This window comes from Nonomuraea sp. K271, from assembly GCF_009908215.1.
Lineage (GTDB): Bacteria > Actinomycetota > Actinomycetes > Streptosporangiales > Streptosporangiaceae > Nonomuraea > Nonomuraea longispora.
Genome location: NZ_JAAAHR010000009.1, coordinates 1 through 56038 on the forward strand (window position 1 = coordinate 1; position 56038 = coordinate 56038).

Annotated in this window: 55 protein-coding genes (1 of these 55 cut by a window edge); 30 read left to right on the plus strand and 25 right to left on the minus strand. The window is 71.2% G+C overall.

Translation table 11 applies throughout. From position 1 onward, the window contains the following. Window positions 1-646: sulfite exporter TauE/SafE family protein (locus tag GUY59_RS04665; protein WP_161714401.1), on the plus strand; the 646-nt coding region annotated here is incomplete at its 5' end. On the opposite strand, the gene GUY59_RS04670 is transcribed toward GUY59_RS04665, so the two are convergent. After that, window positions 630-911: an ATP-binding protein gene (locus GUY59_RS04670; RefSeq protein WP_236666845.1), complete on the minus strand. Its 282-nt coding sequence runs from the start codon at window positions 909-911 to the stop codon at window positions 630-632. The two genes, GUY59_RS04665 and GUY59_RS04670, sit on opposite strands and share 17 nt — an antisense overlap. Before the next feature lie 182 nt (window positions 912-1093). Between GUY59_RS04670 and GUY59_RS04675 the strand changes: the two genes are divergently transcribed. The 4 genes from GUY59_RS04675 to GUY59_RS04690 are packed head-to-tail and all read left to right on the plus strand — an operon-like array spanning window position 1094 to window position 5524. Next, complete coding sequence (locus GUY59_RS04675; protein ID WP_138204558.1) at window positions 1094-2206, plus strand: sugar ABC transporter substrate-binding protein; 1113 nt, start codon at window positions 1094-1096, stop codon at window positions 2204-2206. A gap of 56 nt (window positions 2207-2262) precedes the next feature. Then, the gene (locus GUY59_RS04680; protein WP_132328730.1) at window positions 2263-3027 is read left to right on the plus strand and encodes an ATP-binding cassette domain-containing protein; all 765 of its coding nucleotides are present in this window, start codon (window positions 2263-2265) and stop codon (window positions 3025-3027) included. Then, on the plus strand, window positions 3024-4286 hold the full coding sequence (locus tag GUY59_RS04685) for a sugar ABC transporter permease (protein ID WP_138204556.1): 1263 nt from the start codon (window positions 3024-3026) through the stop codon (window positions 4284-4286). Before GUY59_RS04680 ends, GUY59_RS04685 begins: the two co-directional genes overlap by 4 nt. 35 nt (window positions 4287-4321) lie before the next feature. Further along, the gene (locus GUY59_RS04690; protein ID WP_138204554.1) at window positions 4322-5524 is read left to right on the plus strand and encodes an ROK family transcriptional regulator; all 1203 of its coding nucleotides are present in this window, start codon (window positions 4322-4324) and stop codon (window positions 5522-5524) included. A gap of 32 nt (window positions 5525-5556) precedes the next feature. On the opposite strand, the gene GUY59_RS04695 is transcribed toward GUY59_RS04690, so the two are convergent. Together GUY59_RS04695 and GUY59_RS04700 are read right to left on the minus strand one after the other, a co-directional pair. Beyond that, window positions 5557-6306, minus strand: coding sequence for a neutral zinc metallopeptidase (locus GUY59_RS04695; protein ID WP_138204552.1), 750 nt, complete (start codon window positions 6304-6306; stop codon window positions 5557-5559). A 16-nt stretch (window positions 6307-6322) separates the two neighbouring features. Next, window positions 6323-7174, minus strand: a complete 852-nt coding sequence (locus GUY59_RS04700) for a neutral zinc metallopeptidase (RefSeq protein ID WP_252375108.1) — start codon at window positions 7172-7174, stop codon at window positions 6323-6325. Window positions 7175-7333: 159 nt separating this feature from the next. Between GUY59_RS04700 and dxs the strand changes: the two genes are divergently transcribed. Together dxs and GUY59_RS04710 are read left to right on the plus strand one after the other, a co-directional pair. Then, window positions 7334-9247 (plus strand): 1-deoxy-D-xylulose-5-phosphate synthase, encoded by a 1914-nt coding sequence (dxs, locus tag GUY59_RS04705; protein WP_442938954.1) that lies wholly within the window; start codon window positions 7334-7336, stop codon window positions 9245-9247. A 62-nt stretch (window positions 9248-9309) separates the two neighbouring features. After that, the gene (locus GUY59_RS04710; RefSeq protein ID WP_138204548.1) at window positions 9310-10782 is read left to right on the plus strand and encodes an amino acid permease; all 1473 of its coding nucleotides are present in this window, start codon (window positions 9310-9312) and stop codon (window positions 10780-10782) included. A gap of 41 nt (window positions 10783-10823) precedes the next feature. On the opposite strand, the gene GUY59_RS04715 is transcribed toward GUY59_RS04710, so the two are convergent. The 4 genes from GUY59_RS04715 to GUY59_RS04730 form a co-directional block, all read right to left on the minus strand. Further along, window positions 10824-11207, minus strand: coding sequence for an SSI family serine proteinase inhibitor (locus tag GUY59_RS04715; RefSeq protein WP_132328718.1), 384 nt, complete (start codon window positions 11205-11207; stop codon window positions 10824-10826). An 88-nt stretch (window positions 11208-11295) separates the two neighbouring features. Next, a complete protein-coding gene (locus tag GUY59_RS04720; RefSeq protein WP_138204546.1) occupies window positions 11296-13383 on the minus strand; it encodes a 3-hydroxyacyl-CoA dehydrogenase NAD-binding domain-containing protein in 2088 nt (695 codons plus the stop codon). Next, entirely contained in the window at window positions 13380-14543 is a 1164-nt protein-coding gene (locus tag GUY59_RS04725) for a thiolase family protein (RefSeq protein WP_212746264.1), read from the minus strand. Before GUY59_RS04725 ends, GUY59_RS04720 begins: the two co-directional genes overlap by 4 nt. A gap of 61 nt (window positions 14544-14604) precedes the next feature. Further along, window positions 14605-15345, minus strand: coding sequence for a hypothetical protein (locus GUY59_RS04730; RefSeq protein WP_138204542.1), 741 nt, complete (start codon window positions 15343-15345; stop codon window positions 14605-14607). A 363-nt stretch (window positions 15346-15708) separates the two neighbouring features. On the opposite strand from GUY59_RS04730, the gene GUY59_RS04735 reads away from it, so the two are divergent. From GUY59_RS04735 to GUY59_RS04755, 5 genes are all read left to right on the plus strand, one after another. Continuing rightward, a complete protein-coding gene (locus GUY59_RS04735; protein ID WP_138204540.1) occupies window positions 15709-16950 on the plus strand; it encodes a hypothetical protein in 1242 nt (413 codons plus the stop codon). A 116-nt stretch (window positions 16951-17066) separates the two neighbouring features. Beyond that, window positions 17067-18059 carry a LacI family DNA-binding transcriptional regulator gene (locus GUY59_RS04740; protein ID WP_138204538.1) on the plus strand — a complete coding sequence of 331 codons (993 nt, stop codon included), beginning with the start codon at window positions 17067-17069 and terminating at the stop codon, window positions 18057-18059. Then, the gene (locus tag GUY59_RS04745) at window positions 18056-18829 is read left to right on the plus strand and encodes a sugar phosphate isomerase/epimerase family protein (protein WP_138204536.1); all 774 of its coding nucleotides are present in this window, start codon (window positions 18056-18058) and stop codon (window positions 18827-18829) included. Before GUY59_RS04740 ends, GUY59_RS04745 begins: the two co-directional genes overlap by 4 nt. Before the next feature lie 8 nt (window positions 18830-18837). Next, entirely contained in the window at window positions 18838-19758 is a 921-nt protein-coding gene (locus GUY59_RS04750; protein ID WP_138204534.1) for an alkaline phosphatase family protein, read from the plus strand. Between the two features lie 79 nt (window positions 19759-19837). Then, window positions 19838-22423, plus strand: a complete 2586-nt coding sequence (locus GUY59_RS04755; RefSeq protein ID WP_138204532.1) for a PEP/pyruvate-binding domain-containing protein — start codon at window positions 19838-19840, stop codon at window positions 22421-22423. Between the two features lie 18 nt (window positions 22424-22441). Here the strand turns inward: GUY59_RS04755 and GUY59_RS04760 are convergent, their stop codons facing one another. The 5 genes from GUY59_RS04760 to GUY59_RS04780 form a co-directional block, all read right to left on the minus strand. Beyond that, window positions 22442-23410 (minus strand): sugar phosphate isomerase/epimerase family protein, encoded by a 969-nt coding sequence (locus GUY59_RS04760; protein ID WP_138204530.1) that lies wholly within the window; start codon window positions 23408-23410, stop codon window positions 22442-22444. After that, window positions 23407-24573 (minus strand): dihydrodipicolinate synthase family protein, encoded by a 1167-nt coding sequence (locus GUY59_RS04765; protein WP_138204527.1) that lies wholly within the window; start codon window positions 24571-24573, stop codon window positions 23407-23409. Before GUY59_RS04765 ends, GUY59_RS04760 begins: the two co-directional genes overlap by 4 nt. After that, complete coding sequence (locus tag GUY59_RS04770) at window positions 24570-25715, minus strand: Gfo/Idh/MocA family protein (protein ID WP_138204525.1); 1146 nt, start codon at window positions 25713-25715, stop codon at window positions 24570-24572. The genes GUY59_RS04765 and GUY59_RS04770 overlap by 4 nt, the downstream gene beginning before the upstream one ends. A 134-nt stretch (window positions 25716-25849) precedes the next feature. Further along, window positions 25850-27076, minus strand: coding sequence for a ribonuclease D (locus GUY59_RS04775; RefSeq protein WP_138204523.1), 1227 nt, complete (start codon window positions 27074-27076; stop codon window positions 25850-25852). A gap of 111 nt (window positions 27077-27187) precedes the next feature. After that, window positions 27188-27769: a DUF3000 domain-containing protein gene (locus GUY59_RS04780; RefSeq protein WP_132328692.1), complete on the minus strand. Its 582-nt coding sequence runs from the start codon at window positions 27767-27769 to the stop codon at window positions 27188-27190. A gap of 693 nt (window positions 27770-28462) precedes the next feature. Here GUY59_RS04780 and hemE point away from each other — a divergent pair. Further along, on the plus strand, window positions 28463-29464 hold the full coding sequence (hemE, locus tag GUY59_RS04785) for a uroporphyrinogen decarboxylase (protein WP_201760521.1): 1002 nt from the start codon (window positions 28463-28465) through the stop codon (window positions 29462-29464). Between the two features lie 36 nt (window positions 29465-29500). On the opposite strand, the gene GUY59_RS04790 is transcribed toward hemE, so the two are convergent. After that, window positions 29501-30472 carry a DUF4349 domain-containing protein gene (locus GUY59_RS04790; RefSeq protein ID WP_161714402.1) on the minus strand — a complete coding sequence of 324 codons (972 nt, stop codon included), beginning with the start codon at window positions 30470-30472 and terminating at the stop codon, window positions 29501-29503. A gap of 131 nt (window positions 30473-30603) precedes the next feature. Between GUY59_RS04790 and hemG the strand changes: the two genes are divergently transcribed. From hemG to GUY59_RS04805, 3 genes are all read left to right on the plus strand, one after another. Further along, window positions 30604-32007 carry a protoporphyrinogen oxidase gene (gene hemG / locus GUY59_RS04795; protein WP_252374863.1) on the plus strand — a complete coding sequence of 468 codons (1404 nt, stop codon included), beginning with the start codon at window positions 30604-30606 and terminating at the stop codon, window positions 32005-32007. Then, on the plus strand, window positions 32004-32714 hold the full coding sequence (gene hemQ, locus GUY59_RS04800) for a hydrogen peroxide-dependent heme synthase (protein WP_138199956.1): 711 nt from the start codon (window positions 32004-32006) through the stop codon (window positions 32712-32714). Before hemG ends, hemQ begins: the two co-directional genes overlap by 4 nt. A gap of 156 nt (window positions 32715-32870) precedes the next feature. Beyond that, window positions 32871-33752 (plus strand): hypothetical protein, encoded by an 882-nt coding sequence (locus GUY59_RS04805; RefSeq protein WP_138199957.1) that lies wholly within the window; start codon window positions 32871-32873, stop codon window positions 33750-33752. A gap of 170 nt (window positions 33753-33922) precedes the next feature. Here GUY59_RS04805 and msrB read toward each other — a convergent pair whose 3' ends face one another. Then, window positions 33923-34324, minus strand: a complete 402-nt coding sequence (gene msrB, locus GUY59_RS04810; protein ID WP_138199958.1) for a peptide-methionine (R)-S-oxide reductase MsrB — start codon at window positions 34322-34324, stop codon at window positions 33923-33925. A 326-nt stretch (window positions 34325-34650) separates the two neighbouring features. Here msrB and ligD point away from each other — a divergent pair, with 326 nt between their 5' ends. After that, complete coding sequence (ligD, locus tag GUY59_RS04815) at window positions 34651-35658, plus strand: non-homologous end-joining DNA ligase (protein ID WP_138199959.1); 1008 nt, start codon at window positions 34651-34653, stop codon at window positions 35656-35658. 70 nt (window positions 35659-35728) lie between these two features. Here ligD and GUY59_RS04820 read toward each other — a convergent pair whose 3' ends face one another. Then, complete coding sequence (locus tag GUY59_RS04820) at window positions 35729-36538, minus strand: MBL fold metallo-hydrolase (RefSeq protein ID WP_138199960.1); 810 nt, start codon at window positions 36536-36538, stop codon at window positions 35729-35731. 178 nt (window positions 36539-36716) lie between these two features. Between GUY59_RS04820 and GUY59_RS04825 the strand changes: the two genes are divergently transcribed. The 5 genes from GUY59_RS04825 to GUY59_RS04845 all read left to right on the plus strand — a co-directional run bounded on the left by GUY59_RS04825 (window position 36717) and on the right by GUY59_RS04845 (window position 39461). Beyond that, complete coding sequence (locus GUY59_RS04825) at window positions 36717-37169, plus strand: hypothetical protein (RefSeq protein ID WP_138199961.1); 453 nt, start codon at window positions 36717-36719, stop codon at window positions 37167-37169. 1 nt (window position 37170) lies between these two features. Further along, window positions 37171-37869 carry a class F sortase gene (locus tag GUY59_RS04830; RefSeq protein ID WP_138199962.1) on the plus strand — a complete coding sequence of 233 codons (699 nt, stop codon included), beginning with the start codon at window positions 37171-37173 and terminating at the stop codon, window positions 37867-37869. A 368-nt stretch (window positions 37870-38237) separates the two neighbouring features. Continuing rightward, entirely contained in the window at window positions 38238-38597 is a 360-nt protein-coding gene (locus GUY59_RS04835; RefSeq protein ID WP_138199963.1) for an RNHCP domain-containing protein, read from the plus strand. Continuing rightward, window positions 38597-38995, plus strand: coding sequence for an RNHCP domain-containing protein (locus tag GUY59_RS04840; RefSeq protein WP_138199964.1), 399 nt, complete (start codon window positions 38597-38599; stop codon window positions 38993-38995). Before GUY59_RS04835 ends, GUY59_RS04840 begins: the two co-directional genes overlap by 1 nt. Window positions 38996-39074: 79 nt before the next feature. Beyond that, complete coding sequence (locus GUY59_RS04845) at window positions 39075-39461, plus strand: VOC family protein (protein ID WP_138199965.1); 387 nt, start codon at window positions 39075-39077, stop codon at window positions 39459-39461. A 32-nt stretch (window positions 39462-39493) separates the two neighbouring features. Here the strand turns inward: GUY59_RS04845 and GUY59_RS04850 are convergent, their stop codons facing one another. Continuing rightward, window positions 39494-40369, minus strand: a complete 876-nt coding sequence (locus GUY59_RS04850; protein ID WP_132328666.1) for a tetratricopeptide repeat protein — start codon at window positions 40367-40369, stop codon at window positions 39494-39496. Window positions 40370-40388: 19 nt separating this feature from the next. Further along, window positions 40389-41822 carry an aldehyde dehydrogenase family protein gene (locus GUY59_RS04855; protein ID WP_138199966.1) on the minus strand — a complete coding sequence of 478 codons (1434 nt, stop codon included), beginning with the start codon at window positions 41820-41822 and terminating at the stop codon, window positions 40389-40391. 140 nt (window positions 41823-41962) lie between these two features. Here GUY59_RS04855 and GUY59_RS04860 point away from each other — a divergent pair, with 140 nt between their 5' ends. Beyond that, on the plus strand, window positions 41963-43036 hold the full coding sequence (locus tag GUY59_RS04860) for a class I SAM-dependent methyltransferase (RefSeq protein WP_132328662.1): 1074 nt from the start codon (window positions 41963-41965) through the stop codon (window positions 43034-43036). Window positions 43037-43163: 127 nt separating this feature from the next. Here the strand turns inward: GUY59_RS04860 and GUY59_RS04865 are convergent, their stop codons facing one another. After that, complete coding sequence (locus tag GUY59_RS04865) at window positions 43164-44093, minus strand: U32 family peptidase (RefSeq protein WP_201760514.1); 930 nt, start codon at window positions 44091-44093, stop codon at window positions 43164-43166. A gap of 218 nt (window positions 44094-44311) precedes the next feature. On the opposite strand from GUY59_RS04865, the gene pgeF reads away from it, so the two are divergent. Together pgeF and GUY59_RS04875 are read left to right on the plus strand one after the other, a co-directional pair. Then, a complete protein-coding gene (gene pgeF, locus GUY59_RS04870; protein ID WP_171055337.1) occupies window positions 44312-45019 on the plus strand; it encodes a peptidoglycan editing factor PgeF in 708 nt (235 codons plus the stop codon). Between the two features lie 214 nt (window positions 45020-45233). Next, the gene (locus GUY59_RS04875) at window positions 45234-45392 is read left to right on the plus strand and encodes a hypothetical protein (RefSeq protein WP_161714403.1); all 159 of its coding nucleotides are present in this window, start codon (window positions 45234-45236) and stop codon (window positions 45390-45392) included. An 88-nt stretch (window positions 45393-45480) separates the two neighbouring features. On the opposite strand, the gene GUY59_RS04880 is transcribed toward GUY59_RS04875, so the two are convergent. The 5 genes from GUY59_RS04880 to GUY59_RS04900 form a co-directional block, all read right to left on the minus strand. Continuing rightward, window positions 45481-45822 (minus strand): hypothetical protein, encoded by a 342-nt coding sequence (locus GUY59_RS04880; RefSeq protein WP_132328660.1) that lies wholly within the window; start codon window positions 45820-45822, stop codon window positions 45481-45483. A 26-nt stretch (window positions 45823-45848) separates the two neighbouring features. Beyond that, window positions 45849-46994, minus strand: coding sequence for an ATP-dependent DNA ligase (locus GUY59_RS04885; protein ID WP_138199967.1), 1146 nt, complete (start codon window positions 46992-46994; stop codon window positions 45849-45851). Further along, a complete protein-coding gene (locus tag GUY59_RS04890; RefSeq protein WP_138199968.1) occupies window positions 46991-47713 on the minus strand; it encodes a pyrimidine reductase family protein in 723 nt (240 codons plus the stop codon). The genes GUY59_RS04885 and GUY59_RS04890 overlap by 4 nt, the downstream gene beginning before the upstream one ends. Before the next feature lie 55 nt (window positions 47714-47768). Next, window positions 47769-49889 (minus strand): glycogen debranching protein GlgX, encoded by a 2121-nt coding sequence (gene glgX, locus GUY59_RS04895; protein WP_138199969.1) that lies wholly within the window; start codon window positions 49887-49889, stop codon window positions 47769-47771. 101 nt (window positions 49890-49990) lie between these two features. Further along, window positions 49991-50416 (minus strand): OsmC family peroxiredoxin, encoded by a 426-nt coding sequence (locus GUY59_RS04900; protein WP_138199970.1) that lies wholly within the window; start codon window positions 50414-50416, stop codon window positions 49991-49993. Window positions 50417-50595: 179 nt separating this feature from the next. On the opposite strand from GUY59_RS04900, the gene GUY59_RS04905 reads away from it, so the two are divergent. The 4 genes from GUY59_RS04905 to GUY59_RS04920 all read left to right on the plus strand — a co-directional run bounded on the left by GUY59_RS04905 (window position 50596) and on the right by GUY59_RS04920 (window position 53557). Continuing rightward, window positions 50596-51153 carry a sigma-70 family RNA polymerase sigma factor gene (locus GUY59_RS04905; protein ID WP_201760515.1) on the plus strand — a complete coding sequence of 186 codons (558 nt, stop codon included), beginning with the start codon at window positions 50596-50598 and terminating at the stop codon, window positions 51151-51153. After that, window positions 51153-52046 carry a maleylpyruvate isomerase family mycothiol-dependent enzyme gene (locus GUY59_RS04910; RefSeq protein ID WP_138199971.1) on the plus strand — a complete coding sequence of 298 codons (894 nt, stop codon included), beginning with the start codon at window positions 51153-51155 and terminating at the stop codon, window positions 52044-52046. The genes GUY59_RS04905 and GUY59_RS04910 overlap by 1 nt, the downstream gene beginning before the upstream one ends. A gap of 290 nt (window positions 52047-52336) precedes the next feature. Further along, a complete protein-coding gene (locus GUY59_RS04915; protein ID WP_138199972.1) occupies window positions 52337-52732 on the plus strand; it encodes a hypothetical protein in 396 nt (131 codons plus the stop codon). 237 nt (window positions 52733-52969) lie between these two features. Further along, window positions 52970-53557 (plus strand): HD domain-containing protein, encoded by a 588-nt coding sequence (locus GUY59_RS04920; RefSeq protein WP_171055338.1) that lies wholly within the window; start codon window positions 52970-52972, stop codon window positions 53555-53557. A gap of 34 nt (window positions 53558-53591) precedes the next feature. Here GUY59_RS04920 and GUY59_RS04925 read toward each other — a convergent pair whose 3' ends face one another. Continuing rightward, window positions 53592-54941, minus strand: coding sequence for an ankyrin repeat domain-containing protein (locus tag GUY59_RS04925; RefSeq protein ID WP_236666846.1), 1350 nt, complete (start codon window positions 54939-54941; stop codon window positions 53592-53594). Between the two features lie 168 nt (window positions 54942-55109). Here GUY59_RS04925 and GUY59_RS04930 point away from each other — a divergent pair, with 168 nt between their 5' ends. Then, a complete protein-coding gene (locus GUY59_RS04930; RefSeq protein WP_138199973.1) occupies window positions 55110-55829 on the plus strand; it encodes a DUF1707 SHOCT-like domain-containing protein in 720 nt (239 codons plus the stop codon). Between the two features lie 39 nt (window positions 55830-55868). Here GUY59_RS04930 and GUY59_RS04935 read toward each other — a convergent pair whose 3' ends face one another. After that, window positions 55869-56038, minus strand: the 3' end of a protein-coding gene (locus GUY59_RS04935; protein WP_252374864.1) for a sirohydrochlorin chelatase. Its footprint extends 544 nt past the window's final position; only the last 170 of its 714 coding nucleotides appear in the window; its start codon lies beyond the right edge, outside the window; it ends in the stop codon at window positions 55869-55871.

Consider the following 56038-nt stretch of genomic DNA (forward strand, 5'->3'; position numbering starts at 1 on the left):
GCTGGTGGCCGTGCCCGTGCTGACGATGATCGAGCCCGACCTGATGCCGGGCGCCGTCCAGATGGTCAACCTGGCGATGCCGCTGTTCACGCTGGCCTCGGAGTGGCGGCGGGTGGAGTGGCGCGGAGTGGGGTTCGCGCTGCTGGGCAGGCTGCCGGGGAGTGTCATCGGTGCACTCATTGTTGTCTACACATCCATATACGCCAGGAGCATCTTCGTGGCGGTCATGGTGGTGATCGCCGTGCTCCTGACCGCCAGGGCGATGAGCGTGCCGCGCACCGGCGTGACGCTCACCTCCGCCGGTTTCGTCTCCGGCATCACCGGCACCGCGACGGGCATCGGCGGGCCGCCCGTCGCGCTGGTGTACCAGAGCGCGGAGGGCCCGCAGATCAGGGCGACGCTCGCGATGTTCTTCTGTCTGAGCGCGCTGCAGTCGCTGGGGATCCTGGCACTGGTGGGCGAACTGCCCGTGCAGGCGGTGGCGGCGGGGGTGACGCTGGTCGTGCCCATGGCCATCGGGTTCCTGGCGTCGGGGCCGCTGCGGCGCTACCTCGACGGCGGCAGGGCCCGGACGGCGGTGCTCGTGGTGGCGACCGCCTCGGCGCTGGGCCTGATCGCCCAGAACGTCGTCATCGGCCTGTTCTGACTGGTCCGCCGTGACGGCCGTGGGGGATCCCGTGCCTTTCTCGTCCGGACACCGTCGTGCCCGGACATCCGGTTTCGACGACGAGCGACCGCCACGACGGCCAGTGCTGGAAGTTGTCCGTCGAGGGAAGCCCCGGCCGGATGTCCGTGAGGGTCACGCCGACCTTCTCGGCGTCGAACACCCGTGCGTCCGGAAGCAGCGGCTGCACGAGTGCGCCGGTGGTCGTCTTGCCCGCGCCGTGGGTGCCGTTGATCCATACGATCATGGGCCCACGTTAGCGAGTCGCGGGCTCCCGTACGGGCGACCCCGGACCAGGCCTCATGTTTCCTGATTGTTACTAGAAACAACAAACTACCGCGCGAGTGGGTCTTCCAAAGCAGAGGATCCCGGAATACGTTGCCGCAAACAACATTCATCCGGCCCCTCCGGAAGAAAGGACCCTGCACCATGCGCAAGGGGATCCTCAGCATGACCGCCGCGGCAGCCGCGCTCGCTCTCGGTCTCACCGCCTGCGGGGGCGAAAGCGGTCAGACCACTTCGTCGACGGACTCCGCGACCGCCTCACAGGCCCCGGCGGGCAAGGTCGGTGTCATCCTGCCGGACAGCAAGTCCTCGGCCCGGTGGGAGACGGCGGACCGCAAGTACCTCGAAGAGGCGTTCAAGGCCGCCGGCGTCCAGTACGACATCCAGAACGCCCAGAACGACAAGACGGCGTTCCAGACCATCGCCGACCAGATGATCACGAACGGCGCCACCGTCCTGATGATCGTCAATCTGGACAGCGGCACCGGCAAGACCGTCATCGACAAGGCCAAAGCGCAGGGCGTGCCCACCATCGACTACGACCGGCTGACGCTCGGCGGCGGCGCCGCCTACTACGTCAGCTTCGACAACACCAAGGTCGGCCAGCTCCAGGGCGAGGGCCTGGCCAAGTGCCTGACCGACAAGGAGGCGGACAAGCCGATCGTCGCCTACCTCAACGGCTCGCCGACGGACAACAACGCCACCCTGTTCAAGGCCGGGTACGACGGCGTGCTCAAGCCGAAGTTCGACGCCGGAGAGTACGTCAAGGGCCCGGAGCAGTCGGTGCCCGACTGGGACAACACCCAGGCCGCGACGCTCTTCGAGCAGATGCTGACCCAGGAGCCGAAGATCGCCGGGGTGCTGGCCGCCAACGACGGCCTCGGCAACGCCGCCATCACCGTGCTGAAGAAGAACAACCTCAACGGCAAGGTGCCGGTCACCGGCCAGGACGCCACCGTGCAGGGCCTGCAGAACATCCTCGCCGGCGACCAGTGCATGACCGTCTACAAGGCCGTCAAGAAGGAGGCCGACGCCGCGGCCAAGCTCGCGGTGGCGCTGGCCAAGGGCGAGAAGCCCACGGCGGGCAGCAGCGTCAAGGACCCGGAGAGCGGCCAGGACGTGCCCGCGGAGCTGATGGAGCCGCAGGCCATCCACTTCGAGAACATCAAGGACGTGGTGGCCGACGGGTTCGTGACCAAGGAGGAACTGTGCACGGGTGACTTCGCCGAGAAGTGCACCGAGGCAGGAATCGAATAAGACCAAGGGGTACGGCCCGCGCCACGAGCGCGGCCGTGCCCTCCTTAGGGAGCCTTATGACCCCCCTCCTTGAAGCGCGCCGGATAGACAAGAGCTTCGGCCCGGTGAAGGTCCTGCACCAGGTCGAATTGTCGGCGTACGCCGGCGAGGTCACGGCGCTCGTCGGTGACAACGGCGCCGGCAAGTCGACGCTCGTCAAGTGCGTCGGCGGCATCTACCCGATCGACGACGGCGAGATCCTCTTCGACGGCCGCCCGGTCCAGGTCCACAGCCCGCGCGACGCGGGCGAGCTGGGCGTCGAGATCGTCTACCAGGACCTCGCCCTGTGCGACAACCTCGACATCGTGCAGAACATGTTCCTCGGCAGGGAACGCAGGCGAGGCCCGCTGCTCGACGAGGACAGCATGGAGGAACTCGCCGAGCGCACGCTCAGCAGCCTGTCCGTGCGTACGGTGAAGTCCATCAGGCAGCAGGTCTCCAGCCTGTCCGGCGGGCAGCGGCAGACCGTGGCCATCGCCAAGGCCGTGCTGTGGAACAGCAAGGTCGTCATTCTCGACGAGCCGACCGCGGCCCTGGGCGTGGCCCAGACCGCGCAGGTACTGGAACTGGTGCGCAGGCTGGCCGACACGGGGCTGGCCGTCGTGCTCATCTCGCACAACATGAACGACGTGTTCGCCGTCTCCGACCGGATCGCGGCGCTCTACCTCGGCAGGACGGCCGCGCAGGTCAAGACCGCCGACGTGACGCACGCGCAGGTCGTCGAACTGATCACCTCCGGCCGCAGCGGCGATCTCGGCCTCAAGAACGGGGTCACGCCATGAACAAGGTCAAGGAACTACCGGGCGAGGCGATCGTCGCGGCGACGCAGTCACCGTCGATCGGCAACAGTTTCCTCGCCTACGTCCAGCGGGTGCGCGGCGGCGACATGGGCGCGCTGCCTGCGGTGATCGGCCTGGTGGTGCTCTGCGCGGTCTTCGCGGCCGCGCGGCCCTCGTTCGTCACCGCGATCAACTTCGCGAACCTGTTCACCCAGGGGGCCGCGATCACGCTGATCGCGATGGGCCTGGTGTTCGTGCTGCTGCTCGGCGAGATCGACCTGTCGGCGGGTTTCGCCAGCGGCGTGTGCGCGGCGGTGCTCGCGGTCACGCTGACCAGCGCGGGCCTGCCCTGGTACGTGTGCGTGGTGGCCGCGATCCTCACCGGTGTGCTCATCGGCACGGTGCTCGGCGGGCTGGTCGCCAAGGTCGGCATACCGTCGTTCGTGGTGACGCTGGCGGGATTCCTCGCCTTCCAGGGCCTGGTCCTGGTGCTGGTCGACGAGGGCACGAACATCTCCATCAGGAACAGCGTGATCGTCGCCATCGCGAACAGGAACCTGCCCCCGTGGCTGGGCTGGGCGCTCTACGCGGTCTGCGTGGCGGTCTTCGCGGGCGTGCAGCTCAGGCGGGCCAGATCCCGCGCCAAGCGCGGCCTGATCGCCGACCCGATGTCGCTGATCGCGATCCGCGTGGGCATGCTGGCGCTGTTCGCCGGGCTCGCGGTCTTCACGCTCAACCTGGAGCGCAGCCGCAACCCCGAGCTGGTCTCGCTCACGGGCGTGCCGATCGTGGTGCCGCTCATCCTGGTGCTGCTGGTCGTGTGGACGCTGGTGCTGCGCCGCACCGGTTTCGGCCGGCACCTGTACGCGGTCGGAGGCAACGCCGAGGCCGCGAGGCGAGCGGGCATCCCGGTCGACCGCATCAAGATCTACGCGTTCGTGATCTGCTCCTCGATGGCCGCGATCGGCGGGATCGTGGCCGCGTCCAGGGCAAGTTCCGTCGACCCGAACACGGGCGGCAGTTCCGTCCTGCTGTACGCGGTGGGCGCGGCCGTCATCGGCGGCACGAGCCTGTTCGGCGGCAAGGGCAGGGTGCTGGACGCCGTGATGGGCGGCGCGGTGGTGGCCGTGATCGAGAACGGCATGGGCCTGATGGGGTACGGGGCCAGTGTGAAATACCTGGTCACCGGATCCGTCCTGCTGCTCGCCGCGGGTGTCGACGCCCTGGCGCGCAAGCGGGCGGCGGCCGCTGGATTAAGGTGATCAGCGACTCGCAGCCCCTGAAGGAACTCCAGACCATGCGTGCCGGACCGTCTCAAGAGGACATCAGGCGCCACAATCTCGGCGCGCTGCTCCGGCATGTGCACCTGGGCGGGCCGATCTCGCGCGCCGAGCTCACGTCCAGGATGGGGCTCAACCGGAGCACCATCATGGCCCTGACCTCCGACCTCACCGCCGCGGGGCTGGTACGCGAGGAGCTGCCGCGCGAAACGCGCCGTGCCGGGCGGCCCTCGCTCGTGGTGCGGCCCGAGTCGGCGCGGGTCTACGTGTTCGCGTTCGACGTGGGCCCCGACCGGCTCGCCGTCGCACGTGTGGGGCTGGGCGGGGTCATCCTCGACCGCAGGGAGGTCCCGCGCGACCGGAGCCGGTTCAAGCTGGACGAGCTGGCCGCGACGTTGTCCGGGTTCGCCCGGCAGATGCGGCGCAGGACCAGGGCCGACACGGTGTGCGTCGGCGCGGCGGCGGCCGTGTCCGGCGGCGTGCGCAAGGCCGACGGCGTGGTGACGTTCGGCCCCAACCTGCTGGACGGGGAGGTGCCGTTCGGCGAGGAACTGGGCCGCAGGCTGGGCCTGGGGCTGCCGGTCAGTGTGGGCAACGACGCCAACCTGGGCGCGCTCGCCGAGCACAGCCGCGGGGTCGGCGCGGCCGTCAAGGACCTCATATACCTGCACGGCGACGTCGGCATCGGCGGCGGGATCATCGCGGGCGGTCATCTGCTCGGCGGCCACGACGGCTACGGCGGGGAGGTCGGCCACATGGTCGTCAACCCGGGCGGCCGCGCCTGCGGCTGCGGCTCCAGCGGCTGCCTGGAGGCGGAGGTGGGAGAGCGGGCGCTGCTGGAGTCGGCCGGCCGGTTCGGCGCGCAGCAGGGCAGGGACGCGGTCAGGGCCGTGGTGGAGGCCGCCGACCGCGGCGACATCGGGGCGCAGGAGGGCCTGAAGAGGGTCGGCGAGTGGCTGGGGCTCGGCGTCGCGAACCTGGTGAACATCTTCAACCCGGAGATGCTGATCTTCGGCGGGATGTTGCGGGAGATCTATCTCGGCTCGGCCGCGCAGGTGCGCACGCAGCTCACGCTGCACGCCATGGCGCCGCAGCGCGACCGGCTGCGGCTGCGCACGTCGGCCCTGGGCGACGCCGCGACCCTGGTGGGGGCGGCCGAGCTCGCCTTCGCCCACGTGCTGTCCGACCCGCTGGAGGTCCTGGCCCGCGCCAACGTCTGAGGGCCGCCTCATCCGTGGTCAGGTGCCCGCGATCAGGCGACCGCGGAGTCGCCCGCCGTCCAGGTGTCGCAGTGGCCGGTCGCCCCGCCGCGGTAGCCGCGGTCCTGCCAGGCCGCCAGGTTGCCGGGCCTGCCGTGGGCCTGGCTCTCGTCCGCCTCGCTCACGGCCCTGAGCCACGCCTCCCACGCGATGCCGGGGCCGATCGAGTCCAGCGCGGCGCTGTAGAAGACGCCCGCGTAGCACTCGGCCTGCATCTCCAGCCGGTGGTTCAGCAGGTTCCGCGCCTGTCCGGAGGCCGGCTGGTACAGCGCGTTGTACGCGTCGAGCACGCCGGTGAGCCGCTGCACGTGGTGTCCCCACTCGTGGGCGACGGAGTGCGCGATGTTCATCCTGAACGGGTCGCGCAGCTCGTCCTGCATGATCCGGACGACGATCGTCTGCTGGTCCGGGCAGTACTGTGCGCCGTGGTCGGTGATCGCGCCGCACACCGAGCCGGTTCCCGTCGTGACGGACAGCTCGGGCGGCGTGTAGGCCAGTCCGGCCACGGCGAACGTGACGGCCCAGAACCGGTCGGCGCAGTCGGCCATCGCGCGGTGGAACGACCTGAGCGAGGCCACGCTGCCCAGCCGGATGTCGGGAATGTCGCACAGGAGCGGCAGGCCGGTGCCGCTCATCTCTCCGGACAGCCCGGCGGGCGCCTCTCGTTGCGCCGCGCGGGCGGGGCCCGGCAGGAGCAGACCGGCGACCACGCACACGGCTGCCGCTAAGTGGGATAAGCGCACGATGGCGGATCTTAGGTCATCTGACGTTACGGGACGCGGTGGCCCAGGTGTTGCACGCGCCCGGTGTGCCGCGCTTGAACCCGCGTAACATCCAGGCCGCCTGCGTGGGCCCCTTGCCGTGGTCGTTCTGGGGCCAGCCCTTGGCGCCGTTCTTCCTGAACCACTCCACGGTGTAGGCCCAGTCGGCGGTGGAGACCAGCTCGGAGCCCCGCATCGTGCGCATGAAGGCGGCGGAGAAACACTCGGCCTGGAGCTCGGACTTGCGTGAGAGCAGCAGCCGCCTGGTCTTGCCCGCGAGGGTCCTGGCCGTCCAGTAATAGTTCCAGATACCGGAGATCTGCTGCACGTGGTGGCCGTACTCGTGGGCGATCAGCCGGGTGATCCCGAGCGGGAACGGGTTGCGTAGCTGGTCTTTGCTGATCATGAGGTACATGGTGCGGTCGGTGGAGCAGTAGACGCCGTCGGCGCCGGCGTTCCACACCCCGCAGGGCGTCTTGACTCTCCGGGTGATGATGCGCAGCCGCGGTTTGGTGAAGGTCATCTCCGCCTTGCGGAACTGCAGGCCCCACACCCGGTTCAGGCACGCGGTCACGCGGGTCAGGAAACGCCGGTACGCGGTGATGCTCCTGGCGGGAAGGGGGCCGGGGCGGCAGTCGACGTCGGTGAGCCGCCCGGTCCTGTAGAGCGGATTACGGATCGCCACCCCCTTGCCGAGGTCGGGCACCCGCGCCTGCTGGCCCGCGGCACGTGAGGGAGGGGCGGCGAGCTGCTGGGCCTCGTTGCGTAACCCCTCCGGCGTCATGGTCACGTCCACCAAGACGAGCACCAGACCGGCCGCTGCCAGGGAAAGAGCCAGTGCGGCGGCCACAAATGCTGCGAGTTTAGTTTTGTGGACGGAGTTCATAGGTAACGAAAGAGTAGGTCAAGATCGGACATACCGGGGTGGGTTTGACTCGATGGAGTCAGTGAGGCGTCCGCGAACTACACTCGGGGAATCGGCGGACAAGAGCAGAGGGGAGTCGGATCCGTGAGCGGGTTGCTGGGCTCGGTAAAGGGACCGCAGGACGTCAAACGGCTCACTGTGGAGGAGTTGCCGCGGCTCGCGGGGGAGATCCGTGACCTGCTCGTCGACTCGTGCGCGAAGTACGGCGGCCACCTGGGCCCCAACCTCGGCGTGGTCGAGCTGACCATCGCCGTGCACCGGGTCTTCGACTCGCCGGCCGACCCGGTCGTCTGGGACACCGGCCACCAGGCGTACGTGCACAAGCTCCTCACCGGCCGCGCGTCCGGGTTCGACGCGCTGAAGCAGGAGGGCGGCCTGTCGGGCTACCCGAGCAGGGCCGAGTCGGAGCACGACTTCGTCGAGAACTCCCACGCCTCGACCGCGCTGTCCTACGCCGACGGCCTGGCCAAGGCGTTCAAGCTGCGCGGCGAGCGCGACCGCACGGTGGTCGCCGTGATCGGTGACGGCGCGCTGACCGGCGGCATGGCCTGGGAGGCGCTCAACAACATCGCCGCCATCAAGGACCTGCCGGTCGTCATCGTGGTCAACGACAACGGCCGCTCCTACTCGCCCACCATCGGCGGCCTGGCCTCCCACCTGTCCTCGCTGCGGGTCAACCGCCACTACGAGGACGTGCTCGAATACGTCAAAGACAAGATCGGCAACGTTCCGGTCCTCTACGACGCGCTCCACGGCTTCAAGAAGGGCGTCAAGGACGTCATCGCGCCGCAGGTGATGTTCGAGGACCTCGGCCTGAAATACGTCGGGCCCATCGACGGCCATGACGAGCAGGCCATGGAGGCGGCGCTGCGCAAGGCCCGCGGCTTCCGGGGGCCCGTCATCGTGCACGCGCTCACCCAGAAGGGCCGCGGCTACGCCCCCGCCGAGGACCACGACGAGGACCAGTTCCACTCGCCCGGCGCCTTCGACCGGGCCACCGGCGCGGAGAAGCCCAAGGGCCGCATCTGGACCAACGTGTTCAGCGAGGAGCTGGTCCGGCTCGGCAAGGAGCGCGACGACCTGGTCGCGATCACCGCGGCCATGCTTCACCCGACGGGCCTCAACAGCTTCGCCGAGGCCTACCCCGACCGCATCTACGACGTCGGCATCGCCGAGCAGCACGCGCTCACCAGCGCCGCAGGTCTCGCTCTCGGCGGCCTGCACCCGGTGGTGGCCCTCTACGCCACCTTCCTCAACCGCGCGTTCGACCAGCTCCTCCTGGACGTCGCCCTGCATCGGCTGCCGGTCACCGTCGTGCTCGACCGGGCGGGCGTCACGGGCGACGACGGCGCCAGCCACAACGGCATGTGGGATCTGTCCATCCTCCAGGTGGTGCCCGGCCTCAGGGTCGCGGTGCCGCGCGACGGCGACCGGCTGACCGAGTTGCTGCGCGAGGCCGTGGAGGTCTCCGACGGCCCGACCGTGCTGCGCTTCCCGAAGGGCCCGATCGCCGCGACGCTCGACGCGGTCGGCCGGCTGGGCGAGATGGACGTGCTGCGCGCCCCGAAGGGCGACGCGGAGGGCGGGCAGGAGCCCGAGCCCGACGTGCTGCTGGTCGGCGTGGGCCCGATGGCGCAGGTCTGCATGGAGGCGGCGGTCCTGCTCGACGCCCAGGGCATCGCGACCACCGTGGTCGACCCGCGCTGGGTCAAGCCGCTCGACGAGGCGCTCGCGCCGGCGGCCGAGCAGCACAAGCTGGTGGCCGTCGTCGAGGACAACGGCCGGGTGGGCGCGGTGGGCGACGCCGTGGCCCGCCTGCTGCGCGACGCCGACGTCGACGTGCCCGTCCGCACCTTCGGCATCCCGCAGGAGTTCCTCGACCACGCCAAGCGGGCCGTGATCCTCAGCCGCATCGGCCTGACCGGCCAGGACCTCGCTCGCCAGATCACCGAGGCGGTCGCCAGGCGCGCCCAGGCAGAGGAGCCCGCCCGCCACTGAACGCCCCGGACCATGCCCCCGGCGGCGCATGACGGCCGGGGGCGTGGGAAGGATCGCTGATCGTGGACATCTTTCGCACGAAGAGCGTCGAGCAGTCGATCAGCGACACCGAAGCCCCCGAACACCAGCTGCGCAAACGCCTGACGGCCACGGACCTGACGGTCTTCGGCATCGGCGTGATCGTCGGCACAGGAATCTTCGTGCTCACCGGCCAGGTTGCCAAGGAGCTGGCCGGCCCGGCGGTGGCCATCTCCTTCGTCGTCGCGGCCGTCGTCTGCGCCCTGGCGGCGCTGTGCTACGCCGAGTTCGCCTCCACGATCCCGGTGGCGGGGTCCGCCTACACCTTCTCCTTCGCCACGCTGGGAGAGTTCCCCGCGTGGGTGATCGGCTGGGACCTGGTCCTGGAGCTGGCGCTGGCCGCCGCCGTGGTGGCGGTGGGCTGGTCGGGCTATTTCGCCTCGATGCTGGCCTCCGCCGGCCTGGGGCTGCCCGCCACGATCGCCGGTGACGATCCCGTGGTCAATCTGCCCGCCGTCGTCATCGTCGCCGTCCTCACGACGGTCCTGGCGGTCGGCATCAAGCTGTCCTCACGCGTCAACCTCATCCTGGTGATCACGAAGGTCGCCGTGGTGCTGCTCGTCATCGTGGCCGGGCTGTTCTTCATCAAGGGCGCCAACTACACGCCGTTCATCCCCGAGGCGGTGGCCACGCCGCGTGTGGAAGGCACGAAGGCGCCGCTGATCCAGCTGCTGTTCGGCATCACGCCGGTCGCGTTCGGCGTGATCGGCATCTTCTCGGCCGCGGCCATCGTGTTCTTCGCGTTCATCGGCTTCGACATCGTGGCCACCGCCGCGGAGGAGACCGTGAGGCCGCAGCGGGACGTGCCGCGCGGCATCCTCGGCTCGCTGGGGATCTGCACGCTCCTGTACGTCGCCGTCTCCATCGTCGTCGTCGGCATGCAGCGCTACAGCGAGCTGAGCACGTCGGCGCCGCTGTCGGACGCCTTCATCGCGGTCGGTCAGCCGTGGCTGGCCGGCATCATCAGCGTGGGCGCGCTGGCCGGCCTGACGACGGTGGTGCTCGTCCTGCTGCTGGGCCAGACCCGGGTGCTCTTCGCGATGTGCCGCGACGGGCTGCTGCCGCGCTCGATGGCCAGGGTCAATCCGCGTTTCGGCACGCCGTTCCGGCTCACGGTCCTCATCGGGCTGGTCACGATGGCGCTGGCCGGGTTCGTGTCGTTCGGAGAGCTGGCCGAGCTGGTGAACATCGGCACGCTCTTCGCGTTCGTGGTGGTCTCGATCGGCGTGGTGGTGCTCAGGCGCACCAGGCCGGACCTGCCGCGGGCGTTCAGGGCGCCGCTGGTGCCGGTGCTGCCGATCCTGTCCGTGCTGGCCTGCCTCTACCTGATGCTCAACCTGCCGGCGCAGACATGGCTGCGGTTCGTCATCTGGATGATCATCGGCGTCGTGCTCTATTTCGCGTACGGCTACTGGCACAGCAGGACGGCGATGCCCTGGCAGAAGAGCGACCGCTGAGCAACGCCGGGGGTGGGGCGCGGACCACCCCCGTGCCGGGGTCAGAGCGCGGCGACGGCTCCGGTCGCGGCCTTGGCCTGGCAGCCGTTGGGGAAGACCTTCCCCCACTTCACCGTCGTGCCGTACCACCGGCCGACGACCGCGATGACGTGCGGCCTGAACTCCTTCGTGCAGGCCGTGCCGGGCGAGACGTTGAGCTTGGCCGGGTCGCCTCCGACCCGGCGCAGCTGGCGGCAGGCCGTGCGCGCGTCGGGGTGGGTGCCACCGGTGGGCGCGCAGCGGAGCCAGGCCGTCTTCGTGGCCCCGCCCTTGACCGAGTTGACGATCTTGAGTTGCACCTTGGGGTCGCGCGCCGCCGCTGCGGGCGACGACGCGCCCGCCAGGAGGGCTCCGCAGAGCGCGATGGTGCCGGCTGCTCTCATCATGGTTACTCTCCGTTCGTAGGACGGCACCAAACGCTACGGCGGAGGAGCGTGCGGCGTGGGGAGGCCCGCCGGGCGGGCCTCCGTAAAATCACGCGGGAACCGAGGCCACGCCCGGAGGAAGGAAGCGCGGCTGGGCGATACCGGACCTGTCCAGATACGGCGTGATGCCGCCCAGATGGAACGGCCAGCCGGCGCCGAGGATCATGCACAGGTCGATGTCCTGCGCCGCCGCGACGACGCCCTCGTCCAGCATGATCCGGATCTCCTCGGCCAGCGCCGCCAGCACCCGCTCGCGCACCTGCTCGGCGGTGGACGGCCGGTCGCCGCCTGCGAAGAGCGCCACCGCCTCCGCGTCGAGCGTCAGGTCCGGCAGGTAGACGCCCGGCTTGCCGGCTGCGACCAGCTCGGCCAGGTTCCGCGAGACGCCGAACCTCTCGGGGAACGCCTCGTGGAGCGTCCGCGCCACGTGCAGGCCGACGGCCGGACCGACGAGCTGCAGCAGCGCGAACGGCGTCATCGGCAGGCCCAGCCCGTCGAGCGCGTGCTCGGCCGTCTCCAGCGGCGTGCCCTCGTCCACGGCCGCCACGACCTCGCCCATGAAGCGCGTCAGCAGCCGGTTGACCACGAATGCAGGGGCGTCCTTGACCAGCACCGACGACTTCTTCAGTGTCCTGCCCACCGCGAACGCCGTGGCCAGCGTGGCGGCGTCCGTCGCGGCGCCCGCGACGATCTCCAGCAGCGGCATCACCGCGACCGGGTTGAAGAAGTGGAACCCGACCAGCCGCCCGGGGTGAGCGAGTTCGGCGCCCATCGCGGTCAGCGACAGCGAGGAGGTGTTCGTGGCCAGCACACAGGAAGGGCCGACGACGGCCTCCACCTCGGCGAGGACCTGCTTCTTGACCGCGAGGTCCTCGAAGACCGCCTCGATCACGAAGTCGGCGTCGGCGAAGGCGTCCTTGGATGGCGAGCCGGTCACCAGCGACGTGAGCCGGTTGGCCTGGTCCCGCGAGAGGCGGCCCTTGGCCAGCAGCTTGCCGATCTCGTCCCGCACGTACGCCACGCCCTTGTCGATCCTCGCCTGGTCGACGTCGGTCAGCACGACCGGCACCTCCAGCCGGCGGGCGAACAGCAGCGCCATCTGCGAGGCCATCAGCCCAGCCCCGACGATGCCGACCTTGCCCACCTTGCGGGCGAGCGCCGGGTCGGGCGCGCCCGCCGGCTGCTTCGCGCGCCGCTGCACCAGGTCGAACGCGTAGAGCCCGGCCCGCAGCTCGTCACCCGTCAGCAGGTCGGCCAGCGCCTCGTCCTCGGCGGCGAACCCCTCGTCGCGGGTCGCGGTGCGGGCCCGCGCGATCAGGTCGAGCGCCCGGTAGGGGGCGGGCGCCGCGCCGCGCAGCTTCATGTCGACCAGGAACCGCGCGTCGGCGACCGCCTTGTCCCAGCCGTCGTGCTCGGGCCGCTCCACGACCACCTCGCCGCCGATCACCTGGGCGGCCCAGCGCAGCGACTCCTCCAGGAAGTCGGCGGGTTCGAACAGGGCGTCGGCGACGCCCAGCTCGTACGCCTGCCTGCCCTTGGTCATGCGGTTCTGCGCCAGCGGGTTCTCGATGATCAGCTTGATCGCGTCCGCCGGGCCGATCAGGCGCGGCAGCAGTTGCGTGCCGCCCCAGCCGGGCACCAGCCCGAGGAAACACTCGGGCAGCGCCACCGCGGGCACGCCGGAAGAGATCGTCCGGTACGTGCAGTGCAGCGCGACCTCGAGCCCGCCGCCCATGGCCGCGCCGTTCACGAACGCGAACGACGGGATGGGCAGTTCGCCGAGCCGGCGGAACACGTGGTGGCCCAGCCGGGCGACGGCCAGCGCCTCCTCACGGGTGCGCAGGGCCGCCGCTCCCTTGAGGTCGGCGCCGACGGCGAAGATGAACGGTTTGCCCGTCACGCCCACCGCGGCCAGGTCGGTGCGCTCGGCGATCTCCGACAGGGCGCCGTTCAGCGCGAACAGGCCGTGCGGGCCGAACGTGTTCGGTCTGGTGTGGTCGAAGCCGTTGTCCAGGGTGATCAGCGCCATCGTGCCGGCGCCGCCGGGCAGGCGCACGTCGCGTACCAGCGCCTTGGTGACGACCTCGTCGGCGGCGCGCTCGCTCAGCAGCGCACGCCAGTTGTCCAGCTCGCTCATGCCAGGTTCTCCCAGATCACAGTGCCGCCCATGCCCAGTCCGACGCACATCGTGGTGATGCCGTAACGCACGCCGGGACGTTCGCCGAACTGCCGCGCGAGCTGCGTCATCAGCCGCACCCCCGAAGAGGCCAGAGGGTGGCCGTAGGCGATGGCACCGCCGTAGGGGTTCACGCGCGGGTCGTCGTCGGCGATGCCGAAGTGCTCGAGGAACGCCAGCACCTGCACGGCGAACGCCTCGTTGATCTCGAACAGCCCGATGTCGGAGATGTCCAGCCCGGCCAGGCGCAGCGCCCGCTCCGTGGACGGGATCGGCCCGACGCCCATGACCTCGGGGTCGACGCCCGCGAACGCGTAGGACACGAGCCGCATCTTCGGCGCCAGCCCCAGCTCGCCGGCGACCTCCCCGGCGGCCACGACGCAGCCGGTGGCGCCGTCGTTGATGCCGGAGGAGTTGCCCGCCGTGACGTTGCCGTGCGGACGGAACGGCGTCTTGAGCGCGCTCAGGCCCTCCATGGTGGTGCCCGGCCTCGGCGCCTCGTCCTCGACGGCCAGGCCCCAGCCCTTCTCGGCCGTCCTGATCGCGGCCGGCACCAGGTCGGGCTGGATTCTGCCGTCGGCGTACGCCTTGGCCGCCCGCTCCTGCGACAGCACCGCGTACGTGTCGGCGCGCTCCTTGGTGATCGACGGGTAGCGGTCGTGCAGGTTCTCCGCCGTCATGCCCATGACCAGGGCGCTCGGGTCGACCAGCTTCTCCGACAGGAAGCGCGGGTTCGGGTCGACGCCCTCGCCCATGGGGTGGCGGCCCATGTGCTCGACGCCGCCGGCGATGGCGACGTCGTACGCGCCGAACGCGATGCCGCCCGCGACCGTGGTGACAGCGGTCATCGCGCCCGCGCACATGCGGTCGACGGCGTAGCCGGGCACGCTCTTAGGCAGCCCGGCCAGCACCGCCGCCGACCGGCCGATGGTCAGGCCCTGGTCGCCGATCTGCGTGGTCGCGGCGATGGCGACCTCGTCGACGCGCTCGGGCGGCAGGCCGGGGTTGCGCCTGATGAGCTCGCGGATGACGCGGACGACCAGGTCGTCGGCGCGGGTCTCCGCGTACAGCCCGTTCGGCCCCGACCGGCCGAAGGGTGTGCGCACGCCGTCGACGAACACGACGTCACGAGAGGAAGGCACGGATTCGCTCCTCGTTGGCTGGATGGGTTCCGCGCCTATGCTACTCGTCGGTAACTACTCCGAGCACAAGAGCGGCGGTCAGCAGCGCGTAGACCGCCGCCGTCGCCGGCTCCCACAGATGGGCGCGGGCCGCGAGCAGGGCCGCCACCGCCACCGCCGCGCCCGCCCAGAGCGCGCCCGTCCGCAGCGTGCCCGTGCGCGGGCGGGGGCCGTGGCCCGGATCCCACGGGTCCCCCGGCGAGGCGCCCGAACGCCGGGCGCGGGCCAGCAGCCACAGCGCGTCGCGGGCCCACCAGAGCAGGAACAACACCCCGGCCCCGCAACTCGTCACCGCCAGCGCCTCGACCGCCCAGCTCAGGTCGTCGGCGACGGAGTACAGGGCGGCCTGGTCGAAGAAGCCCGGCGTGGTGCCGCCGAGCAGCAGCGTCACCGCCCAGCCCGCGGCGAGGGCGAGCCGGCTGAACGGCCGGATCCCGCCCGAGTGCGCGGCGCCGTACAGCTCGTGCTCGCGCCACCGGACCAGGCGGGCCCGCACGCCCCACGCGTACTGGGTGACGGCCATCGTGGGCAGCGCCGCCACCAGTGCCACCAGGGACAGCACCGCGAGCGGCACCGTCTGCTCCCTGGTCGGAGCCCGGTCGGCGAGCAACTGGGCGGTGGCCAGCACCGCGATCGAGGTGGACAGCGCGACGAAGGCGCGGTGGCGGGCGGCCCTGGCGCGGGCCCGCAGCCCGGCCACCTGCTCGGCGCCTGGAGGGGGCGCCATCTCGGTCAACAGCATGCCCGTCATGATGGCGTCACCCGGCGTAGCGACGCCCGTGATTCGCGCTCATTGGATGGAGTCCTCGATGCCGCCGTCCAGTGCCGTCCAGGCCTGCGCCGCCTCACCGGGGAGCGCCGTCGTCGACGCCGGCGTCGCCCACCACCACGGCTGCTGAGGGGCTTCGTCCGCTCGTACGTGGCATGACAGGGACGCACGTTACACAGCGTGTTTTTAGGGAAACATGTGAAATTTCCGGACAAGTGGTGGTCGTGTCTGCTAGGAAAGGGCGGGTCGTATTCGTATTAGAGAGGTTCCATCGTGGCGCGCGACGAGAACGACAGGCCATACGAGGATGGGCAGGGTAGGTCGTTGAACCCGGAGATGACGGGTGATGTGCTGTCTCCGCGGTGGAGCACTGAGGACACCGACGAACAACCCGCCATCCAGGTGGTCGGCAACGAGACCTACATCCTCCCGCTGGAGAAGGGCGCCGAGCCCCAGTTGATCGAGCGGCGTGACGTCCTTGACGACCCCGGTCACCATGACGTGCTCAGCGGGACGTCCCCGGCGTACGACGCCGGCGGGACAGGCGGCTCACATGACGTGCTCGACGGGGGAAGCGCTCCGCGTGACGTGCTGGGCGGCGGCAGTGATCCCCATGACGTGCTGGGCGGCGGGAGTGACTCCCAGCGTGACGTGCTGAGCGGTCCCAGTGGGCACGACTTCGGCGGCCCGAGCGGCCCGCACGAGTTCGGCGGGCCCAGTGGCGGGCACGACTTCGGCGGTCCGAGTGGTCCGCACGACTTCGGCGGTCCGAGCGGTCCGCACGACTTCGGGGGGCACAGCGGTCCGCACGAGGTGCTCGACGAGCGCGGCGGCTCCCGCCATCCCGACGACGACTCCCCCTACCTCCCGCTCGACCGGGGGTACGAGGCCGACGACCTGGACGACGACAAGCCCAAGCGCGGCTTCCTCGGCTCAGGCTGGACCGACGACTCCGGCGACGGGGGGCGCTCCTCCCGCGGCGGAGGCGGTGGCGCCGGTGGTGGCAGCGGCGAGGGCGAGGTGCGTCACCGCACCAGGGTCCTGCTGGTGGCGGCCGCCGCGGTGGTGCTGGTCGGCGTCGGCGTGGGCTGGATGCTCACCGGTACGTCCTCCGACGACCCGTGCGCCGGCGGCAGGTGCGCCAGCGCCGGTGAGGTGACCGCTCCGTCCGACTCGGCCGTCCCCTCCGAGGAGGAGACTCCGGTGGAGGAGACCGAGACCGAGCCCACCGAGACGGCCACGGACGAGCCCACCGAGACGGAGCCGACGCGGCAAAGCCGCCCGCAGGGGGAGACCCGCGCGACGCGTGAGCCTCAGAGCCGGCCGTCGCCCACCCGCGACATCGGCGACCCGACGACCAAGGCCAGCCCCAGGTCGACCCTGGCCCCGCGGGATGAGATGCGGGACACCGACACTCCGACCGAGAGGCGGCCGGACCGGGATTCGCGGAACACCAGCCAGGAGTCGCAGGACCAGCCTCCCGCGTCGCAGCCCACGACGCAGGCCCCGGTGCCCGACCCGGAGCCGACCGAGGAGGAGAGCAAGGGACTGCTCGACATCCTGTTCCCCTGGGCATAGGACCTGGGCGCAGGACAGACCACGCTCCGGGTGGGCCGCCGAGCGCGGCCCACCCGTAGGATGCGGATCCAGGTGCTGGTCCGGCAGACTTGGAAACCGCTTTCCTAGGAGGTCTCGTGGTCACGCTTGAAGACGTCGCCAAGCAGGCGGGCGTCTCACTGGCGACCGCCTCGCGGGTGCTCAACGGCAGCACCCGCCAGGTCGGCGCGGCTTTGCGGGCGCGCGTCGAGCAGGCCGCCGACGAGCTCGGCTACCGCGCCAACATCGCGGCCCAGACGCTGGCCCGCGGCGCGAGCAACGTCATCGGCATCGTTGTCCACGACCTGACCGACCCCTACTTCGCGGCCCTGGCCGACGGGGCGATGCGGGCCGCGGCCACCGAGGGTCTGCTCGTCATGGTGGGCACCACGCATCGCGACCCCGAGCAGGAGATCGCCTACGTCGCGACGCTCAGCGCCCAGCGCGTCAGAGCGGTGCTGCTCGTCGGCTCACGCGTCGCCGACCCTGCCGTCACCGGGCGCCTGCGCGACGAGCTGGCCCGATACCAGGCCGGCGGCGGCCGGGCGGCCTGCGTGGGCCAGGACCTGCTCGGCGTCGACACCGTCGCGCCGGCCAACCGGCAGGGCGCCGCCGAGCTGGCGCGGGCCCTGGCCGGCCTGGGGCACACCCGCTTCGCGGTGCTGGCGGGGCCGCCGCACCTGGTGACGGCGGCCGATCGTTGCGCCGGGTTCGTCGAGGCGCTGGAGGAACTGGGCCTGCCCGCGCCGCAGGTGATCCACGGGCCGTTCGACCGCGACGGCGGCTACGCCGCGGCCTCGCAGGCCGGCGACGCGACCTGCGTGTTCGCGGTCAACGACGTGATGGCGGTCGGGGCGCTCGCGGCCTACCGCGAACGCGGCGTACGCGTGCCCGATGACGTCTCGGTGGCCGGGTTCGACGACATCGTCACCTTGCGTGACCACGTGCCCGCGCTGACGACCGTGCGCCTGCCGTTGAAGGACATGGGGGCCCGGGCGCTGGAGCTGGCGCTGGGCGAAGGAGATCCGGCCGTGGTCGAGCAGGTCGCGGGCGAGGTCGTGCTGCGGGAGAGCGTGCGGAGGATGACGTGAGACTGGCGGTCAGCACGCTGGGCATGCCCGGCGAGGGGCTCGGCAGGGCGATCGAGATCGCGACCGGAGGCGGCTGCCAGGGGCTGGAGTTGCGCCTGCACCCCGACACCGGCGTGCACTCCGGCCTGGACGCCGCTGAGCGGCGCTCGGTGCGGGAACGGGTGGAGCGGGCGGGCCTGGAGATCTCCGCCCTCGCCGGATATGTCGGCATCTGTGAGCCAGGACCGGACGAACCCGTCGTCAAGGTGCTCCTCGCCGACCTGCGGCTCGCCGCCGACCTGGGCGCTCCCGGCGTGCGGGTCTTCCCCCGCGGCGACGATCCGGCCGTCGGCGCCCGCAGGCTCAAGGCGGTCTCCGGTACGGCGGGCGCCCTCGGTCTCCGCGTGCTCGTCGAGACGCACGACGCCATGGCCACCGGCGCCGCCGTGGCCGCCCTGCTCGCCGAGGCGGGCAGCCCCGAGACCACCGGCGCGCTGTGGGACCTGCTGCACCCCTGGCGCAACGGCGAGCCGCCGGCGGACTCGCTCGCCGCGCTCGGGCCCCACCTGGCCTACGTCCAGGTCAAGGACGCCGTGTCGGCGCACGACACCACGCCGGTGCCCCTGTGGACCGGGTCCGTGCCGCTCGACGAGGCGGGCGGGCTGCTGCGCGACGCCGGCTACGGCGGCTGGGTGTCGCTGGAGTGGGAGCGCACGTGGTATCCCCAGGTCGCTCCGGTCGAGGAGATCCTGCCGGGAGCGGCCGACTGGGTGCGACGTTTCACCGCTTAGATAGGGGGATGTCCGCATCCAAGAACAAAGTCCTCGTTGTCGGTATGGACGGCCTGCGCTTCGACCGGCTCCAGGCCGTGGGCGCGCCGGTGCTGGCGGAGCTGATGGCCTCCGGTGCGTACGGCACCAGCATGCTCCCCTATGGTGAGGCCGGCACGCCGCGTACGGAGTCGGCGGGCGAGGTCGTGCCCAAGGCTCCTGAGCCGGCGACCGGCGGCCGGACGATCAGGTCGCGTACGGACTCGGGGCCCGGCTGGTCGTCCATCGCCACCGGGGCCTGGCCCGACAAACACGGCGTCGTAGACAACAGCTTCGCCGCACCCCAGTTCCAGAAATATCCGGATTTTCTGACTCGTGCGCAGAATGTCCGCCCTGAGCTGTCCACCGCCGCCTTCTTCTCGTGGGCGGCGCTCGCCGAGCACGGCGCGTTCGGCCCGGCGGCCGGCCACCGGTTCGTGCGCGACGGCTACGCCATCGGCTGGGCCGAGGCCGACACGCAGGTCGCCGCCGCGGCCGGACGGCACCTGGCCACGAGCGACCCGGACGCGGTGTTCGTCTACCTGGGCGAGACCGACGACGTGGCGCACGACCTCGGCCCGCACTGCCCCGAGTACGCCGCCGCACTGCAGACCCAGGACGCCTACCTGGGACGCCTGCTCGACACCGTCCGTGCCCGGCCCTCGTACGCGGACGAGCGCTGGACCGTGCTCGTCACGACCGACCACGGGCACGTGGACGAGGGCGGTCACGGCGGAGACTCGGAGGAGGAGCGCAGGGTGTTCGTGATCGCCGGCCGGCTGGGTGAGCACCTGGGCGGACGTCGACTGAGCGGTCCCCGGCTGGTCGACGTGGCTCCGACGGTGCTCGCCCTGGTGGGGGCGAACGTCGATCCCGCCTGGGATCTGGACGGTGAGCCGCTGCCCCTGTGACTTCTTTCATCATGTGTTGAATTCTTGCCGGGAAAGCGTGACACTCGTGTCAGGACGCTGAAGGGCAGGGGTGCATCTGATGAACACGGCACTGGATTTCTCCGAGATCGACGCGGGGATGCTCGCCGAGGTGGGCGGCAAGGCCGCCAACCTCGGCGAGCTGACCAGGGCGGGGCTGCCCGTGCCCCCAGGCTGGGTGCTGACCACGGAGGCGTACCGTCAGGTCGCCGTTGGCCTGGAGACGAGCGGCGAAGGGCTCGCCGAGCGCGCCAGGCGGCACCTGCTGGAGGCCCCGGTGCCGGCGACCGTGCACGAGACGATCGTCAAGGCGTACACCGCGCTCGGGGACGACGTGCCGGTGGCCGTGCGCTCCTCCGCCACCGCCGAGGACCTGCCGTTCGCGAGCTTCGCCGGGCAGCAGGACACCTTTCTCAACGTGGTGGGAGCGGACGCGGTGGCCGACGCCGTACGCCGCTGCTGGGCCTCCCTCTGGACCGACCGAGCCGTCGCCTACCGCGAGTCGAACGGCATCGACCACGCCGCCGTACGGCTCGCGGTGGTCGTCCAGACGATGGTGGACGCGCGGGTGTCGGGCGTCATGTTCACCGCCAACCCGGTCACGGGCCGCCGGCGCGAGGCCGTCATCGACGCGGCCCCGGGGCTCGGCGAGGCCGTCGTCTCCGGCGCCGTGAACCCCGACCGCTTCACCGTCCACGGGGGTGAGATCCTCGAACGCCGGGCGGGCGACAAGCGGCTGGCGATCCGCGCGCTGCCCGGTGGCGGCACGGAACGTGTCGAGGCCACCGGCGACCTGCCCGGCGAGGAGCTCTGCCTGACCGACGCAGAGGTGCTCGCCCTGGCCGAGCTGGGCACCCGCGTCGAGGACCACTACGGCGCCCCCCAGGACACCGAATGGGCCATCGACCACGACGGCCGGCTCTGGCTCACCCAGGCGCGCCCGATCACCACCCTCTACCCGCTGCCGGACGACCCCAGGCCCGGCCTGCGAGCGTACTTCTCCTTCAACGTCGCCCAGGGCGTCATGGGGCCGCTCACCCCCATGGGGGCGTCGGCGCTCAAGGCGGTCGCCTCGGGAGGGGCCGGGATGTTCGGCCACGGTCCCGCCGACCCCCTCGACGGCCCGGCCTTCATGACCGAGTCGGGGCAGCGGTTGTGGGTGGACCTCACCACCGCCGTACGCAGCAAGGCCGGCCGCGTCATCATGCCGCGCATGCTGCAGCTCGGCGAGGCGCGTACGGGCCCGGTCGTCGATCAGCTGGTGACGGATCCCCGGCTGTCGCTGGCGTACACCTCCCGCCGTCCCGTGATCCGCGGCCTGCGCCGCTTCGCCGGCCGCATCCACGCCCCCTCACGGGTGCTGCTCGCGCTGACCAGGCCGCGCAAGGCCCTGGCGTACACCGCCCGCGTCGGCGAGGTCACCGACCGGCGGCTCCGGCTGCCGGCGGACGCCACCCCGGAGCAGCGCCTCGACCACGCCCAGCGCGTGCTCGTGAACGCCTTCCCCTTCATCGTCTCGATCATGCCGATCGTGATCACGGGCTACGGCCTGTTCGCGCTGTCGTCCAGGCTCTCCGGTGTGCCGCTCGGCGACATGCAGGACGTTTTGCGCAGCGTGCCGCACAACCCCACCACGGAGATGGACCTGGAGCTGTGGGACCTGTCCACCCGCGTCGAACCGGAGCCGTTCCGGAAGGAGCCGGTGGCCGAGCTGGTGCGCCGCTACCGCGCTGGGACGCTCCCGCCCATCGCCCAGCGGGAGATCACGAAATTTCTGGACACGTACGGACATCGCGGCGTCGCCGAGATCGACCTGGGCGTGCCCCGCTGGTCGGAGGAGCCCGGCCACATCCTCGGCGTGATCGCCAACTACCTGCGCATGGACGCCGACGCCGGCCTCGCGCCCGCCGCGCTGTTCGCCAACGGCGCACGTAAGGCGGAGACGGCGATCGCCCGCGTGGCGGCCGAGGCCGGGCGCAAGGGCCGGTGGCGGGCCGCCGTGGTGCGGTTCGCGCTCGGGCGCACACGGATGTACGCGGGGTTGCGGGAGCTGCCCAAGTTCTACGTGGTCAAGTCGCTCGCCGGGGTGCGGCGGAGCCTGCTCCAGGTGGGGGAGCACCTGGTCGGCCTCGGCGTGCTGGACGCGGCGCGTGACGTGTTCTTCCTCGACCTGAGAGAGGCCAGGGCCGCCTTGGGCGGCGGCGACCTGCGCGGGCTGGTGGCGGAGCGGCGCGAAGCGCACGAACGTGAGTCGCGCCGCAGGCACGTGCCCAGGATGCTCCTTTCCGACGGCACCGAGCCCGAGGCGCTGGCCACGCCCGCCGCGGACGGCGCGCTGACCGGCACGGCCGCGTCGGCGGGCACCGTGACCGGCCTGGCCAGGGTGGTGATGGACCCGATGGGCGCGCACCTGGAACCGGGCGAGATCCTCGTCTGCCCCTCGACGGATCCCGGCTGGACGCCGCTGTTCCTGACGGCGGGCGGGCTCGTGATGGAGATGGGCGGCTCGATGTCGCACGGCGCGGTGGTGGCCAGGGAGTACGGCATCCCGGCCGTCGTCGGCGTCGCCGACGCCACCCACCGCATCACCACGGGCCAGGAGATCACGGTCAACGGCGCCGCGGGCACGATCACGCTCCCGTCCTGACACGACGGCACACGCCGCTCACCGGGTGGCGAGCACCACGTCCTCGTAGCGGGCCTTCATCATGGTCACCACCTCGTCAGGGTCGGCGGCCCAGACGTCGGCGTTGAAGATCTCCACCTCGATGTCGCCGGCGTATCCGGCGGCCAGCACCGCCTGCGTGATCGGCGGGAAGGCGATCACGCCGTCACCCATCATGCCCCGCCCGAGCAGCACGTCGGCGGGCAGCGGGTGCAGGTAGTCGCACACCTGGTACGAGGCGATCCTGCGGCCCGCGCGGGCGATGTCGTCGGACAGCCTCGGGTCCCACCAGACGTGGAAGGTGTCCACCACCACGCCGACCTGCTCCTCCGGGTGGGCCAGGCTCAGGTCGAGCGCCTGCCCGAGGGTGGACAGCACGGCCCGGTCGGGACAGTAGACCGGGTGCAGCGGCTCGAGAGCGAGCTTGACGCCCCGCTCCCCGGCGTAGGGGGCGAGCTCCGCCAGCGCCTCGGCCACCCGTTCCCGCGCCCCGGCCAGGTCCCGCGAGAAACCGCCCGCCGCCACGCCGCCGTAACTCCCGCCGCCGGTGCCGCCCGCGCCACCGTCACCCGTGCCGCCCGCCCTCGGAGCGCCGCGCGTGTCCCGGAGGCCTGCCGGCAGCGGCTCGCCCGGGCTCACGCCCGGCAGGCCGCCCACCACCATCACCAGGCAGGCCGCCCCAAGCTCGGCCGCCTCGTCGACGGCCCGCCGGTTGTCGTCGAGCGCGCGGGCCAAGGCACGGCGGCCCTCGTCGCCCGGCAGCCCGCCGGCCGTCAGAAATCCGCCCCTGCACAGCGACGACACACGCAGCCCTGCCGCCCTGACCAGCTTCACGCTCTCCGCGAGGCCCTGCCCGGCGACGTCCTCCCGCCACAATCCGACCGCTTCCAGCCCGTGCCGTACGCATCCGTCCACGGCCTCGGCCACCGTCCAGCGCTGCGTCGTCCGCTGGTTGAGTGACAGGCTCACAGTCCGTTCACCTCCAGCAGCGCCTTCATGCGGCGTACGGCCAGCTCCTGGTCGGCCAGCAGCCCCGCCTGGTCGGCCAGGCGGAACACCTCCGACAGGTGGAGCAGCGAGCGCGCCGACTGGGCGCCGTTCACCATGGCGAACGCGTCCTGGTGACCGTTCAGCCAGGCCAGGAAGACGATGCCGGTCTTGTAGTGGTACGTGGGCGTCTCGAAGATCTTCCTGGACAGCGGGACGGTGGGGGCCAGGATCTCGTCGTACGAGGCCAGCAGCCGGTCGCGGCCCGCGTCGTCAGGGGCGGCCGCGGCCGCGTCGAGGGACTGCAGCGCGGCCGCCGCCGCCGGGGCGATGGCGTCGAAGATGCCCAGCAGCGCGTGGGAGCCGGACCTGATCAGCGACGGGTAGTTGAAGTCGTCGCCGGTGTACAGCCTGACGCCGCCGGGCAGCGCGGCGCGCAACCCCACCTCGTGCTCCTCGTCCAGCAGCGACACCTTCACACCGTCCACCATGGGCGCGTGCGCGTGGACGAGTTCGAGGAACGACGCGGTGGCCGCCGCCACGTCGCGCGAGCCCCAGTAGCCGGCCAGCTGCGGATCGAACATCTCGCCCAGCCAGTGCAGGATCACCGGCCGGTCCGCCAGGCCGAACAGCTTGCCGTACACCTGGTGGTAGTCGTGGGGGCCGCTCGCGGCGCGGGCGAGCTGCCGGGAGGCCATGATGATCACACCGGCGCCGGCGGACTGCACGGTCTCGATCTGCTCGGCGTACGCGGCCGTGATCGTGCCGAGGTCGGTGGCCTGGGGCGCGTGGTCGGTGCCCGCGCCGCAGGAGACCAGCGTCGCGGGGTCGCCGACGGTACGCGCCTCGGCGGCGCTGCGGCGGATGAGCTCCTTGGTGGCCGCCCAGTCCAGGCCCATGTTGCGCTGCGCGGTGTCCATGGCGTCCGCGACGCGCAGTCCGTACGACCACAGGTGGTGGCGGAAGCGGAGGGTGGCCTCCCAGTCGACGGCGGCGGGGGAGCCGGGCGTGTTGTCGCCCAGCGGGTCGGCCACCACGTGCGCGGCGGCGTACACGACGCGGCTGGTGGCCGGGGCGTCCGGCACCGGCCAGGACGTGCGCTCGTTCAGGGTGTACGCCCCGATGCCGGGCAGGTCGATCCTCACAGTTGCGGCACCTCGATCCTGCGCCCCTCGGCGTTGGAACGCAGGCCCAGCTCGGCGAGCTGCACGCCACGGGCGCCCGAGGCGAAGTCGTTGGGGAAGGGCGCGTCCTCCGCCACGTGCCGGACGAACGCCTCCCACTGGACCTTGAACCCGTTGTCGAACTCGGCGTTGTCCGGCACCTCCTGCCAGCCGTCGCGGAAGCGGGCCGTGGCCGGCAGGTCGGGGTTCCAGACGGGTTTGGGGGTGGCCGAGCGGTGCTGCGCGCGGCAGTTGCGCAGGCCCGCCACGGCGCTGCCGTGCGTGCCGTCCACCTGGAACTCGACCAGCTCGTCCCGGTTCACCCGGACCGCCCATGAGGAGTTGATCTGCGCGATGACACCGCCTGCAAGCTCGAAGATCCCGTACGCGGCGTCGTCGGCGGTGGCCTGGTACGTGGCGCCCTGCTCGTCCACGCGGGCGGGGATGTGCGTCACCGCCCTGGCATAGACCGACTCGACCCGGCCGAACAGGTTCTCCATCACGTAGTGCCAGTGCGGGAACATGTCGAGCACGATGCCGCCGCCTTCCTCGGCCCGGTAGTTCCAGGACGGCCGCTGCGCCTCCTGCCAGTCGCCTTCGAACACCCAGTAGCCGAATTCGCCGCGCACCGACAGGATCCGGCCGAAGAAGCCGCCGTCGATCAGCCGCTTCAGCTTGAGCAGGCCCGGCAGGAACAGTTTGTCCTGCACGACGCCGTTCTTGACGCCCTTGGCCGCGGCGGCCTCGGCCAGCGCGAGCGCCTCCTGGGTCGACTCGGCGGTCGGCTTCTCCGCGTAGATGTGCTTGCCCGCCTCGATGGCCTTGAGCACGGACTTGACGCGGGCGCTGGTGACCTGGGCGTCGAAGTAAATGAGGTTGTCGTCGTCGGCGAGGGCCGCATCCAGTTCCGTAGTGAAATCCGAAATGTTGTGTTTAGAAGCAATGTCTGCAAGTTTGTCGGCATTACGGCCGACCAGTACGGGCTTGAGCCTGACCTTTGCGCCGTCCGAGAGCGTGACACCGCCCTGCTCGTTGATGGCCAGAACGGACCGGACCAAATGCTGGCGATAGCCCATTCGTCCGGTGACGCCGTTCATCACGACGCCTATGGTGCGCACGCTCATGAGGATCCCTTCAGGGCAAACGGATGGAAAGCGCTTTCCCGAACCGTACGGCTGTGCGGCCCGAGGCGTCAAGGGGCGCGGGCCCTCAGGAGGCCCGGGCGCCCGTCGGCGGCCCCGCTCGGAGCCGCCCGTGCTCAGCGCTCGCCGCGCGGCTCCAGCCGGGCCAGCGCCTTGGCGATGGGGTGGGCGGTGAGCGAGAGCTGCCAATCGCGCGCCCCGAGCTCTCGCAGCCGCGCGGTCACGCTCTCGTCGGTGATCTCGGCCGGCGGTTCCCAGGTCAGCCTGCGGACGGCGTCGGGCTGCAGCAGGTTCTCCGTCGGCATGTGGAGCTCGTCGGCCAGCGTGGAAACCACCGCCCGCGCCGCCGCCAGCCGCTTGGCGGCGGCCGGATCGCGATCGGCCCACCGGTTGGGCGGCGGCGGCCCGTCGCCCGGCGTGCTGGGCTGGGGAAGCTGGCTGTCGGGCAACGTGCGGGCCCTGGCCACCGCGGCGAGCCAGTCGCTCATGTGCCGTCGCGCACTTCTCCCGGTGAATGCCGAAATTTCGGTCAATGCCTTCTTCGTACGGGGTCCTTCGAGCGCCGCCGTGACGATCGCAGCGTCGGGCAGCACCCTGCCGGGCGCAAGGTCGGCCTCGCGGGCGATGCGATCGCGCATGGTCCACAACTCGCGCACGATGGCCAGCGCGCGTACGTTGCGTACTTTGTGGATGCCCGAGGTGCGGCGCCACGGGTCGGACCGCGGCACCGGCGGCGGGGTGTTGAGCACGGCGGCGAACTCCTCGCGCGCCCACTCCAGCTTCCCGCTCTCCGCCAGCTGCTCGTGGAGCACGTCGCGGAGCTCGACCAGCACCTCCACGTCGAGCGCCGCGTAACGCAGCCAGTCTTCGGGCAACGGCCTGGTGGACCAGTCGGCCGCCGAATGGCCCTTCTCCAGCCGCAGCCCGAGCACGGTCTCGACCATCGTGCCGAGCCCCACGCGCTCGTAGCCGAGCAGCCGCCCGGCCAGCTCGGTGTCGAACATCTCCCGCGGCCTGAACCCCAGCTCCATGAGGCACGGCAGGTCCTGGGAGGCGGCGTGCAACACGACCTCCGCGTCGGCCACGGCCCGATCGAGCGCGGACAGGTCCGGGCAGCCGACCGGGTCGATCAGCGCGGTGCCGGCGCCGGCCCTGCGCAGTTGCACCAGGTAGGCGCGGTTGCCGTAGCGGTAGCCCGAGGCACGCTCGGCGTCGACGGCGACGGGGCCGTCTCCCGCGGCGAACCGCTCCACGACCGTGGCCAGTCCGGCCGCGTCCGCGACGACCGGCGGGATGCCTTCGCGGGGTTCGAGCAGCGGCTCGACTGTGCGTTCTTCTGTCATTCGACCTTTTCCGTGGCTACTCCGACCCACAGCCGGAGAGGAAGCGCATTCCAGCGTAGCGAGGCGGGGAAACGTGGTGCGTGCCCGGTCGGGCCGGCGTCGGAGCGCGCCTCATGTCTGGTCGTCATGTCGGCGGGGCAGCGCGGCCACGTCGGGCGGGAGCGGTGGCATTCCCGCAGCCAGGCACATCAGGTCGCACCAGGCGGCGACATGGCCGGAGAGGTCCTCCTGCGCCGGCGACCACGAGGCCCGCAGCTCCAGCTCGGTCGTGACCGGGTCGTCGGCCTTGTTGCCGAACCCCTCGGACACGGCTCGCGTCACCGTGCCGCCGGCGGCGGAGTAGCCGGCCTGGTAGGCGTCGAGCGCCTCGGTCAGCCAGCTCCAGACGACGGGGCCGAGCAGCGGGTCGGAGGTGATCTCCGGCTCCATGTCGGCCCTGACGTAGGCGACCAGGCGGAACGGGCCCTCCCAGCCGCGCTGGCCGTCGGGGTCGTAGAGCAGGATCAGCCGGCCCACGGCGAGCTCGTCGTCGTCGCGGTAGACCGAGGCACCGATGGCGGCGGAGTAGGGGGCCAGCCGCTGCGGCGCGGGCAGGTCCTCGAGCTCGATCTCCGGCCGGACCTCGCACAGCCGCAGACTCTCCGCCGCGCGCGTGAACTCGGCGGGGGGCGGTGGCTGGTCACCGAGTGTCATAGCCGAAGCGTAGGTCGAAGACGGGCGGAAGGGGACCACGGGGGTGCTCATCTTTAGTGATCAAGCCGCTGCCGTAACAGGCTGGCGAACGGGCCGGGTGGACTCGGCGGAGCCGAGCAGGATCGCGTGGCCGCACTCGGCGCAGGCCCACTCGGGGCACTCGCCCTGCTCGTGCCCGTCGGCGCACGGTGGCTGCTCGAACGGGCGCACACCGGCACAGGACGGGCAACACTCACTGCGGCGCTCTGGGAAACTCCACAACGCGGGCATCGCACGAGTCATCGAAGCGGGGCCTTTCTTCGGGTTGTGGCTCCGACGTTGGCACGAGCCGCTCACATTTCCCCGCAACGCGCTCGGCGTGTCCTGAAAGTGGTCGCTGAATCGATGCCGCGCGGTTGCTTGGCGAACATTTGGCTCAGTCGAGACCGGCTCTCTGGGTGGGCATGGGGTGTGTTCGACCCGAGTGGGATGCCGCGCCGAGCGGACCGGTAAACCTTCATCTGGCTATCTGATCATGATTTGCTAGGTCCAATGGATGTTTTTCCGACACGGTCGCTTCGTGTCGTGTCGTGGAATCCGTCACCCGGCACAGAACCACTCCGTACGCCGCCTCACGCCGTACGCCCTCCTGCCGGCCGGACCGGTGCCTCGTCGTGGCACGCTTGTGGGGTGAACCTCGCCGACTCAGCGTTCCTGCGTGCCTGCCGCCGTCAGCCCGTCCCGCACACACCGGTCTGGTACATGCGCCAGGCCGGGCGCTCGCTGCCGGAATATCTCAAGGTACGCGAGGGCGTGCCCATGCTCACCGCGTGCGCGACGCCCGAGCTGATCGTCGAGATCACCATGCAGCCGGTCCGCCGCTACGGCGTGGACGCGGCCATCTTCTTCAGCGACATCGTCGTGCCCCTCAAGGCCATCGGCATCGACCTCGACATCAAGCCGGGCGTCGGCCCCGTCGTGGCCGACCCCGTCCGCGACGCCAAGGACCTCGACGCGCTGCGCCCGCTGGAGCCCGGCGACGTGCCCTACGTCACCGAGGCCGTCCAGGCGCTCACCGGAGAACTGGGCGGCACGCCGCTGATCGGCTTCGCCGGCGCGCCCTTCACGCTCGGCTCCTACCTGATCGAGGGCGGCCCGTCGAAGAACCACGACAAGACCAAGGCCATGATGTACGGCGCGCCCGAGTTGTGGCACGCCCTCATGGAGCGCCTGTCCGTCATCGTCCTGGAACACCTGCGCATCCAGATCGCGGCCGGCGCCTCGGCCGTGCAGCTCTTCGACTCCTGGGTGGGGGCGGTGGCGCCGGACGACTACCGCGAGTTCGTCCTGCCGCACACCCGGCGCATTCTCGAAGGCGTCCAGGACGTGCCCCGCATCCACTTCGGCGTGGGCACCGGCGAGCTGCTGGGCGTGCTGGGCGAGGCGGGGGCCGACGTGGTGGGGGTCGACTGGCGGGTGCCGCTCGACGAGGCCGCCCGCCGGGTCGGGCCCGGCAGGGCGCTGCAGGGCAATCTCGACCCCGCGATCCTGCTCGCGCCGTGGGACGTCGTCGAACGCAAGGCCCGCGACGTGCTGCGGCGCGGGCGCGCGGCGGAGGGGCACGTGTTCAACCTCGGGCACGGCGTCCTGCCCTCGACCGACCCCGACCAGCTCAGACGCCTCACCGACCTCGTCCACGAATCCGGCGCGGCCTGACCCGCCCCACCCCACAGCTGACAAGCCGGCGGCTGTTCAGGCGGCCGTGGGGTCCGGGCCGCCGGGTTTGGGGCCCGGGGGAGGGGACACGACGTGGGCACGCGCGGCGCGGTCACGGCGTACCAGATAGACCACCAGGAGGACGAGCGGAAGCGAGGCGACCACCCACGGCAGCACCGCGCCGAACACCGTGAGCGCCACCTTCACGAACGACACCAGCGAGCTCCACCCGGCCTCCAGCCCGCCGAGGAAACCCGCGGGCTCCTCGTCAGGCCCGGCCACCGGGGTCGCCGGTCCCACCAGCTGCAGCGTCATCGTCGCCATCGCGACCTGCGCGGCCAGCTCCTTCTGCTGGGCCTGCAGGGACTCGAGGTCCGCCTGGCGGCCGGAGATCTCCCGCTCCACCTCCAGCACCTGGCCGATCGTGTCGGCCTTCTTCAGCAGCGTACGCAGCGACTCCAGCGACTGCTGTGCCGACCTCAGCCGGCTCTCCACGTCGGCCACCCGGAGCGTGACGTCCTGGGCGCCCTGGTTCATGGACAGCTGCCTGCCCAGGTCCTTGCCGAGCCGGCCCACCACCTCGGCGTACCTCGCCGGCGGGATCTTGAACTCCAGCGTTGCCGAGTCCTCGGTGTCGTCGGCCGACCTGCTCTCCTCCTTGGACAGGTGGCCGCCGGCCGCGGTGACGATCTGCTTGGCCTGTTGCACGGCGGCGGGCACCCGCTCAGCGCGCACGGTCATGCTGCCGGTGTAGATGACCTGCCGCTCCTGCCGGGTGGCCTTGACGCCGGAGACGACGCCGTCACCGTCCGCCTGCGAGCCGGACCGCTCGGTGGACTGCTCTGAGGGCCGGCGGGCGTCGTGCTGCTCGGGCCGGGCCTGGGCGGAGCCCATGGCCGGGGCGTCACTCCCCGATTCGCCGGCCGACAGGCTGCCGCCACCGCAGCCTCCCAGGAGCGTGACCGCGCAGGCGGCTGACAGCGCGAAACCGTACCGGATTCGTCTCATGCCCTTATGACGGATCCCGCATCACGCCGGTTTGACGGCGGAAATCACGGTCCCGCATCTATGGGCGGGCGGTGTGTTGTCCCCCTACCCGGGCGGGTGGGCGGTGCCGTCAGGCGGTAGCGTCGGGAGGCGTGGAAGGGAACAGGGCGCACGTGGTCGTGGTCGGTGGCGGGATCTCCGGTCTGGCCGCCGCCTGGCACCTCCGCCAGGGCGCCGGCGAGCGGGTGAAGGTGACGGTCCTCGAGGGTTCGCCGCGCATCGGCGGCAAGCTGTACGCCTCGGAGGTCGCCGGGGTCAGCGTCGACGCGGGAGCGGAGGCCATGCTGGCCCGCCGGCCCGAGGGCGCCGAGCTGGCCAGGGCGGTCGGGCTCGGTGAGGAGCTGGTGTTCCCCGGCACGACGCGCTCGGCCGTCTACACCAGGGGCACGCTGCGTCACCTGCCGAAGGGACAGGTCATGGGCGTGCCGTCGGACCTGGCCGAGCTGGCGAGGTCCGGCATCGTCTCGCCCGGCGGGCTGCTGCGCGTGCCGCTCGACCAACTCCTGCCGCCCACCCTGGTGCGCACCGACGTGTCGGTGGCCGCCTACATCCGGGCCAGGATGGGTTCGGAGGTGGTGGAGCGGCTGGTGGAACCGCTGCTCGGAGGCGTGTACGCGGGCCGTTCCGACATGTTGTCGCTGGAGGCCACGATGCCGCGCGTGGCGGCCGTGGCACGTTCTGAGCGCTCGCTGTTGTCCGCGGCCCGGCAGCTCGTCGAGGACGCGCCCAAGGACGCGGGGCCCGTCTTCACCTCGCTCAAGAACGGCGTCGGCGGCCTGCCCGAGGCGGTCGCGAAGGCGTCCGGCGCCGACGTCAGGACCGGTGTGACCGCCCGCGAACTGCACAGGACGGAGCACGGCTGGCGGCTCGTGACGGGCCCCGTGCCAAGGCCCGAGACCATCGAGGCTGACGCGGTGATCGTGGCCGTGCCGGGGCCCGCGGCGAGCCGGCTGCTCGAGCACGAGGCGCCCAAGGCGGCGAACGAGCTGGCCAGGATCGACTACGCCAGCATGGCCGTCGTCACGCTCGCCTACCCGGTCGACGCCTTCCCCGAGCCGCCCGCCGTCAGCGGCTACCTGGTGCCGCCCGTGGAGGGCCGGCCGGTCAAGGCGGTCACGTTCAGCTCGGTGAAGTGGCCCCACCTGGCGAGAGACCTGGTGATCCTGCGCTGCTCGATCGGCAGGATCGGCGAGGAGCACCTGCTCCAGCGCGAGGACACCGAGCTGGTGTCGCTGGCCATGGCCGAGATGGGCGACGTGATGGGCGTGCGCGGGCTGCCCGTGGACAGCCGGGTGACGCGCTGGGGAGGCGCGCTGCCGCAGTACAACGTGGGCCACCTCGACCGGGTGGCCAGGGTGCGCTCGGCGGTGGCCGTGCAGCCCGGGCTGGCCGTGTGCGGCGCGGCCTACGACGGCATCGGCATCCCGGCGTGCGTCGGCGCCGCGCGTACGGCGGCCGCCCAGATTCTGGACCACCTGTCACTGCGAGGAGAATGAGGACCATGACAGAGGGCGCCGCGCGGCTCAAGGCCCGCGATCTCAACCAGGTGATCCGTTACACGATGTGGTCGGTCTTCCAGGCGACCGGGCCGTGCCCGAGCGACCGCGACGGCCTCGCGCGCGAGGTCACCGAGCTGCTCGACCAGGCGGCCGGGAAGGACGTCGTGACCAGGGGGGTCTACGACGTGTCGGGTTTCCGGGCCGACGCCGACTACATGTTCTGGTGGCACGCGCCCACGCCCGAGGACCTCCAGGACGTCTACGCCCGGTTCCGCCGCACCGCGCTCGGCCGGCACAGCAGGCCGGTCTGGTCGGCGATGGCGCTGCACCGGCCGGCCGAGTTCAACAAGTCGCACATCCCGGCCTTCCTCGCCGAGGAGGAGCCGCGGGCCTACGTGAGCGTCTACCCGTTCGTCCGCTCGTACGAGTGGTATCTCCTGGAGGACTCCGAGCGGCGGGCGATGCTGGCCGAGCACGGCAGGATGGCGCGCGACTATCCGGACGTGCGGGCCAACACGGTGGCGTGCTTCTCGCTCAACGACTACGAGTGGATGCTGGCGTTCGAGGCCGACGAACTGCACAGGATCGTCGACCTGATGCGCACGTTGCGCGGCGCGAAGGCCCGCAGGCACACCCGGGTCGAGATCCCGTTCTACACCGGGGCCCGCAAGCCGGTGCAGGAGCTCGTCGCCGCCCTCCCCTGAACGCGCCCGCCGGAAAAGATCAAGACCCGAGTCGGCGATCCGCCTGTTTTGCACGGGCCGCCTTGTCACAATCAGGGAAAACCCCAGTTCGTCGGGCGTGCGCGGGGCCGGTACGTCCCATCGGCGGATCCGTGCGGGTCCGGGCAGGGAGGCGGGGTGGACGAGTCGGGCAGGTCCGGCCGGCGGCGCGCGGCCGGCCGTCACGCGGCGGCGCACGCCCGGAGTCGACACGCTTGGAGTGGACCCGGGCGGAGTCGACCCGGGCACCGGGCGGTCCGCAGGCGCGGACTGCGCCACCGGCGCCGCACCCACAGGCGCGGGCTGCTGGCGGGCGCGATCACGCTGGGGGCCGCCGCGCTGCTCGCTGTCAACCAGGCCTTCGGCGGCGCGCCGACCGCCACTTCCGCCGAGCCGTCCACCGCCGCGGACGGCCCGCGGATGACCGTGGAACGGGGAAGCGGCTCGTCGCCCGGCCGGTCCGGCGGGGGGGCGAGCGCGACCGCGGAGGCCGGCGCGCAGGTCACCTCACGTGAGGTACGCACGCCCGCGCGTCCCAGGGCCACCGGCGGCGCCGCCGGTCGAGAAGCGGGAGCCGCGAGCCCGGAGGCGGCCGAGCCGGGGCTGGTGGCGGGCACGGGCGACCCGGACGTGGCGGGCGCCGACGTGGCGGGCGACCCGGAGACGGGTGACACCGCGGGGCACCGCGCCGACGGGCCGTCGCGGCACACGGACCGCGAGGCGGCGGAGTTCTTCCGTTCGCGCTGGGGCGCGGACGACAAGGCGCTGAAGCGGCTCAAGGACATCCGCATGGTCGGCGGATATTTGCGGATCTACACGGATCTGCCGGAGTCGGCGGGGAACTCCGCCACCGCCCTTACGCTCTGCAAGCGTGGCCTCGCCTACCTGCGCGCCCGGGGGGTGGACCGTCCCGTGGTGTTCGTGCAGGCGGAGTTCGGGGAGAACGGCAACCCGGTGCTGGCCAACATCCTGGGACCCTCCGACACCAGCTGCCGGATCACCTATCCGGCGCCGGGCTGAGCGGGCGCCGGGCTAGCGGACCCGCACCCGGGTCTTGGCGCACCGTTCGCACCGCTGCGTCACCACGCGTCCGATGGTCTCGATCGTCACCCAGCGGTGGCGAAGATGGACAAGACGCACACGATTCTCCTACCCCGTGGAGGCGATCGGCACGCACTGTCGTGATCCGATCACCCCTTGGGTACAAGGGTAAGGGAGATCGAGTTGATGCAGTACCGATCATCTGTCGGCGTCGCATAACCCTCGCCGTGGAACACATGCCCCAGATGCGAGTCACATTGGGCGCAGCGTACCTCCGTACGCACCATCGCGAGGCTGCGGTCCTCGATGAGCTTCACCGCATCCGAGTCGGACGGCTCGAAGAAGCTCGGCCAGCCACAGTGCGACTCGAATTTGGTGTCGGACCGGAAGAGCTCCGCACCGCAGGCGCGGCACGAATAGACCCCTTCGGTCTTGGTGTCGACGTATTCCCCCGTGAACGGGCGCTCGGTCCCGGCCTCCCTGAGGACCTGGTACTCCTCGGGTGACAACTGTGCCCGCCACTCGGCCTCGCTCTTGACGACCTTGTCCATGTCTCCAGAGTACGACTTCCGGCAAAAAGAGATCTCCGCCGGGGAAGCATCCATTCTGGTGCGAATTCGCGTCTTTGTCGGCAAGGAGGTGTTCATCGCCTCCTGTCAAGGGGTGAGATCGTCCGCGGATCCCGCCGAGCGGCACAGCCCACGCCCGTGCTGGCGCCGCCGGGGGATCGACACGGCCGGCCGGGTGGCGCGCCAGCGCCCGGAACGGCGGCGGACGGTCTGGCGGTCCGTCCCGTCGAGCCCTCGGTCCCGCCACCGAGGAGGCTCCGGGACGGGCCCACCCCGCCTTGTCGGAGGAGGGGAGTAGGTTCTGTGGCATGGCATCGCCGTACATAGAACTCGAGGTGGGGGAGCGGACCGTCAAGGTCACCAACCCAGACAAGGTCTATTTTCCTGGGATCGGCGCCACCAAGCGGGAGCTGGTGGAATATTACGTGAGCGTCGGCGAGGGAGCGCTGAGGGCGCTCAGGGACCGGCCGACCAACCTGAAGCGCCACCCCGACGGCGTGCAGACCGACGCGATCTACCAGAAGCGCATGCCGTCCCGGCATCCCGACTGGCTCCAGTCGGTGACGGTGACGTTCCCGAGCGGGCGCACCGCCCAGTCGCTGCGGGTGACCGAGGTGGCCGCCATCGCCTACTGCGCCAATCTCGGCACCATCGACTTCCACCCGTGGCAGGTGCGCGCCGACGACGTGGAGCACCCCGACGAGCTGCGCATCGACCTCGACCCACAGCCTGGGCTCGAGTTCGACGCGGCGCGCAAGGCGGCCTTCCTCACCCGCGAGGTGCTGGCCGACCTGGGGATGGACGGGTTCGTCAAGACGTCGGGCAACCGCGGCGCGCACATCGCCGTGCGCATCGAGCCTCGCTGGGACTTCATCCAGGTGCGCCACGCCGGCATCGCCCTGGCCAGGGCCGTGGAGGAGCGCGACCCCGGCCTGGTGACCACGGCGTGGTGGAAGGAGGAGCGCGGCGAGCGGGTCTTCATCGACTACAACCAGAACGCCAGAGACCGCACGGTGGTCAGCGCCTACTCCGTCAGGGCCAAGCCGCACGCGCCCGTCTCGACGCCGCTCACCTGGGACGAGCTGGCCGACGCCGACCCGCGCGACTTCGACCTGCGCACGGTGCCGGCCCGCTTCGCCGAGCTGGGCGACGTGCACGCGGCCGTCGACGACCGCGCCCACTCCATCGAGCCGCTGCTCGACCTGTTCGCCGAGGACGACCGTGGTGACATGCCCTACCCGCCCAACTACCCGAAAATGCCGGGCGAGCCGATGCGGGTGCAGCCGAGCCGGGCCAGGTCCGGCAAGGAGGAGTAGACGCGGGCGCGTTGTCCGGGGGCGCGGACGACGCCCACCGCGTGCAGTCGTGCGGGCGCGTGATGACGGGTCAGCGCAGGAGCTGGTGCGGGGCCAGCTCGCGCACCTCGCCCCTGCCCAGGTAGACGACCTTGTCCGACAGCCCGGCCCGCTCGATGTGGTGGCGGAAGTCGTCGAGCGGGGATGAGAAGACGGTGTAGTCGTCGTAGTGCACGGGCACCACCGTGTGGGGGTGGATCAGGTCCACCCACGCGGCCCCCTGCTCGCCGTCCATGGTGACCAGGAGCGTGCCGAGCAGCTTTGTGCCGCCCAGGTGCACGACGGCCAAGTCGATGTCGGGGAAGCGGCGCGGGATCGCGTCGAGGCGGCGGTCGAGCAGGGTGTCGCCGCTGATGTGCATGGTCAGCTCCACGCGCTCGTCCTGGTTGCAGAACTCCAGCATCGTGCCGATCACGGGCGGCAGCAGCGCCTCGGTCGGGCCGGGCGCGTGCTTGGCGGGCAGCGCGGTGATCCGCACCGTGCCGCCGGGGCCGTGCAGCTCGTGCTGCTGCCATTCCTCCAGCCCCACGCTCGCCCGGAAGCCGCCACGCCGCAGCCGGCCGGCCGCCGCTCTCGTCGTGACGATCGGCGTCGCCCTGTCCAGTCCCCTGCGCGCCACCCGGTCCCAGTGGTCGCCGTGCATGTGGGAGAGCACCACCGCGTCGAGCGGCGGCAACTCCTCGATCGGGACGGCAGGGTCGGAGAGGCGGCGTGAGACCAGGCCGTAGCCCAGGTAGGCGAACTGTCCCCGGTGCAGGAAGTTGGGATCCGTCAGCAGTGTGAAGCCGTTGTAGCGGATCAGCACGGTCGCGTTGCCGATGAACTGCAGGCTGCCCTTCACGGCGGCTCACCCCTGACCTTCGTCCCTGTGCGGCCTTCTCTTCTGCCACCTGAAGACGAGCCCAAACCCTCTGTGTCCGGTCGGTTTCACTTCGATCACATAACTTGACTCAGGATCTAATAGTTCGCAAGGCTCTCTTGTGTATCGGGGGACGTCCAACCGATCTTGGAGCCTTTCCATGGCAAGAGCGCGACGTCTCGTGGCCGGCGCGATGACCGCCTTCGCGGTCGCGGGCGCGAGCCTGGCGATGGGCCTCGGCCCCGCCGCCGCCTCGTCCGACGACCTGGTGCCGGTCGAGCTGCCCACCTGCCTGCTCCCGCTGCCGATCCTGTGCGACGAGGCCCCCGAGGAACCCGCGCCCGAGCCTCGGCCGGGCGATCCCGAGCCTGACACCTCCTGGTCGCACGAGCCCGAACCGGGCGGCTCCTGGCCCGGGACGGTGGAATCAGGGGAACCCTGGCGCCCGGCCAGTGAACACGAGCACCGCGTGCCGAAGGGGCATCCGGAGACCGGCGGCGGGGCGCTCGCGTCCGGCGAGCCGGTGTGGCCGTTCGCCCTCGGCGGGACGGCGCTGCTCGCCGGAGCCGGGCTCGCCGGGCTCGCGGTCCGGCGCCGCAAGGGTGTCGCCTAGGGTGGCCGGACCCGCGGAGGGCCGGGCGCCGGGACAGCGCACCATCGTGCTGGTGGCGACCGTGGTGTCGCTGGCGGGAGTGCTGCTCATCGGCCTCGGGCTCAGCGGCATCATGACCCCGGAGCCCGCCGCCACCGTACGCCGGGAGTCGCCGGCCCCGTCCGGTGGCGCGCCGTTCAAGGACGTGCCGCTGTCCGACGTGCCGCTGTCCCAGGTGGCCAAGCCCATGCGAGCCGTCCGGCCCACGGCCGTCTACATCCCGTCCATCGGCGTGGCCGCCCCGCTCATCGAGCTGGGCCTCGACGCCGCCGGAGCCATCGAGAACCCGCCGTTCGACCCACCGAACCAGGCCGGCTGGTACCGCTACGGACCCGTCCCCGGCGGGCGCGGCGCGGCAGTGATCACCGGGCACCTCGACACCAGGACCGGCCCCGCCGTCTTCGCGCGCCTCAAGGACGTCAAGCGCGGCGACCAGGTGCAGGTGCTGCGCGCCGACCGTTCGGTGGCCGTCTTCGTCGTCGACAAGGTCGAGCACACCCCGAAACGCCGCTTCCCCGCGAAGAAGGTCTACGCCAAGCTCCCCTACCCGGGGTTGCGGCTGGTGACCTGCGGCGGCGCGTTCGACCGGCGGGCGCACAGCTATCAGGACAACACGATCGTGTACGCGCACCTGGCGGCGCCGTACCATCCCGGTAGCTGATCACGGGGCGGCGCGAGCCCCTCGGTGCACCTCCGTAGGGAGCCGCCGAGCGCCTGGTGTTCCTCGGTCGGCCCGATGCCCGCGCGTACGGATCCAGGCCGGCGAAAACCATTCGCCAACGCCCCTCACGCTCGTTACGCTCGCTCCGTCCGGACAGCGACGTCTGCAGGGCCGTTGTGGCCCAGGAAGTGGAGGGACGAATGCCTGCCATCGCGCCTTGCGCGCCTCGCCACGGCATGGGCGGCTTCCGCCTCTGAGGTCTTCTCCTGACCTGCCGTACCGCCTGCCGTACCAGCCGCGTGCCCGCGAGGCTCGCTCGGCGCACCCTTGCTGCTCTTTCATGATCCGTTCGGCAAGGAGTACCCAGGTTGTCCATCCATCGTTCCATCACCACCACTGAGACGTTCCCGTGCGTGCGCTGCGGTCTGACCGTGACCGCGAGCGCACCCGACGGCACCCGCCGCAACCACTGCCCGAGCTGCCTGCACTCGCAGCACGTGCTCGACCACGTGGACGGCGGCCCGTCGGAGTGCGGGTCGCGGATGATCCCGATCTCGATCGCCGTCCTGCGTACGGGGGAGTGGATGCTCATCCACCGCTGCACCCGCTGCGGTGAGCTGACGTCCAACCCCATCTGCGGGGACGACAACCAGCTTATTCTCATGCGCATGGCCGTACGTCCGCTGGCGCAGCCGCCGTTCCCGCTCGAAGCGTTCGGCGACCTGTGATGCCGCGCAGGAAAGCGGAGCGGGTACGGCCGCAACGGCGCAAGGCACACCATCAGGCCCCGGGCGACGCGTTCCGCTGCGTCGGGTGCCGCCTTGACGTGCCGATGATCGCACCGGGCACCGCGCACCGCAACCACTGCCCGCACTGCCTGACGAGCCTGCACGTCGACCACCGGATCCCCGGAGACAGACGGGCCGCCTGCCGGGGCCGGATGGCGGCGCTCAGCGTCAGCGTGCGCCAGGACGGTGAGTGGCTGATCATCCACCTCTGCCGGTCCTGCGGGGAGCTGAGCGCCAACCGCATCGCGGGCGACGACAACGCGCTGGCGCTGCTGCGCATCGCCATCCGCCCGCTGTACGACACCCGCCTGCCGGTCAGCGCCCTGCTGGCCCTCTGACGGGTCGCGATCAGGGCCTCCGTACACCACTCGTGCGGAGGCCCTGCGTGCGCTCGGCCGGGGTGGGTAGAGGCCGGGCGTGGAGGTGCTGAGCAGCCGGATCCTGCTGCGGCCGACCGAGTTCGACCGCAGCCGCCGTTTCTACGCCGAGACGCTCGGCCTGGCCGTCTACCGCGAGTTCGGCCCGCCCGACCATCCGGGGGTCGTGTTCTTCCTCGGCCAGGGGTTCCTGGAGCTCTCCGGCGGCGCGGGCGACGGCGCGGGCGCGGGGGCTTCGCTCTGGTTGCAGGTGCGTGACGTCGCCGTCGAGCAGGAGCGGCTGCGGCAGGCGGGGGTGGACGTCCTGCGCGAGGCGCGCACCGAGCCGTGGGGGCTCATCGAGGCGTGGATCGCCGACCCCGACGGCCACCGCATCGTGCTGGTGCAGGTGCCGCCCGGCCATCCGCTGCGCCGCGACCCGCGCTGACCGGGCCCGGTCGCCGAACCCGGTCGACGAACTCAGTCGCCGAACTCCAGGTGCAGGGCCTGGGAGAAGTCGGCGACCGCCTCCTCGTGGCGGTCCAGTTCCTGGAGGATCTCCCCGCGCACGCGGTACGCCCAGATGTAGCCGGCGTCCAGCTCGATCGCCCGGTCCAGGTCCTCGAGCGCCGCCTCGTCGTTGCCCATCTCGCTCAGCACCGCGCCCCGGCTGCCGTAGGCGCGGTCGTTGCCCGGGTCCAGTTCGAGCGCGCGGTTCAGGTCGGCCAGCGCCTCGTCGTACTGGTCGGTCATGCGGTACGCCTCGCCCCTCCTGCTCAGCGCCCGTACGTAGGCGGGGTCGGCCTCCAGCGCCTTCGTGTAGTCGTCGATGGCCTCGGTGTACAGCTGCATGCGCTGGTAGAGGTCGCCGCGGGCCACCCACGAGTACGCCAGGTCCTCGTCCAGGGAGATGATCTTGGCGTGCTCGGCCAGCGCCTCGTCGAGCCGGTCCAGGTCCACCAGGACGTCCGCCTTGGCCTCCAGGATCCACAACGAGTCGGGGGTGAGGGTCAGTGCGTGCTCGAAGTCGGCCATGGCCTCGTCGAGGCGGGCGAGCGCCGCGTAGGTCTGGCCGCGCGAGCCCAGGGCGTACGCGCTGTCCGGTTCAAGCTTCAGCGCCTCGTCGAAGTCCTCCAGCGCGGCCTCGTACCGTTCGGTGACGCGGTGACTCTCGCCGCGCAGCCGCCACGCGCGCGCGTTGTCCGGCACCAGCGCGATCGACTCCGTCAGGTCCGCGATCGCGGCGTCGTGCCGCGACAGTGCGATGTACGACTCCGCGCGGCTGCGCAGCACCGCCGCGCGCGACTGCGCCGCCGCCTCCGACAGCCTGGACTGTTCCTTGATCCCCTCGCTCATGGGAGGTAAATCTATCCAATTAGATCTGGATAATGGCCGCCTTCTCGCGGGTGAACTCGAGCACTGCGTCGTGGCCGTACCCGCTGTCCTTCACGCCGCCGAACGGGAGCCCCGGAGGCATCTGGCGGAAGGTGTTCACCCAGACGGTGCCGCTGCGCAGATCGCGGACGAAGCGGTGGGCGCGGCCCAGGTCGCGGGTCCACACGCCGGCCGCCAGCCCGTACGGTGAGTCGTTCGCGATGGCCAGCGCCTCCTCGTCGGACCCGAATGGGATGGCCACCGCCACCGGGCCGAAGATCTCCTCCTGGCAGACACGCAGCGAGTTGTCCGTGGTGGTGTAGAGGGTGGGCTCGACCCAGTAGCCGCCGGGCAGCCCGGGCACCACGTCGGCGCCCGTCCGGCCGCCGAAGACGAGCTCGGCGCCTTCCTTCGCGGCCAGTTCCAGGTACGACGTCACGCGCTCGTACTGGCCGGCGGAGACGATCGGCCCCATCGTGGTCCGCAGGTCGAGCGGGTCGTCCAGGACGAGGTCCGCGCAGATGTGCTGGATGCGGCCGAGCATCTCGTCCCAGATCGAGTGGTGGACGAGGATGCGCGAGCCGGCCACGCACACCTGGCCGGCGTTGCCGGTGTACACCGAGTCGACCGTCACGCCCTTCGCCGCCGCGTCCAGGTCGGCGTCGGGGAAGACGATGTTGGGCGACTTGCCGCCCAGCTCGAACGTCAGCGGCTTGAGCGAGTCGGCCGATGCCCGCGTGATCGCCTGGCCGGTGGCCGTCGAGCCGGTGAGGCTGACCTTGCCGACGCCGCGGTGGCGTACCAGGGCGTCGCCGGCGTCCTCGCCGAGGCCGCTGACGATGTTCAGCACGCCGGGCGGGAACACGTCCGCCAGCAGTTCGCCGAGCCGCAGCACGGACGCGGCGGCCTGCTCGGCGGGTTTGACGATCACCGTGTTGCCGGCCGCCAGCGCGTACGCGGCCTTGGCCGAGAAGGTCGAGATGGGGGAGTTCCACGGGATGATGCAGACCACCACGCCGTACGGCTCCCGCCGGGTCAGTCCCAGCGCGTCGGGGCCGAGGATGACGGTGTCGCCCTTGACCGCGTCGAGGCACTGCCCGGCGGCGAGCTGCCACAGGTACGCCATGCCCGGCAGGTCCCGTCTGAGCGTGTCCCGCAGGATCCTGCCGTTGTCGCGGGTCTCCAGCCGGGCCAGTTCCTCGGCGTGGCGGCCGAACAGCTCGGAGACCTTGCGCAGGACGTGGGCCCTGGCCGCCGCGGGCCGTCCGGACCAGTCGGGGAACGCCTGCGTGGCCGCGGTCACGGCGGCCTGCGCCTCGGCGGCGCCGCCGGCCGGGACGCGGGCCCAGACCTCGCCGGTGGCCGGGTTCACCGAGTCGATCGTCCGGGTGGCGGCCACCAGCTCGCCGCCGATGAGGTTACGGAAGTCAGCCACGCGCCCAAGCATATGCTTGCTTGGATACGGAGGCCAGCGCCCCAGATGGAAGGCCCGTACGCCAAAGATCATGTAAAGCGCTCGAATCTGGACGCATTAGGCCGTCTCTGTCAGGGCAGAACGCCCGCAGGGTGGTGGAGATGACAAAAAGATTGCTAGGCCGGCTGATGTACGGCAAACGGTACAACCGCGTTCCCTGGGGCCAGCGGGTCTACGTCCGGCCCGGGGAACGGCTGATCAGAGAGGCGCAGTGGAAGCGGCTGATCAGAAGCGCGCCCGTCATGGCGCTGGCCGACTACGAGCGCAGCAGGCCCCTGGGCGAGATCGAGGAGTTCCTGAGCTGCATGATGTGCGGGGAGTCCCGCCAGCAGCCGCTTTTCGAGCCCACCGGCGGCAACGGCTGGCGCTACCACGTCGTACGCTGCCCCTCCTGCGGCTTCCTCTACCGCAACCCGAACGTGCGCCCCGAACGCCTCGGCGACCTGTACGCCACCGGCTACAACTCCTTCCTGACCGGCAAGTACGCCGCCAACCGGCAACGCCGCTACGACCTGACCATGAAGGCGTTCTCGCCGGTCTTCGACGAGGGCAAGGAACGCCGGCTGCTCGACTTCGGCTCGGGTGTCGGCCTTTTCCTGGAACTGGCCGAGCAGCGCGGGTTCGAGTCCTTCGGGGTGGACCTGTCACCCGAGTCCGTCGCCCAGGCGAACGAACGGCTGAGCAAGGCCAGGACCTTCCACGGCGCGCCCGAGGACGTACCGGAGATCGCCGCCGGCGGGTTCGACGTGATCACGCTATGGTCGGTGCTCGCCCACCTGCCCAGGCCGCTGGACGATTTCGCGAAGTTCCGCAGCCTGCTCGCGCCCGGCGGGGTGCTGCTCATCCTGACGGTGAACGCGCGGTCACTGCTGCTCAAGGCGTATGGGAGCGAGTGGAGCGGCTTCACCAAGAACCACCTGATGTTCTACTCGTCCGAGACCGTGCCCACGCTGCTGCGCCGTACCGGCTTCGCGGGAGTGGCCTTCGCCCCGCACTACGGTGACACGATCGAGGCGGGCACCACCGCCCTGCCGGAGGACCTGCGCCGGAGACTGCGCCGCAACGTGGAGCTCAGCGACGGGGGCAACATGATGCGCGTGCTGGCCTTCGCCGACGAGGAGGCGATCGGCCGCTGGGGCGGCGGCCCGCTCACGGTCCACCGGTTCGACACCTGACCGGCCCGCCCCGCCGAGCAGCCACCGCTGAACCCCGGCCGGGACGATCCGCTCGCGATCCGCTCCCGCCCGTCCCCGCCGCACAGCCACGGCTGAACCGGCCCGGACGCGCCCGCTCGCGATCCGCTCAGATCACCGGTACGCCCAGGTCGGCCGCGGGCCCGCCGGCCGGTCGCTTCAGCTCGGGGTCGAGCTGCTCGATCAGCCGCTGCACCAGAGCCGCCCGGCGCACCCGCTCGCGGCCCAGGTCCTTCGGGATCACGCCGAGGTGCCCGCCCGACGGGTAGATGTTCGGGGCGTTGCGCAGCCCCATCTTGAGGTAGACGGGGGCCGCGGCGCGGATGATCTCGACCGCCTCGTAGAAGCGTACGAACCCGCCCTGGTCGTCGGGCACCTCCAGGTAGAGGTCGATCGGCAGCCTGGTGGCGGCCCTGATCTCGGCCAGGTGGGGCACGGTCAGATCGGTGCCGACGTTGACCGTGGTCGCGCCCAGCCGCTCGTAGACCGTCGCGGTGGGCGCGTTCGTGAGCGGCATCAGCACGGACGTCTTCAGCACCAGACCGGCCGGCAACGTGCCGTCCTCCTTGAGCCGCCGCAGCACGTCCAGGACGCCGAGGTCGCCGACGAGCAGGCTGCGGATGCCCAGCGAGCAGGCCCGCAGAGCGTCGGCCACGCACGCCGCCACCATCGTGTTCCCGCGCGCCGCCGCGGCCACGGCCTGCGTCAGCTTGGCCTGCCCGCCCGTGTCCCAGGCAGCCCTCGGGCCGAGGAACAGGTTCACCTCGATGCCGCGTTCGGCGCCGATGCGCGCCATCTGCGTGATCTCGGCATCGGTCAGCATCATCACGCCGCTGCCCTGCGATGTCCTGGCGACCGGCACGTTCAGCCTGTCGGCCTCGGCGACCACCGCCTCCAGCACCTCGGGCCCCTCGACGCTGGGAATCTCGAACCGGTAGGGTGCGCCGTTCGCGAACCGGGACACCGAAGGAACGGCGGCCTGCGCCACCGGATGCCCGAGCCGGGCCATCAGCGCGTGCAGGTCGGCAAGGCTGGTCATCGGGGTCTCCTCCCGCGTGGCTGCGCGCCGGCCGGCGCCGCCCTGGTCGTCACACGCCCAGCGGCGCGGAGGCGGGTCGTGCCGCAGATCACTGCCACCGTAGCTCACCCACCGGCCGAGCAGCGGGAGCCTCCCACAACCCGGCCCTGCCTCCAGGACGGATCGTCCGGCCCGGCCTCCGCGATGGATCGTCCGGCCCTGCCTCTAGGATCGGAGGCATGCTGCTGGCCCCTGGAGTGCATGTCGCCATCACCGATCGGCACGGAGGGGTCAGCGCCCCGCCCTACGGTTCGCGCAATCTCGGCGGGATGGTCGGTGACGACCCGGCGGCCGTGCGGGCCAACCGCGCGGCCCTGGCGGCCGAGCTGAAGGTGCGCGCCGTGGTCTACATGCGCCAGGTTCACAGCGCCGACGTCGCCTTCGTGAGCGAGCCGTTCGGCGACGAGCCGCCGGCGCTCGACGGCGTGTTCACCACCGAGCCTGGGCTGGCGCTGGCCTCGCTCGGGGCCGACTGCCCGGCGGTGCTGCTGGCCGACCCCGCGGCGCGTATGGTCGGCGCTGCGCATTCGGGCCGTCCGGGCACCGAAGCGGGCATCGCGACCGCCCTGGTGGAGGCGATGACCGGCAAGGGCGCCGACCCGGGGCGGATGGTCGCCCTGATCGGGCCCGGGGCCTGCGGCCGCTGCTACGAAGTGCCGGCCGACCTGCGTGAGCGGGTGGCGGCCAGGATGCCGCAGACCTGGTCGACGACGTCGTGGCAGACGCCCGCGCTCGACCTGCGCGCGGGGATCGAGGCCCAGCTGCGGGCGGCGGGGCTGTCGGACGTGCGCCATGACGCGCGCTGCACGATCGAGTCCGAGGAGCTCTACTCCCACCGCCGGGAACAGCCGGGAGGCAGGTTCGCCGGGATCATCTGGCTGGCCTAGCGCCGGCGCCGGCACCCGCCCGCGGCGGCTGCTCGCACACGGCTCCTGACGGGTGGCCGCCCAGCTCACCGATGGCGGGTCATGCGTGCCGGCTCTAGCCGGCGACGACGGCCGGGAACTCGGTCCGGCTGCGCTGGGCGGCACGGGTGAGTACCGCGGAGTGGCCGGGTTTCGGGGAAGTGCCGGTAGGGCGCCCCGCGGGTCACTCCGGCGCGTGCTCCCACCGCGCAACGTCACGGTCGAGGCCGCCGGAATCGAGCAGCGCCACCGGCCAGACCGGGGCCGGGCCCGCGGCGCCGTGCGCGACCCGCGCTTCGGTGGCGTCTGGTTCGACGACTGGGGCACGATGTCCGAGCCGAGCAGGACGGCATGAAGCAGAGCGGCTACGGCATGTTGTGCGGGCCGTCCGCCATGAGCGATCAGTGCCTCAAGACCTGCGGCGGCATGGCCTCACAGCCGCGCTAGCCCTTGCCCCGGGAGCCGTTGAAGATGGCGTTCACGATGATGATGCCGAGCCAGATCGGGATCAGGTAGGACCCGCCGGCTCCGGCCAGCACGAGCACCAGAGTGATCACCGTGCCCAGGCTGAGGGAGACGATGGCCAGGGCCAGTCGTTGTGCGTCATTGGGGCCGGAACGGGCCGCCTGCCGGCCCTGCGGCGACGCGGCCAGGCGCTCGTCCACCCGCCGGTCGATCTCCTGGCCCATCTTGTCGAGGAAGGACTCCACGACGGCGTCTTCGAAGTCGGGCCCGAGATCGCGGCGGGCGGACATGGCTGCCTTCAGCTCATCGCCAGTACTCATGTATCGAGATATAACGGGATATTCGGTTAGCGGGCAAGGATGTCGTCGAGGTTGTAACTAACTGGACGCTCAAGCTGCTCGTACGTGCACGATTCGGGCGTGCGATCGGGTCGCCACCGCCGCCACTGCGCGGTGTGCCGGAACCGGTCACCCTCCATCTGGTCGTAGGCCACCTCGATCACCAGCTCCGGCCGCAACGGGATGAAGGACAGGTCCTTCTTGGCGTTCCACCGCGACACCGCGCCGGGCACCCGCTGCCCGCCCCTCGCGGGCCCGGCGGCCGGCTGGCCGATGTTGGCAGCCGCCTGCTCGGCCCAGTGGCCCCACGGGTGCTCGCTCAGCTCCGCGTGGTAGGGCCTGAGCTCCTCGACCAGCTCGGCCCTTCGGGCCATGGGGAAGGACGCCGCGACGCCCACGTGGTGCAGCCGGCCGTCGTCGGCGTAGAGGCCGAGCAGCAGCGACCCCACGATCGGCCCCGACTTGTGCTCGCGGTAGCCGCAGATGACGACGTCGGCCGTGCGCTCGTGCTTGACCTTGAACATGGTGCGCTTGTCGGGAATGTAGGGCTGGTCGCCCGGTTTGACGATGACGCCGTCGAGCCCCGCTCCCTCGAACGTCTCGAACCACTCGTGCGCCTGCTCGTCGCTCGTCGTGACCGGCGTCAGCCGGATGGACCCGCCCCTGGCGGGGAAGAGAGTCTCCAGCCGGGCACGGCGTTCGGAGAACGGCGCCTCCATCAGCGACTCGTCACCCAGTGCCAGCAGGTCGAAGGCGATGAACTGGGCCGGCGTGCGCTCCGACAACATCGTCACCCGCGACTTGGCGGGATGGATGCGCTGCTGCAACGCGTCGAAGTCGAGCTGGGAGCCCATCGGCAACACGATCTCGCCGTCGACCACGCACCCGTCGGGCAGCTCGGCCCTGGCCGCCTCGACCAGCTCGGGGAAGTAGCGGGTGAACGGCCGCTCCTTGCGGCTGCCCAGATAGACCTCGTCGCCGTCGCGGAAGATGATGCAGCGGAAGCCATCCCACTTCGGCTCGTAGAACAGCGTGCCGTTCTGCTTCGGCATGGTCTTGACCGGTTTGGCCAGCATCGGCGGCACCGGCGGGCGCACCGGCAGGTTGGGCACCGGCTCCGGCTCCTCCTCGGCCGCGATGACGGGTTCGCTCATCTGCTCTGCTCCCTCGTGTATGTGCAGAAGAGGACGCCCTCCTCCTCCAGCACCTGGCTGAGATCGAGCGAAACCCGGGCGGGCTCGCCGTTGAGAATGCGCGCGGCGCCGCCTCCGACGAGCATCGGGCTGATCGACAGGCACAGCTCGTCGATCAGCCGGCAGGCCGACAACTGCGCGTTGACGCGGGGGCCGCCCTCGCACAACACCTTGGTCAGCCCGCGCTGGTGCAGCTCCGCCATGGCCAGCGGAAGGTCGACCTCGTCGTCGCCGGCGACGATCAGGTCGCAGTGCCTGGCCGCCGCCTTGCGACGCTCGTGGGGCGCGGACTCACAGGTGATCACGATGGTGCGGCTGGGAGCGTCGGTGAACAGCTCGGCGTCGAGGTCGAAGCCGAGGCTGCGGGTGACGACGGCGATCGGCGGCACCTCGGGCCGGCCCTCGCGCAGCTCGGCCCACCAGTCGCGGGGCGGCACGGGGCCGTAGCCCTCGGTGCGGACGGTCGCCGCGCCGGCGACGATCACGTCGGACAGCCCCCGCAGGGTCTGGAAGATCCGCCTGTCGCCCTTGCTCGACAGCCCCCGCGAGCGGCCTTTCAACCAGGCCGCGCCGTCGGTGCTGGCGACCATGTTGACGCGCAGCCACGGCCGGTCGCCGGGGTAGGCGTACGCCTGCGCGATGTCCGGGTTGTCCTGTATGTCGGGAAAGATGCGCCGCACTCCTCTACCTTGGCACACCCCACCGACAACCGGCTCACGGAGCCTTCCGCCCTCGTCAGGCGTGCCGGCGCGGCTGACGGAGCACCTGCAGCGAACGCGCGGTGACCGCCACCAGGTCGCCTGCCCGCCACTCGTCGGCGAAGGTGTCCTCCACCGTGTCGTGGTTGGTGTCGAGCACCGGCGCCCAGCTGCCGCCGAACTCCTCGCCGGGCAGCGTGAACGGCATGTTCTCGTGGTGAGCGTTGATCAGTAGCAGGAACGAGTCGTCCACGATCCGCTCGCCGCGCGGCCCCGGCTCGGTGATCGCCTCGCCGTTGAGGTAGACCATGAGGGACTTGGCGTAACCGGTGTGCCAGTCGCCCGCCGTCATCTCGCGGCCGCCGGGGGTGAGCCAGACCAGGTCGCGCTTGCCGTTGTCGGGATGGCGGCCGTGGAAGAACCGGCGGCGCTGGAAGACCGGGTGCTCACGCCGCAGCTTGGACAGCGCCCTGACGAAGTCGAGCAGCTCGTGCTCCGTCTGCAGCATCGACCAGTCGACCCAGGCCAGCTCGTTGTCCTGGCAGTAGGCGTTGTTGTTGCCGCGCTGGGTGCGGCCGATCTCGTCGCCGTGGGACAACATCGGCACGCCCTGCGACAGGAACAGGGTCGCCAGGAAGTTGCGCCGCTGGCGGCGGCGGAGCGTGACGATCCGCGGGTCCTCGACCGGGCCCTCCGCCCCGCAGTTCCACGAGCGGTTGTCGTTGGTGCCGTCGCGGTTGTCCTCGCCGTTGTCGGCGTTGTGCTTGTGATCGTACGAGACCAGGTCGGCGAGGGTGAAGCCGTCGTGGCAGGTGACGAAGTTGATCGAGGCGACCGGGCGGCGGCCCGAGGACTCGTAGAGATCGGCCGAGCCGGTCAGCCGGGAGGCGAATTCCGGCAGGGCGGAATGGGTGCCCCTCCAGAAATCACGCACGATGTCGCGGTATTTGCCGTTCCACTCCGTCCACAGGGGCGGGAAGTTGCCGACCTGGTAGCCGCCCGGCCCCACGTCCCACGGCTCGGCGATCAGCTTGACCTGCGAGATCACCGGATCCTGCTGGATCAGGTCGAAGAACGCGCTCAGCCGGTCGACGTCGTGCAACTCCCTGGCCAGCGCGGAGGCCAGGTCGAAGCGGAACCCGTCGACGTGCATCTCCAGCACCCAGTAGCGGAGGGAGTCCATGATCAGCTGCAGCGCGTGCGGCGAGCGCACGTTCAGGGAGTTGCCGCAGCCGGTGTAGTCGAGGTAGTAGCGCCGGTCGCCGTCGTGCAGCCGGTAGTAGGCGGCGTTGTCGATGCCCCTGAACCCCAGGGTGGGGCCCATGTGGTCGCCTTCGGCGGTGTGGTTGTAGACCACGTCGAGGATGACCTCGATGCCCGCCTCGTGCAGCGCCCGCACCATCGCCTTGAACTCCAGCACCTGCTCACCCCGCGTGCCGCCGCCGGAGTAGCCCCCGTGCGGCGCGAGGTAGGCCATGGTGTTGTAGCCCCAGTAGTTCGTCAGCCCGCGCGCCACCAGGAAGTGCTCGGGGATGTAGTGGTGCACCGGCATCAGCTCGACCGCCGTCACCCCGATCGACAGCAGGTGCTCGATGATCGCGGGATGCCCCACGCCCGCGTAGGTGCCCCGCAGGTCGGGCGGCACACCGGGGTGCCGCATGGTGAGCCCGCGCACGTGGGCCTCGTAGATCACGGTCTGGTGGTACGGCGTGCGCGGCGACCGGTCGTTGCCCCACTCGAAGAACGGATTGATCACGACGTTCTTCGGCAGGTAGGGGCCGCTGTCCTCGGTGTTGCGCAGGGAGGGATCGGTGAAGTAGTAGGGGAACAGCGCCTGGTTCCACGTCAGCTCGCCGTCGATGGCCTTGGCGTAGGGGTCGAGCAGCAGCTTGGCGGGGTTGCAGCGGTGGCCCTGGGACGGGTCGTAGGGCCCGTGCACGCGGTAGCCGTAGCGCTGCCCCGGCTGGATGCCCGGCAGGTAGCCGTGCCAGACGAACCCGTCGACCTCGGGCAGGTCGACCCGCTCCTCGGTGCCGTCGTCATGAAAAAGGCATAGCTCGACCCGGTCGGCGACCTCTGAGAACACCGAGAAGCTGGTGCCCACGCCGTCCCAGGTGGCGCCGAGTGGATAGGGCTCGCCCGGCCAGACCTCACGCATGTGAACTGATTGTCGCACGTTGACGCGCTCTTGGCCCCGCACTGAGACGATCGCCCTTCGTACCCGGCCGGCCACGCGCGTGTGCGCCGGCCGGCACGCTCCTAGAGCAGCTCGGCGTCGAGCGAGATCGTGGTGCCCGCCAGCGCCTTGCTGACCGGGCAGGTGGCCTTGGCCGTCTCGGCGGCCCGCTGGAACTGCTCGGCCGTGATGCCGGGGACCTGGCCCTTCACCGTGAGCACGATGCCCGTGATGCCCTCGCCCGGCTGGAACGTCACGTCGGCGCTGGTCTGCAGCGACGCGGGAGGCGTGCCGGCGCCGGCCAGCCCGTGGGAGAGCGCCATCGAGAAGCACGACGAGTGGGCGGCCGCGATGAGCTCCTCCGGCGACGTCTTGCCGCCCGCAGTCTCGGCCCTGGACGCCCAGGAGATCTCGAAAGTGCCGGCGCCCGAGGAGTCGAGCGAGACGCTGCCCGAGCCGTTGAGCAGAGCGCCCTTCCACTGGGTGGTGGCGGTGCGAGTGGTGGCCATGGTGGTGCTCCCTCCGTCGTGGATCTCCGAACCTATCGCGCACCAGGCCACGCGCAGGAAAGGCGCGCACCGGCACACGGTGACATCTGCCCCTCATCCGGCTCTACATTTCGGGCGAATAGTGACATGCTCGGGTCGCGGCGCACGTGCCGCCTTGGGCCGGAACAAACGGGAGTGTGGTGCCAGTGGAGGCACCGTACGACGACCGCGTGCTGCACCAGCGGGTGGTCGGCGGCGACGAGTCCGCTCTGGGGGAGATCTACGACCGGCTCTCCTCGCTGATCTTCGGTCTCTCCCTCCGGGTCACCAGGGACCGGGTGATCGCCGAGGACATCACGCAGGAGGTGTTCCTGGTCTTCTGGGAACGCCCGCTGGCCTACGACCCGGAGCGCGGCACCCTGCGCGCCTGGCTGGCCACGATCGCGCACCGGCGCGCGGTCGATCACGTGCGCGCGGAGGAACGGCGCCGGGTCTCGGCGCTCGGGCCGCGGCTGTTCGAGCGCGAACCCGCCAGGCCGGAGGACACGGTGCTCGCCGCCGACGAGGCCGAGCGGGTGCGCCAGGCCGTGACGGCGTTACCCGGCAGCCTGCGGGAGGCTCTCGAACTCGCCTATTTCCGCGGCAGGACCTACCGGCAGGTCGGCGAGGAACTCGGTATGCCCGAGGGCACGGCGAAATCGCGCATCCGGCTGGCGCTGCGGCGCCTGGCGGACGCGCTCGCGGAGGAAGAGGTGTGATGGACCCCGTCGAGCGTCTCTATCTGGACGCGCTGATGGCGGAACCGGCGGTGCCGGCCCATACGTTGCGTCCCCAGCTCCTGGCCGGCGCCAGAGCCCGGCGCAGGCCCGCGGCGCCCACCGCCGCCTGGGCGGAGCCGTACGCGGGCCGGGTCGCCGCCATGGACGCCCTGCTGGCCGAGGCCGCCGATGACGACTGGTCGCGCGTGATCGTCGAGGGCTGGACCCTGCAGGAGCTGGTCGCGCACCTGGCCGCCAAGGACGGGCTGCTGGCCGCCTCCGTCGGCGCCCCCGTGCTCGGGCCGCCCATCGACACAACCGACTCGCTGGCCCGTACACGTGATCTGCAGGCGTACGAGCGCTCACGCAGCCCCGAGCAGACACGCAGGGACTGGCGGGCCCAGGCGGACGCGCTCTGCCGCCACCTGGCGGATCTGGACCCGGCGACGGCGGCCACCCTCGACGGCCTGGAGACGAGGCTGGGCGACCACATCCTCGGCCGGGGCCTGGAGACCTGGATCCACACGGCCGACGCCGCGAGTACGGCGAGGATCCGCCTGCCCGACCCTGTCGCGGAGCACATCCGCCCGACCGCCGACCTGTGCGCCCGCCTGCTGCCCTGGACGATGCTCCTGTCGGGGATGGACACAGGCGCGGGCCACACCCTGCACCTGACCTTGACGGGCGACGGCGGCGGCGAGTGGCGCATCCCCCTGGGCGTGGGGGACACCGCCCCCGGCACTCCGGACGTGAGCATCACGGCGGACGTGGTGGCGTTCTGCTTCCTGCTCGGCGGCAGGAGAGAGCCGGCGACATTTCCCGCGGAGCTGGGCGGCGACCTCGCTCTGGCGAGGGACGTCCTGACCGCCGCACCCGCGCTGTCCGGGCCGTAGCCGGGCGCGAGCCCGGCGGATCGCGGGTAGATCACCCCCGTGCCGTGTTCCCTGTCGGGCAAACAACGGCAAAAGGCTTGTTGAATCACCCCTCCTCCAGAGTCCTTTGATTTGACGTGTTGTTTGGGTTCATGGGGTTAAACGAGATTCCGTTCCTGGGTAAGTCTGCCTCTGTCCGGACACTCGATCATGATGGGTGCCGGATTTTCTGGGTCGATCTACCCATGAACGGAAAGATGCACGTGAATACAGAAAGTCGGCAACCGCGCGCGCCGAGAAAAAGGCGCATCATGTCAGTGGCTCTGGCCGGCGCGGCCGCCAGCGTCATGCTCCTTCCCGTGAGCCAGGGGATCGCCGGCGCGAGCGCAGGCGCTGCCGTCGTCCCGGCCGGGGTCGGGGTCGTCGCCGGAGAGAAGCCGGTGCTCGGGTGCAAGCGCCACTGCAACCGCTGGCCCAGGGGCCCCTGGTGGGGCGGTCATCACCACCATCACGACGACCATCACCGCCACCACCGCAAGTTCCGTCACAAGCGCCACCATGACGAGCCGGTCCGTCCGCGCATCGTCGTGGTGACGCCGACGCCGACGCCCACGCCGTCCCCGACGCCCACGAAGACGGAGAGGCCGCACCACGACGACAACGAGGGCGGGTTCGACTTCTTCGACTGGTGGCCGGTCGACCAGTAACACCCATCACGGGCGGATTCATCGCCGTCCATCGGGAAAGAACGAATGCCGTGGCCGGATGGCCGGTCGCGGCATTCGTTCATTTATCCGGCCCGCCAGGAAGGATAAATGTGGGCACGGAATGAAATATGGTCAAAAGTTGCGAATCTGGGCGAACTCCTTCATCCTGATGAATCCTTGGCGGGCGGGCGGCGCCGATCCAGGACCTGCCCGCCGCGCACGACGAGAGGGGGCCACATGACTGACGACGTGATGGGAGACGTGACGGGACTGGCCGGGCTGCTGTACGAGTTCGGGCTGCTCAAGCGCTACAAGAGGACCGGGTGGCTGGTCGCCGGCGTACGCGACCCCGAGAGCATCGCCGAGCACTCGTTCCGCGCCGCCGTCATCGCGGCCATGATCGCCCGGCTGGAGGGCGGCGACCCCGAGCGGGCCGCGTTCATGAGCCTGTTCCACGACACCCAGGAAACCCGCATCACCGACATCCCCTACATCGGCAAGCGCTACCTCAAGGCGGCCTCCAACGAAGACGTCACGGCCGACCAGGTGCGGGGCGTCTCCCCGGCGGTGGCGGACATGGTGGGCGACGCGGTGGCCGAGTACGAGGAGAAGGCGAGCCTCGAGGCGGTCTGCGCACGCGACGCCGACAAACTGGAGTGCCTCCTCCAGGCGGTCGAATACCGCGAGCAGGGGCACCAGAACGTGCAGGGCTGGATCGACAGCTCGCTCGCCGCGATCACGACCACGACGGGCAAGCGCCTGGCGGAGGAGGCGTTGAGCACGGGAACCCTGGAATGGGTGACCCGCGTGCTCAACGGCGACTGACCGCGCCCGCCTGCCGGCGCTCACCCGTCCGCGCTCACCCCTCCGCGGGCGGCCGGCTGACGAGGTCTCTGGCGTACTCGTCGTCGCTCTCGGCCAGAACCCGCTCCGCCCCCTGCGCCGCCCGCTCGTCGCCGCGGGCCGCGAGCCCGCGCGTGGCCTCGGCCACCGTACGAAGATCCGTGTCGGTGAGCCGGGCCGCCAGCGCCTCACGGATGGCGGGCGTGTCGGCCTGCAGGCCCGCGAGCCCGGCGGTCGCCCAGTCACGGATGTCGGAGACGTCTTCCTGCGTCATCTCGATGAGCAGCGCGAGACCCTCCTCGTCGTCGGGCGGCAGCACGTCGGCCAGCGCGATCGCGTCGGTCGCCGTCCGCGTGTGCCCGGGACGCCCGAGGATGTCCAGCACGTACGGCAGCGCCCTCGGATCGCCCTGATGGCCGAGCGCCGCAAGGACCGAGCGCAGCACCTGCGGGTGGCCCTCCGTGGTGACCATCCTCTGCAGCAGTGGCAGCGTCCTGTCGACGTAGGGCTTGTCGTCCTCGGAGACGCCGAACTGGGCGATGGCGTCCACCCCGAACTCGCGCTCCCTGGGGTCCTCGCTCACGCACAGCCGCGACAGGACTTCGTACGTCTCCTCGTCGCCGCGCTTGGCCAGCGAGTCGGCGACGATCCACCACGTCTCGGCGTCTTCGTCGAGGTCGCGGTGCGCGACGGCCCGCGCCACGAGCCGGTCGACCGGCGTGTAGACGTTCGTCGCGTCCTCAAGCAGCGTCGTGACGGCCGCGTGGCCGCGCTGCGCCTGCACCTGTTCTGTCTGCGAGCCGTCGGCCGAACTGCCGGTCACGGTGACCAGTTCGGTGCCGTCCTTGGTGTGCCGGCGGGTCACGGAGTATTCCCAGCCCTCCTGTTCCACCTGGTCGAGCAGGGCGCTCTCCAGGTGCACACCCACCCAGTCGGCCGCGATGTCGAGCGGCGCGTCGCCGTCGCCGTCGTATTTCTCGGGGTCGGCGCCCGCCTCCAGCAGCGCCTGCACCACACCCAGCGCGCCGCGCCTGGCGGCCAGCGACAGCGGGGTGTCGCCGTCGTCGTTGGTCGCGTCGACCTCGGCGCCCGCCTCGATCAGCACTCTGGCGGTGGCGGCGTGCCCGTTGGCGGCGGCCCACAGCAGCGCCGTCCAGCCGCCGGTCTCCCTGCCGTCGACCTCGGCCCCGGCCGTCAGCAGCGTCGCGGCCACCTCCGTGCGGTCCCAGGCGGCGGCCGCGCACAGCGCCAGGCCTGCCTCCTCGCCCTCGCTGGGTGTGTTGGGGTCGGTGCCGCCGGCCAGCAGCTTGCCCACGGTCTCGGAATCGCCGTTCAACGCCGCGCGGTAGAGCTGTTCCTCATGCATGACAGGGACCCTAGCCTGGTCCGGCCGCGCCCCGGGCCATGCCAGGGCCCCGTGTCACGGCGTGGTACGCGTACCGGCCAGGAAAGGTTCAACGCCGACGGCGACGTGCGTGAGACAGTTTCCTTCCCTCGCAGCGCGATGCCGGACAAGACGCGATATGTTGCGAGTATGACTGATCCGGGTGAGATCCGTGCGTCGGACGCCGAGCGTGAGGCCGTCGTCGAACAACTCCGTGTCGCCTCCGTGGAGGGCCGGCTCACACTCGCCGAGCTGACCGACCGCACGGAGGCCGCGTACACCGCGGCCACGCAAGCCGAACTGGCCATGCTCACCCAGGACCTGCCCGCGGGCGCCGCCCCCGCACCCGCGGCGCCCGCCGCCACGGGACGCAGGCGGCGCTGGTTCGTGGGCATCATGGGCGACTCCAAGCGGCGCGGCACCTGGCGGATCGACCAGGAGCTCGGCGCGGTCGCCGTGATGGGGGACGTCGTGCTCGACCTGCGCGAGGCGGAGGTGCGGACCAGCTCGGTCGACATCATGGCCGTCTCCGTGATGGGCGACGTCAAGATCATCGTGCCCGACGGGGTGAACGTGGACCTCGACGGCGTGGCCATCATGGGCGACAAGAAGGTGGACGTCCTGGAGGGCGCTTCGGGGGCGAACGTGCCCGTCGTGCGCGTGCAGGCGTACGCCGTGATGGGCGACGTCAAGGTGGTCGGCGACTCGCGCGCGAAGCCGATCAAGCACAAGCTGTCGGCCTGGCGGGAGCACTGGCGGATGTTGCACGGAGAGGACTGGCGCGAGCTGGGCAGGCAGCTCCGCCACGAGACCCGCGAGCTGAACCGGCAGGTGCGCGACATGAACCGCGACCTCGGCCGGGGCTACTGACCCCGCCACCCGGCCGGACGCCGGCGGGGTGAGTGACCGTCAGCCCGCGACAGACACCGGCCGCCGCTGGGCCGCCGCGTACCGTTCGAGCAGCACGCTCACCAGCTCGGGAGCCGGCCCGAGCACGTCGGCCACGACCTGCGCGCCGGCCTCCAGCGTGGCCTGCCGCACCTTGTCGGCGAAGTAGCCGGGCGCCAGCAGGTAGGGGG

What these genes read in the sequence shown, in the direction of transcription:
- GUY59_RS04670 (WP_236666845.1), bottom strand. Translation starts at nt 911, where the DNA reads ATGATCGTATGGATCAACGGCACCCACGGCGCGGGCAAGACGACCACC.
- GUY59_RS04675 (WP_138204558.1), top strand. Translation starts at nt 1,094, where the DNA reads ATGCGCAAGGGGATCCTCAGCATGACCGCCGCGGCAGCCGCGCTCGCT.
- GUY59_RS04680 (WP_132328730.1), top strand. Translation starts at nt 2,263, where the DNA reads ATGACCCCCCTCCTTGAAGCGCGCCGGATAGACAAGAGCTTCGGCCCG.
- GUY59_RS04685 (WP_138204556.1), top strand. Translation starts at nt 3,024, where the DNA reads ATGAACAAGGTCAAGGAACTACCGGGCGAGGCGATCGTCGCGGCGACG.
- GUY59_RS04690 (WP_138204554.1), top strand. Translation starts at nt 4,322, where the DNA reads ATGCGTGCCGGACCGTCTCAAGAGGACATCAGGCGCCACAATCTCGGC.
- GUY59_RS04715 (WP_132328718.1), bottom strand. Translation starts at nt 11,207, where the DNA reads ATGATGAGAGCAGCCGGCACCATCGCGCTCTGCGGAGCCCTCCTGGCG.
- GUY59_RS04720 (WP_138204546.1), bottom strand. Translation starts at nt 13,383, where the DNA reads ATGAGCGAGCTGGACAACTGGCGTGCGCTGCTGAGCGAGCGCGCCGCC.
- GUY59_RS04730 (WP_138204542.1), bottom strand. Translation starts at nt 15,345, where the DNA reads ATGCTGTTGACCGAGATGGCGCCCCCTCCAGGCGCCGAGCAGGTGGCC.
- GUY59_RS04735 (WP_138204540.1), top strand. Translation starts at nt 15,709, where the DNA reads ATGACGGGTGATGTGCTGTCTCCGCGGTGGAGCACTGAGGACACCGAC.
- GUY59_RS04750 (WP_138204534.1), top strand. Translation starts at nt 18,838, where the DNA reads ATGTCCGCATCCAAGAACAAAGTCCTCGTTGTCGGTATGGACGGCCTG.
- GUY59_RS04755 (WP_138204532.1), top strand. Translation starts at nt 19,838, where the DNA reads ATGAACACGGCACTGGATTTCTCCGAGATCGACGCGGGGATGCTCGCC.
- GUY59_RS04770 (WP_138204525.1), bottom strand. Translation starts at nt 25,715, where the DNA reads ATGAGCGTGCGCACCATAGGCGTCGTGATGAACGGCGTCACCGGACGA.
- GUY59_RS04775 (WP_138204523.1), bottom strand. Translation starts at nt 27,076, where the DNA reads ATGACAGAAGAACGCACAGTCGAGCCGCTGCTCGAACCCCGCGAAGGC.
- GUY59_RS04780 (WP_132328692.1), bottom strand. Translation starts at nt 27,769, where the DNA reads ATGACACTCGGTGACCAGCCACCGCCCCCCGCCGAGTTCACGCGCGCG.
- GUY59_RS04790 (WP_161714402.1), bottom strand. Translation starts at nt 30,472, where the DNA reads ATGAGACGAATCCGGTACGGTTTCGCGCTGTCAGCCGCCTGCGCGGTC.
- hemQ (WP_138199956.1), top strand. Translation starts at nt 32,004, where the DNA reads ATGAGGACCATGACAGAGGGCGCCGCGCGGCTCAAGGCCCGCGATCTC.
- msrB (WP_138199958.1), bottom strand. Translation starts at nt 34,324, where the DNA reads ATGGACAAGGTCGTCAAGAGCGAGGCCGAGTGGCGGGCACAGTTGTCA.
- ligD (WP_138199959.1), top strand. Translation starts at nt 34,651, where the DNA reads ATGGCATCGCCGTACATAGAACTCGAGGTGGGGGAGCGGACCGTCAAG.
- GUY59_RS04825 (WP_138199961.1), top strand. Translation starts at nt 36,717, where the DNA reads ATGGCAAGAGCGCGACGTCTCGTGGCCGGCGCGATGACCGCCTTCGCG.
- GUY59_RS04840 (WP_138199964.1), top strand. Translation starts at nt 38,597, where the DNA reads ATGCCGCGCAGGAAAGCGGAGCGGGTACGGCCGCAACGGCGCAAGGCA.
- GUY59_RS04850 (WP_132328666.1), bottom strand. Translation starts at nt 40,369, where the DNA reads ATGAGCGAGGGGATCAAGGAACAGTCCAGGCTGTCGGAGGCGGCGGCG.
- GUY59_RS04860 (WP_132328662.1), top strand. Translation starts at nt 41,963, where the DNA reads ATGACAAAAAGATTGCTAGGCCGGCTGATGTACGGCAAACGGTACAAC.
- GUY59_RS04865 (WP_201760514.1), bottom strand. Translation starts at nt 44,093, where the DNA reads ATGACCAGCCTTGCCGACCTGCACGCGCTGATGGCCCGGCTCGGGCAT.
- pgeF (WP_171055337.1), top strand. Translation starts at nt 44,312, where the DNA reads ATGCTGCTGGCCCCTGGAGTGCATGTCGCCATCACCGATCGGCACGGA.
- GUY59_RS04880 (WP_132328660.1), bottom strand. Translation starts at nt 45,822, where the DNA reads ATGAGTACTGGCGATGAGCTGAAGGCAGCCATGTCCGCCCGCCGCGAT.
- GUY59_RS04885 (WP_138199967.1), bottom strand. Translation starts at nt 46,994, where the DNA reads ATGAGCGAACCCGTCATCGCGGCCGAGGAGGAGCCGGAGCCGGTGCCC.
- glgX (WP_138199969.1), bottom strand. Translation starts at nt 49,889, where the DNA reads ATGCGTGAGGTCTGGCCGGGCGAGCCCTATCCACTCGGCGCCACCTGG.
- GUY59_RS04900 (WP_138199970.1), bottom strand. Translation starts at nt 50,416, where the DNA reads ATGGCCACCACTCGCACCGCCACCACCCAGTGGAAGGGCGCTCTGCTC.
- GUY59_RS04910 (WP_138199971.1), top strand. Translation starts at nt 51,153, where the DNA reads ATGGACCCCGTCGAGCGTCTCTATCTGGACGCGCTGATGGCGGAACCG.
- GUY59_RS04915 (WP_138199972.1), top strand. Translation starts at nt 52,337, where the DNA reads ATGTCAGTGGCTCTGGCCGGCGCGGCCGCCAGCGTCATGCTCCTTCCC.
- GUY59_RS04920 (WP_171055338.1), top strand. Translation starts at nt 52,970, where the DNA reads ATGACTGACGACGTGATGGGAGACGTGACGGGACTGGCCGGGCTGCTG.
- GUY59_RS04925 (WP_236666846.1), bottom strand. Translation starts at nt 54,941, where the DNA reads ATGCATGAGGAACAGCTCTACCGCGCGGCGTTGAACGGCGATTCCGAG.
- GUY59_RS04930 (WP_138199973.1), top strand. Translation starts at nt 55,110, where the DNA reads ATGACTGATCCGGGTGAGATCCGTGCGTCGGACGCCGAGCGTGAGGCC.